The organism is Cellulosimicrobium cellulans (assembly GCF_006539945.1).
Classification (GTDB): Bacteria; Actinomycetota; Actinomycetes; order Actinomycetales; family Cellulomonadaceae; genus Cellulosimicrobium; species Cellulosimicrobium cellulans.
This window is the reverse complement of record NZ_BJNZ01000026.1, coordinates 1-57,301: the sequence shown is the minus strand read 5'-3', so window position 1 is coordinate 57,301 and position 57,301 is coordinate 1. Positions and strand designations below refer to the sequence as shown.

The 57,301-nt window shown below is 75.6% G+C and carries 47 protein-coding genes and 1 tRNA gene; 30 read left to right on the top strand and 18 right to left on the bottom strand.

All coding sequences use genetic code 11. The annotated features are described in order from the left end of the window. Positions 1–11 precede the first annotated feature (11 nt). The 4 genes from CCE02nite_RS16415 to CCE02nite_RS16400 form a co-directional block, all read right to left on the bottom strand. A complete protein-coding gene (locus tag CCE02nite_RS16415; protein ID WP_141390695.1) occupies positions 12–1,223 on the bottom strand; it encodes an ABC transporter permease in 1,212 nt (403 codons plus the stop codon). After that, positions 1,220–2,116: an ABC transporter ATP-binding protein gene (locus CCE02nite_RS16410; protein ID WP_141390694.1), complete on the bottom strand. Its 897-nt coding sequence runs from the start codon at positions 2,114–2,116 to the stop codon at positions 1,220–1,222. Before CCE02nite_RS16410 ends, CCE02nite_RS16415 begins: the two co-directional genes overlap by 4 nt. After that, on the bottom strand, positions 2,116–3,147 hold the full coding sequence (locus tag CCE02nite_RS16405) for an efflux RND transporter periplasmic adaptor subunit (protein ID WP_141390693.1): 1,032 nt from the start codon (positions 3,145–3,147) through the stop codon (positions 2,116–2,118). The genes CCE02nite_RS16410 and CCE02nite_RS16405 overlap by 1 nt, the downstream gene beginning before the upstream one ends. Positions 3,148–3,408: 261 nt before the next feature. Further along, positions 3,409–4,557 (bottom strand): Mrp/NBP35 family ATP-binding protein, encoded by a 1,149-nt coding sequence (locus CCE02nite_RS16400; protein ID WP_141390692.1) that lies wholly within the window; start codon positions 4,555–4,557, stop codon positions 3,409–3,411. 109 nt (positions 4,558–4,666) lie between these two features. Between CCE02nite_RS16400 and CCE02nite_RS16395 the strand changes: the two genes are divergently transcribed. Then, entirely contained in the window at positions 4,667–5,464 is a 798-nt protein-coding gene (locus CCE02nite_RS16395) for a maleylpyruvate isomerase N-terminal domain-containing protein (protein ID WP_141390691.1), read from the top strand. Between the two features lie 19 nt (positions 5,465–5,483). Here CCE02nite_RS16395 and CCE02nite_RS16390 read toward each other — a convergent pair whose 3' ends face one another. Further along, complete coding sequence (locus CCE02nite_RS16390; protein WP_141390690.1) at positions 5,484–5,993, bottom strand: DUF1003 domain-containing protein; 510 nt, start codon at positions 5,991–5,993, stop codon at positions 5,484–5,486. After that, complete coding sequence (locus tag CCE02nite_RS16385) at positions 5,986–7,326, bottom strand: magnesium transporter MgtE N-terminal domain-containing protein (RefSeq protein WP_047234082.1); 1,341 nt, start codon at positions 7,324–7,326, stop codon at positions 5,986–5,988. The genes CCE02nite_RS16390 and CCE02nite_RS16385 overlap by 8 nt, the downstream gene beginning before the upstream one ends. 132 nt (positions 7,327–7,458) lie before the next feature. Here CCE02nite_RS16385 and CCE02nite_RS16380 point away from each other — a divergent pair, with 132 nt between their 5' ends. Further along, positions 7,459–8,247 (top strand): YflT domain-containing protein, encoded by a 789-nt coding sequence (locus CCE02nite_RS16380; RefSeq protein ID WP_141390689.1) that lies wholly within the window; start codon positions 7,459–7,461, stop codon positions 8,245–8,247. A 10-nt stretch (positions 8,248–8,257) separates the two neighbouring features. Here CCE02nite_RS16380 and CCE02nite_RS16375 read toward each other — a convergent pair whose 3' ends face one another. Both CCE02nite_RS16375 and CCE02nite_RS16370 read right to left on the bottom strand, forming a co-directional pair. Continuing rightward, positions 8,258–9,895: an aminopeptidase P family protein gene (locus CCE02nite_RS16375; protein WP_141390688.1), complete on the bottom strand. Its 1,638-nt coding sequence runs from the start codon at positions 9,893–9,895 to the stop codon at positions 8,258–8,260. Continuing rightward, the gene (locus tag CCE02nite_RS16370) at positions 9,892–10,794 is read right to left on the bottom strand and encodes an alpha/beta fold hydrolase (protein WP_141390687.1); all 903 of its coding nucleotides are present in this window, start codon (positions 10,792–10,794) and stop codon (positions 9,892–9,894) included. The genes CCE02nite_RS16375 and CCE02nite_RS16370 overlap by 4 nt, the downstream gene beginning before the upstream one ends. A gap of 118 nt (positions 10,795–10,912) precedes the next feature. Between CCE02nite_RS16370 and CCE02nite_RS16365 the strand changes: the two genes are divergently transcribed. The 5 genes from CCE02nite_RS16365 to CCE02nite_RS16345 all read left to right on the top strand — a co-directional run bounded on the left by CCE02nite_RS16365 (position 10,913) and on the right by CCE02nite_RS16345 (position 16,437). Next, positions 10,913–11,752, top strand: a complete 840-nt coding sequence (locus CCE02nite_RS16365; RefSeq protein ID WP_170227344.1) for a PHP domain-containing protein — start codon at positions 10,913–10,915, stop codon at positions 11,750–11,752. Positions 11,753–11,759: 7 nt separating this feature from the next. Next, positions 11,760–12,392, top strand: a complete 633-nt coding sequence (locus CCE02nite_RS16360) for a MarC family protein (RefSeq protein WP_141390685.1) — start codon at positions 11,760–11,762, stop codon at positions 12,390–12,392. A 162-nt stretch (positions 12,393–12,554) separates the two neighbouring features. Further along, on the top strand, positions 12,555–14,396 hold the full coding sequence (locus CCE02nite_RS16355) for a beta-N-acetylhexosaminidase (RefSeq protein ID WP_141390684.1): 1,842 nt from the start codon (positions 12,555–12,557) through the stop codon (positions 14,394–14,396). A 134-nt stretch (positions 14,397–14,530) separates the two neighbouring features. Then, positions 14,531–15,250, top strand: a complete 720-nt coding sequence (locus CCE02nite_RS16350) for a FadR/GntR family transcriptional regulator (RefSeq protein WP_141390683.1) — start codon at positions 14,531–14,533, stop codon at positions 15,248–15,250. After that, positions 15,247–16,437 carry a CynX/NimT family MFS transporter gene (locus CCE02nite_RS16345; RefSeq protein WP_141390682.1) on the top strand — a complete coding sequence of 397 codons (1,191 nt, stop codon included), beginning with the start codon at positions 15,247–15,249 and terminating at the stop codon, positions 16,435–16,437. The genes CCE02nite_RS16350 and CCE02nite_RS16345 overlap by 4 nt, the downstream gene beginning before the upstream one ends. Before the next feature lie 110 nt (positions 16,438–16,547). On the opposite strand, the gene CCE02nite_RS16340 is transcribed toward CCE02nite_RS16345, so the two are convergent. Beyond that, positions 16,548–18,227 (bottom strand): DEAD/DEAH box helicase, encoded by a 1,680-nt coding sequence (locus CCE02nite_RS16340; RefSeq protein ID WP_141390681.1) that lies wholly within the window; start codon positions 18,225–18,227, stop codon positions 16,548–16,550. Positions 18,228–18,469: 242 nt separating this feature from the next. Between CCE02nite_RS16340 and CCE02nite_RS16335 the strand changes: the two genes are divergently transcribed. Further along, the gene (locus CCE02nite_RS16335) at positions 18,470–19,183 is read left to right on the top strand and encodes a ferritin-like fold-containing protein (protein WP_141390680.1); all 714 of its coding nucleotides are present in this window, start codon (positions 18,470–18,472) and stop codon (positions 19,181–19,183) included. Positions 19,184–19,244: 61 nt separating this feature from the next. Here CCE02nite_RS16335 and CCE02nite_RS16330 read toward each other — a convergent pair whose 3' ends face one another. Both CCE02nite_RS16330 and CCE02nite_RS16325 read right to left on the bottom strand, forming a co-directional pair. Then, positions 19,245–19,469: a DUF3107 domain-containing protein gene (locus tag CCE02nite_RS16330; RefSeq protein WP_047234756.1), complete on the bottom strand. Its 225-nt coding sequence runs from the start codon at positions 19,467–19,469 to the stop codon at positions 19,245–19,247. Between the two features lie 94 nt (positions 19,470–19,563). After that, positions 19,564–20,349, bottom strand: coding sequence for a TetR/AcrR family transcriptional regulator (locus CCE02nite_RS16325; RefSeq protein WP_141390679.1), 786 nt, complete (start codon positions 20,347–20,349; stop codon positions 19,564–19,566). A 111-nt stretch (positions 20,350–20,460) separates the two neighbouring features. Between CCE02nite_RS16325 and CCE02nite_RS16320 the strand changes: the two genes are divergently transcribed. From CCE02nite_RS16320 to CCE02nite_RS16310, 3 genes are all read left to right on the top strand, one after another. Beyond that, positions 20,461–21,378 (top strand): DUF3152 domain-containing protein, encoded by a 918-nt coding sequence (locus tag CCE02nite_RS16320; protein WP_255318919.1) that lies wholly within the window; start codon positions 20,461–20,463, stop codon positions 21,376–21,378. Between the two features lie 25 nt (positions 21,379–21,403). Further along, positions 21,404–24,874, top strand: a complete 3,471-nt coding sequence (locus CCE02nite_RS16315) for an ATP-dependent helicase (RefSeq protein ID WP_141390678.1) — start codon at positions 21,404–21,406, stop codon at positions 24,872–24,874. A 65-nt stretch (positions 24,875–24,939) separates the two neighbouring features. Then, on the top strand, positions 24,940–28,434 hold the full coding sequence (locus CCE02nite_RS16310; RefSeq protein ID WP_170227349.1) for an ATP-dependent helicase: 3,495 nt from the start codon (positions 24,940–24,942) through the stop codon (positions 28,432–28,434). A 57-nt stretch (positions 28,435–28,491) separates the two neighbouring features. On the opposite strand, the gene CCE02nite_RS16305 is transcribed toward CCE02nite_RS16310, so the two are convergent. Further along, complete coding sequence (locus tag CCE02nite_RS16305) at positions 28,492–29,412, bottom strand: phosphotransferase (protein WP_141390676.1); 921 nt, start codon at positions 29,410–29,412, stop codon at positions 28,492–28,494. Positions 29,413–29,483: 71 nt separating this feature from the next. On the opposite strand from CCE02nite_RS16305, the gene nudC reads away from it, so the two are divergent. Next, the gene (gene nudC / locus CCE02nite_RS16300; protein ID WP_255318917.1) at positions 29,484–30,518 is read left to right on the top strand and encodes an NAD(+) diphosphatase; all 1,035 of its coding nucleotides are present in this window, start codon (positions 29,484–29,486) and stop codon (positions 30,516–30,518) included. Positions 30,519–30,601: 83 nt separating this feature from the next. Here nudC and CCE02nite_RS16295 read toward each other — a convergent pair whose 3' ends face one another. Then, positions 30,602–30,868 carry a mycoredoxin gene (locus CCE02nite_RS16295; RefSeq protein ID WP_141390675.1) on the bottom strand — a complete coding sequence of 89 codons (267 nt, stop codon included), beginning with the start codon at positions 30,866–30,868 and terminating at the stop codon, positions 30,602–30,604. Positions 30,869–31,048: 180 nt separating this feature from the next. On the opposite strand from CCE02nite_RS16295, the gene CCE02nite_RS16290 reads away from it, so the two are divergent. Together CCE02nite_RS16290 and CCE02nite_RS16285 are read left to right on the top strand one after the other, a co-directional pair. Further along, positions 31,049–33,103, top strand: coding sequence for an ATP-dependent helicase (locus tag CCE02nite_RS16290; protein ID WP_141390674.1), 2,055 nt, complete (start codon positions 31,049–31,051; stop codon positions 33,101–33,103). Between the two features lie 502 nt (positions 33,104–33,605). Further along, complete coding sequence (locus CCE02nite_RS16285; protein WP_082918948.1) at positions 33,606–34,043, top strand: WhiB family transcriptional regulator; 438 nt, start codon at positions 33,606–33,608, stop codon at positions 34,041–34,043. Here the strand turns inward: CCE02nite_RS16285 and CCE02nite_RS16280 are convergent. Continuing rightward, complete coding sequence (locus tag CCE02nite_RS16280; RefSeq protein ID WP_255318916.1) at positions 34,017–35,123, bottom strand: ThiF family adenylyltransferase; 1,107 nt, start codon at positions 35,121–35,123, stop codon at positions 34,017–34,019. The genes CCE02nite_RS16285 and CCE02nite_RS16280 overlap by 27 nt on opposite strands. A gap of 250 nt (positions 35,124–35,373) precedes the next feature. Here CCE02nite_RS16280 and CCE02nite_RS16275 point away from each other — a divergent pair, with 250 nt between their 5' ends. Further along, positions 35,374–35,958: a YgjP-like metallopeptidase domain-containing protein gene (locus CCE02nite_RS16275; protein ID WP_255318915.1), complete on the top strand. Its 585-nt coding sequence runs from the start codon at positions 35,374–35,376 to the stop codon at positions 35,956–35,958. Between the two features lie 19 nt (positions 35,959–35,977). Here CCE02nite_RS16275 and CCE02nite_RS16270 read toward each other — a convergent pair whose 3' ends face one another. Beyond that, complete coding sequence (locus CCE02nite_RS16270) at positions 35,978–37,510, bottom strand: zinc-dependent metalloprotease (protein ID WP_141390672.1); 1,533 nt, start codon at positions 37,508–37,510, stop codon at positions 35,978–35,980. A 153-nt stretch (positions 37,511–37,663) separates the two neighbouring features. Here CCE02nite_RS16270 and CCE02nite_RS16265 point away from each other — a divergent pair, with 153 nt between their 5' ends. Continuing rightward, positions 37,664–38,674 (top strand): Rossmann-fold NAD(P)-binding domain-containing protein, encoded by a 1,011-nt coding sequence (locus tag CCE02nite_RS16265; protein WP_141390671.1) that lies wholly within the window; start codon positions 37,664–37,666, stop codon positions 38,672–38,674. A gap of 80 nt (positions 38,675–38,754) precedes the next feature. Next, complete coding sequence (locus tag CCE02nite_RS16260; RefSeq protein ID WP_141390670.1) at positions 38,755–39,861, top strand: YlbL family protein; 1,107 nt, start codon at positions 38,755–38,757, stop codon at positions 39,859–39,861. Between the two features lie 15 nt (positions 39,862–39,876). On the opposite strand, the gene CCE02nite_RS16255 is transcribed toward CCE02nite_RS16260, so the two are convergent. Then, complete coding sequence (locus CCE02nite_RS16255; protein ID WP_255318914.1) at positions 39,877–40,473, bottom strand: PPA1309 family protein; 597 nt, start codon at positions 40,471–40,473, stop codon at positions 39,877–39,879. Between the two features lie 157 nt (positions 40,474–40,630). Here CCE02nite_RS16255 and CCE02nite_RS16250 point away from each other — a divergent pair, with 157 nt between their 5' ends. The 8 genes from CCE02nite_RS16250 to CCE02nite_RS16215 all read left to right on the top strand — a co-directional run bounded on the left by CCE02nite_RS16250 (position 40,631) and on the right by CCE02nite_RS16215 (position 48,722). After that, positions 40,631–43,690 (top strand): UPF0182 family membrane protein, encoded by a 3,060-nt coding sequence (locus CCE02nite_RS16250; protein WP_141390669.1) that lies wholly within the window; start codon positions 40,631–40,633, stop codon positions 43,688–43,690. Between the two features lie 163 nt (positions 43,691–43,853). Then, positions 43,854–44,858: an aldose 1-epimerase gene (locus tag CCE02nite_RS16245; protein WP_170227346.1), complete on the top strand. Its 1,005-nt coding sequence runs from the start codon at positions 43,854–43,856 to the stop codon at positions 44,856–44,858. Positions 44,859–44,920: 62 nt separating this feature from the next. After that, a tRNA-Met gene (locus CCE02nite_RS16240) sits at positions 44,921–44,994 on the top strand. A gap of 296 nt (positions 44,995–45,290) precedes the next feature. Further along, positions 45,291–45,497 carry a type II toxin-antitoxin system VapB family antitoxin gene (locus CCE02nite_RS16235; protein ID WP_255318913.1) on the top strand — a complete coding sequence of 69 codons (207 nt, stop codon included), beginning with the start codon at positions 45,291–45,293 and terminating at the stop codon, positions 45,495–45,497. 233 nt (positions 45,498–45,730) lie between these two features. Further along, a complete protein-coding gene (locus tag CCE02nite_RS16230) occupies positions 45,731–46,609 on the top strand; it encodes an ABC transporter substrate-binding protein (RefSeq protein WP_141390666.1) in 879 nt (292 codons plus the stop codon). 7 nt (positions 46,610–46,616) lie between these two features. Next, positions 46,617–47,570: an amino acid ABC transporter permease gene (locus tag CCE02nite_RS16225; protein ID WP_141390665.1), complete on the top strand. Its 954-nt coding sequence runs from the start codon at positions 46,617–46,619 to the stop codon at positions 47,568–47,570. Further along, positions 47,567–48,370, top strand: a complete 804-nt coding sequence (locus CCE02nite_RS16220) for an amino acid ABC transporter ATP-binding protein (RefSeq protein WP_141390664.1) — start codon at positions 47,567–47,569, stop codon at positions 48,368–48,370. Before CCE02nite_RS16225 ends, CCE02nite_RS16220 begins: the two co-directional genes overlap by 4 nt. Before the next feature lie 145 nt (positions 48,371–48,515). Further along, positions 48,516–48,722 carry a hypothetical protein gene (locus tag CCE02nite_RS16215; RefSeq protein WP_141390663.1) on the top strand — a complete coding sequence of 69 codons (207 nt, stop codon included), beginning with the start codon at positions 48,516–48,518 and terminating at the stop codon, positions 48,720–48,722. A 71-nt stretch (positions 48,723–48,793) separates the two neighbouring features. On the opposite strand, the gene CCE02nite_RS16210 is transcribed toward CCE02nite_RS16215, so the two are convergent. Continuing rightward, positions 48,794–51,079, bottom strand: coding sequence for a serine/threonine-protein kinase (locus CCE02nite_RS16210; protein WP_141390662.1), 2,286 nt, complete (start codon positions 51,077–51,079; stop codon positions 48,794–48,796). A gap of 95 nt (positions 51,080–51,174) precedes the next feature. Between CCE02nite_RS16210 and CCE02nite_RS16205 the strand changes: the two genes are divergently transcribed. From CCE02nite_RS16205 to CCE02nite_RS20705, 3 genes are all read left to right on the top strand, one after another. Continuing rightward, a complete protein-coding gene (locus CCE02nite_RS16205; RefSeq protein ID WP_141390661.1) occupies positions 51,175–53,178 on the top strand; it encodes a thioredoxin domain-containing protein in 2,004 nt (667 codons plus the stop codon). A 73-nt stretch (positions 53,179–53,251) separates the two neighbouring features. Further along, complete coding sequence (locus CCE02nite_RS20710) at positions 53,252–53,728, top strand: dsRBD fold-containing protein (protein ID WP_176599510.1); 477 nt, start codon at positions 53,252–53,254, stop codon at positions 53,726–53,728. Further along, positions 53,725–54,006, top strand: coding sequence for an acylphosphatase (locus tag CCE02nite_RS20705; RefSeq protein ID WP_176599509.1), 282 nt, complete (start codon positions 53,725–53,727; stop codon positions 54,004–54,006). The genes CCE02nite_RS20710 and CCE02nite_RS20705 overlap by 4 nt, the downstream gene beginning before the upstream one ends. A gap of 15 nt (positions 54,007–54,021) precedes the next feature. Here CCE02nite_RS20705 and CCE02nite_RS16195 read toward each other — a convergent pair whose 3' ends face one another. Then, positions 54,022–55,140, bottom strand: a complete 1,119-nt coding sequence (locus CCE02nite_RS16195) for a D-alanyl-D-alanine carboxypeptidase family protein (RefSeq protein ID WP_141390660.1) — start codon at positions 55,138–55,140, stop codon at positions 54,022–54,024. 148 nt (positions 55,141–55,288) lie between these two features. Here CCE02nite_RS16195 and CCE02nite_RS16190 point away from each other — a divergent pair, with 148 nt between their 5' ends. Together CCE02nite_RS16190 and CCE02nite_RS16185 are read left to right on the top strand one after the other, a co-directional pair. Next, entirely contained in the window at positions 55,289–56,419 is a 1,131-nt protein-coding gene (locus CCE02nite_RS16190; protein WP_170227345.1) for a T6SS phospholipase effector Tle1-like catalytic domain-containing protein, read from the top strand. A gap of 34 nt (positions 56,420–56,453) precedes the next feature. Beyond that, complete coding sequence (locus CCE02nite_RS16185) at positions 56,454–57,002, top strand: DsbA family protein (protein WP_255318912.1); 549 nt, start codon at positions 56,454–56,456, stop codon at positions 57,000–57,002. Positions 57,003–57,301 lie beyond the last annotated feature (299 nt).

The following is a 57,301-nucleotide window of genomic DNA, read 5'->3' as shown; positions in this document are numbered from 1 at the left end:
GGCCGCCCGGGTCAGTAGCGGATCGCGTCGATCACCTTGACCCGGACGGCGACGAGCGCCGGGAGGAGACCCGCGAGCGCTCCGATCCCGACGGCGGCGAGCATGCCCGTCACCGCGGCGGAGAACGGGAAGCCGGGGGCGTCCTGGACGGCCGAGCCCATGAGTGCGTCGAGCGGGACGTTGTGGAGAGCGACGACCGCGACGGTCACGCCCAGCACGCCTGCGACGGTCGTCGCGACGACGCTCTCCATCATCACGGAGAAGAAGACGCGTCCTGAGCTCGCGCCGAAGCTCCGGCGGATCCCGATCTCGCGGATGCGGTACCGCACGGTGACGAGCGCGATGTTGACGAGCCCGAGCCCGCCGAGCAGGAGCGCGATCACGCTGACGCCGAGCACGACCCAGCGGATGGCGCCGTCGACGACGGCGTAGCCCGCCGAGTCCGACCGGAAGACGTCGGCCTGCGTGCCGCCGAGCGCCCCGGCGACGTCGCGCTGGATCGCCTCGACGAGCCCGTCGGCGAGGTCGTCGGGGACCCACAGCTCGAGTCGCGGAGGGCCGGTCATCTCGAGCGACTCGGGCGTGACCCAGGCCGACTGGGCGTCCACGAGGACGTAGGCCTGCGGCTCGGCCTGCGGCCAGTCGTCGGGGAACGCCCCGACGACGGTCGCGACCACCGGGTTGTCGCCCCCGATCGTCACGGTCGGGTGCTCCGCGACGGTCACGCCGCCGAGCGCGTCGAGGAACGCCTGGTTGACGACGAGAGCGGGGGCGAGGCGGTCGGCGTCGGCATCCGTGAACCACCGGCCCGACGTCACCTCGAAGCGGTGCATCGTGGCCCAGTCGGCCTCGACGCCGGTCGTGTAGACCTCGCGCGTGCCGTCGGGGAAGCGGACGGGTGCGGGCGCGTCGCGCAGCATCGACGAGTAGCCGATCGCGTAGCGCTCGACGACCTCGTCGAACACGCGCTCGTACTCCTCGGGAGCGGGCATGACGCTCCCGCCCTCGCCCGTCGGCCACGCCGACACCTGGAGCGTCGCGGCGCGCCCGTTCCACCGGTCGTTCTGCTCGGCGGAGACCTGGCGCAGCATCTCGCCGGCCGCGGAGATCGCGGTGATCGCGCAGACCGCGACGGCGACGCCGACGAGTGCGAGCAGGACGCGCACCTTGTGGACGCGGAGCTCGTCCCACGCCTCGAGGACCGCGCCGACGACCCCGGTCACGCGGCGTCCCCCGTCCGCGGGGGCGCGCCGTGCGAGGCGACCAGCGGGCGGGCGACGTGCTCCGCCTGGTCGTCGCCGGCCTCGAGCGCGTGCGGCGCGGTGTCGTCGTGCGCGCCCGGACCGGAGGGCCCGACGCCGCCGGTGCCCGGGCGCGCGCCGTCCCCGCTCGTCGCCTCGAGCGCGGCGAGCGACCCCGCGCTGCGCGCACTGATGGCGATCGGTGCGAGCACGCCGTCGGCGAGACGGAACTGCCGGGCCGCGCGCGACGCGACGGCGAGGTCGTGCGTGATGGCGATGAGCGCCGACCCGTTCTCGCGCGCGATGGTGTCCAGCAGGTCCATGACCTCGCTGCCGGTGTCGACGTCGAGCGCGCCGGTCGGCTCGTCCGCGAGGATCACGCGCGGCACGCGCACGAGCGCGCGGGCGATGGCGACGCGCTGCTGCTCCCCGCCCGAGAGCTTCTCCGGGCGCGTGTCGAGGCGGTCGCCGAGGCCGACCCGTTCGAGCATCTCCGCGGCGAGCGTCCGGCGCTGCCAGAACTGCCGTCCGCGCGCGTACAGCAGCGGTGCGACGACGTTCTCGAGCGCCGTGCGGCCCTGGAGCAGGTTGAACTGCTGGAACACGAACCCGAAGTCCGTGCCGCGGCGCCGCGCCCGGGCGCGGCCGGAGAGCCGGCCGATGGGGACGCCGTCGAGCAGGTACTCCCCGCCCGTCGGGGTGTCGAGGAGCCCGAGGATGTTGAGGAGGGTGGACTTGCCGGTGCCCGAGCGGCCGACGATCGAGACGTGCTCGCCCGCGGCGACCGTGAGGTCGATGCCGCGCAGGATCTCGAGCTCCCGGTCGTCGGGCAGCAGCACCGAGCGGGCGACCCCGCCGAGCTCCAGCAGGCTCATCAGTAGCCGGCCTCTCCGCTGTCGTCGACGCCCGTCATGCCGTCCATGACAGGTACGACGTCCTGGCCGGGCACGAACTCGAGGACCTCGTCGCCCTCGGCGAGCCCCTCGGTGACCTGCACGACGCTGCCGTCCGTGAGGCCGAGCGTGACGGCGCGCTCCTCGGGCTCGCCGTCCGCGCCGACGACCCACACCTTGCCCTGCTCGACCCGGCCCAGGACCGCGGTCACGGGGACGACGAGGGCGCCCTCGACCGAGCCCGCGGTGATCTCGAGCTCGGCCGCGAGCCCGGCGAAGACGGTGACGTCGCCCGGGACGGCGCACGTGACGCTCGCCGAGGTCGCGCCCGCGGCGGGGTCGGTCGCGCCCTCCTCGGGCGCCCCGGCGGGAGCGGCGGCCGTGCCCAGGCGGAGGTTGGTGCAGGTGAACGGGGCGGGCCCACCGGTGACGGTGACGGTCGCCTCGGTCGGGATCTGGAGCAGGCGGAACTGCTGCTCGGCGACCATGCTGCCCGTGACGGAGAGCGTGCCGGGGGAGACCGACGCGAAGTCCTCCCCGACCGCGACCTCCTGGTCCTTCAGGGCCGTGAACGTGGCGATCGTGCCGGCGGTGGTGGACTTGACGGTCTCCCTCGTCACCTTCGGCCGGCGCTCGGTGACCGTGACCTCGCCGGTCTCCGGGTCGGTCTCGGTCAGGGGCTCGCGGGGCTCCTCGAGGGTCACCTCGAGGAGCGGCGCCCCGGCCTCGACGACGTCGCCGGGCGTGGCGTGCACGGCCGTCACGACGCCCCGCTGGGTGACCTTCTGCGGGGCCGCCGGGTCGGCGACGATCTGCCCGGTCAGGGTCACGGTGTTCGTGACGTCGCCGGTGGTCACGGCCACGCGGGGCTCGACGAGCTCGGCGGAGGGGGCGGCCGGGTCGGCGGGCGGTTCGGGAGCGGAACGGAAGGCGATCACGGCGAGCGCGGTGGCGATGACCCCCCAGATGACGATGCGGAGGGCGGGGAAGACGAACCGGCGGGTGATACCCACGTGCGGGCTCCTGGGGCGACGGTGGCGGACGGCGAGCGGGCGCTGCGCGGCGGGCGGGTGGACGCCCAGCCCGAGGCTAGGGGGCGGGGTGTGCGGGCGTCGTCATCCCTGGGGCGGAGTTCTGTCGTGATCTCTCCACCGTGGGGTCACTGTCCGGTAACGGGCGGAGGCGCACTGGGAGAAGGCAGGGCACCCCATGGGGCGGTGGAGGCCCGGTGGCCCTACGTCGACGACCCGCGGGCCCGGTCCGACCGGCCTCGGTCAGACCACCGTGACGCCGAGCGAGCGGCCCGCGAGACCGCGCGGCCGGCGCGCGAGGCCGAGGGCGACGTCGTGCAGCGCGACGGCCGCGGGCGAACCGGGGTCGGCGAGGACCACCGGGGTACCGCCGTCGCCGGCCTCGCGCAGCGACACGTCGAGGGGGACCTGGCCGAGGAGCGGGACGGTGGTGCCCGTGGCGCGCGACAGGTTCGCGGCGACGCGCTCGCCGCCGCCGGACCCGAAGACCTCCAGCCGCGACCCGTCCGGCTGCTCGAGCCACGACATGTTCTCGACGACGCCCACGACGCCCTGCTGCGTCTGCGTGGCGACCGAGCCCGCGCGCTCCGCGACCTCGGCGGCCGCGACCTGCGGTGTCGTGACCACGACGATCTCGCTGCCCGGCAGGAGCTGCGCCACGGAGATCGCGATGTCGCCCGTCCCGGGCGGCAGGTCGAGGAGCAGCACGTCGAGATCGCCCCAGAAGACGTCCGCGAGGAACTGCTGGAGGGCGCGGTGCAGCATCGGTCCGCGCCACACGACCGGCTGGCCGGGCGGGACGAACATGCCGATCGAGACGACCTTCACGCCGTGCGCGATCGGCGGCAGCAGCATGTTGTCGACGCGCGTGGGCTGCCGGTCGACGCCCAGCATGCGCGGGATGGAGAACCCGTAGATGTCCGCGTCGACGACGCCGACCTCGAGACCCTGGGCCGCGAGCGCGACCGCGAGGTTCGCCGTGACGGACGACTTGCCCACCCCGCCCTTGCCCGACGCGATCGCGTAGACCCGCGTCAGCGACTCCGGCTTCGCGAACGGGATCTCGGGCTCGCCCACGCCGCCGCGCAGCATCGTGCGCAGCTCCGCGCGCTGCTCCGCGCTCATGACGCCCAGCTCGACGCGCACGTCCGCCACGCCGTCGACCGCGCGGACGGCCGCGTCGACGTCGCGCGACAGGGTGTCGCGCATGGGGCACGTCGCGACCGTGAGGTCCACGCCCACCGTCACGACCGCGCCCGGCGCACCGGGCGCGACCGCGACCGAGCGGATCATGCCGAGGTCCGTGACGGGGCGGCGGATCTCCGGGTCGAGGACCGCGGAGAGGGCCTGCCGGACGGCGTGCTCGAGCTGGTCTGCGGCGGGGTCGGGCATGGACCCATCGTAGGCGTGCACGCGGCACCGTCCGCCGGGCCCTAGGTCCCGGGACGGACGTGAGCGGCATCGCAGGCCGTGGTGCGCCGAACGGGTCTACCGTGCTCGGATGGACGCCCTGGCCTCCCTCGCACGGGACAGCGAGCTGTTCGGCGACGCCGTGCGGAGCGCGCTCCCGGACGCGCGCGTGCCGTCGTGCCCCGAGTGGACGGGAGCGGACCTGCTCTACCACCTCGCGGAGGTGCAGGACTTCTGGGCGCGCGTCGTCGGGCCTGCGCCCGGGCGGGGGCTCGACGGCGACGACGTCGACCCGCTCGCCCGCCCGTCGTCGGACGCCGAGCTGCCCGCGCTGCTCCAGCGCTCGACGAGCCGGCTCGTCGCCGCGCTCACCGGCCGGGACCCCGAGGAGCCCTGCTGGTCGTGGCACGAGGAGGGCCGCCACGTCGGCTGGGTCCTGCGCCGACAGGCGCACGAGGCGCTGATCCACCGCGCGGACGCGGAGCTCACGGCCGGTCGGGACGTGACGCCCGCCGACCCGGTCGTCGCGGCGGACGGCGTCGACGAGGTGCTGTCGGTCATGGTCGACGGCGTGCCCGGCTGGGGCGTGTTCACGCCCGACGGCGCGACGGTGTCGGTGGTCGTGGACGGGTTCGGGGAGAGGCCCCGGAGCTGGGAGCTCGCGTTCGGGCGCTTCACGGGGACGGGCCCGGAGTCGGGCACCGCGTACGACCTCGACGTCGCGCAGCTCGTCGACCTGCCCGGCTCGACCACGACGCAGGTGGCCGGTCCCGCGTGGGCCCTGGACCTGTGGCTGTGGGGCCGTGGGACGGCTGCCGGCCTGACCGTCGAGGGCGACCCGGCGCTCGTCGAGCGCCTGCGCCGCGTGGCGGCCGAGGGGACGCAGTAGGGGCCCGGCGACCTCGACGTCAGCGGTCGGCAGGCTCGTCGTCGGCCGGACGGGTCGACTTCTCCTCGAGCTCTTCGAGCAGGTTGCGGATCTCCGAGCGGACGAAGTCGCGGGTGGCGACCTCGCTCAGCGCGATGCGCAGGGCGGCCATCTCGCGCGCGAGGTACTCGGTGTCGGCGAGGTTGCGCTCGGCGCGCTGGCGGTCCTGCTCGGCGGTCACGCGGTCGCGGTCGTCCTGGCGGTTCTGCGCGAGCAGGATGAGGGGCGCCGCATACGACGCCTGGAGCGAGAGCATGAGCGTGAGCGCCGTGAACCCGAACTCCGCGGAGTCGAACCGCAGGCCCTCCGGCCCCCACGAGTTCCAGATGATCCACACCGCGCAGAACACGGTGAGGTAGACGAGGAACCGGGGCGTGCCGAGGAACCGGGCGATGCCCTCGGTCGCCCGGCCCACCGCGTCCTGATCGACCTTGACCCGCGGGATGAGGGAGCGCCGCGCGCTCTTCGGCGTGTCGAGGCGGTCAGCCACGGGTCACCCCCGTCGCGCCGCCGCGGGCCGCGGGACGCGGCAGCGAGCCGGGGGCGAGCGCGGCGCGCGCCTGCTCGGTGTCCACGTCGTCGTCCGTCTCGCGCCAGTCGTCGGGCAGCATGTGGTCGAGCACGTCGTCGACGCTGATCGCGCCGAGCAGGCGCTTCTCCGCGTCGAGCACGGGCACGCACAGGAGGTCGTAGGTCGCGAGGATGCGCGTGACGCGCCCCAGCGGGGCGTCGGGCGCGACGCCCTCGACGTCGGAGTCGAGCACCGACCCGACGGCGGCGTGCGGGGGCTCGCGCAGCAGCCGCTGGAAGTGCGCGACGCCGAGGAACCGGCCGGTCGGCGTCTCGAGCGGGGGGCGCGCGACGAACACCATGGACGCGAGCGCGGGGGCGAGGTCCTTGCGCCGGATCTGCGCGAGCGCCGTGGCGATCGTCGTCTCGGGGCCGAGCACGACCGGCTCGGAGGTCATGAGGCCGCCCGCGGTGTCCTCCGCGTAGGCGAGCAGGCGGCGCACGTCGCGTGCCTCCTCCGGCTCCATGAGCTCGAGGAGCTGGGCCGCCTGCGCCTCCGGGAGCTCGTGCAGCAGGTCCGCCGCGTCGTCGGGCTGCATCGCCTCGAGGACGTCCGCGGCGCGGTCGGTGTCGAGGCCGGAGAGGATCGCGACCTGGTCGTCCTCCGGAAGCTCCTCGAGGACGTCGGCGAGCCGCTCGTTGTCGAGCGCGCCCGCGACCTCGAGCCGGCGCGTGTCGCCCAGGTCGTGGATGACGTCGGCGAGGTCGGCGGGCTTGAGGTCGTCGTAGGCGGCGAGGAGCATGGCGGCGCCCTGCGCCTCGGTGCCGCCCGCGAGGCCGGTGACCGCCCCGACGTCGACGACGATGGCGTCGCCCCGCCGGCGCAGGCCGAGCGTGCCCTTGTGCTGGGCCCTGCGCCGCACGTACAGCTTGGTGACGAGCCAGTCCCCGGTGCGCTGCCGCTCGATCGCGAGGTCCTCGATCGTCGCCGAGCCCGACCCGTCGACGAGCTCGACCGTGCGCTCCAGCAGCTCGCTCACCGCGAGCGTCTCCATCGCGCGCTGCTCGAACCGCCGCATGTTCACCAGGCCCGTGGAGATGACCTGGCCGGCGTCGATGCTCGTGACGCGCGTGAGAGGGAGGAAGACGCGGCGTCGTCCCGGCACCTCCACGACGAGGCCCACGGCGCGGGGCGCGCCCTTGGGCCGGATGAGCACGACGACGTCCCGCACCCGTCCGACCTGGTCGCCGATGGGGTCGAACACGCTGGTCCCGGCCAGACGCGCGACGAAGACGGTGGTGGCTGCGCTCACGCGGCCAGCCTACGCACGCGCCCCGGTCGCCGCGCGTTCCTCCGGTGGGTGGCGCCCCCGGGCGGTCCGGAGCCGCGGACGCGCGGGAGCGCGGGCCTCGCGCCGGCAGCACGAGTAGGACAGACTGGGCGAATGAGCATGTCACGCCCGGGTGCCGTCCCCCGTGTCCCCACCCCGCCCCGCGGTGAGGAGATCGCGTCGTACGCGACCTACCTCGAGGCGCAGAAGGCGGTCGACTTCCTCTCCGACAACAAGTTCGCGGTCGAGCTCGTGACGATCGTCGGCACCGACCTCAAGATGGTCGAGCGCGTGACGGGCCGGCTCACGTACGGGCGCGTCGCGATCGCGGGCGCGGCGTCCGGCGCGTGGTTCGGCCTCTTCGTCGGTCTGCTGCTGTTCCTCTTCTCCGGTGACGGCGCGTTCGTGCTCACCGCCATCGGGATCGGCGCCGGGTTCGGGCTGCTCTTCTCGGTGCTGTCGTACGCGCTCACGCAGGGCAAGCGCGACTTCACGTCGCAGAGCCAGATCGTCGCGTCGTCGTACGGGATCCTCTGCGCTCCCGAGCGCGCGGGCGACGCGCGCCAGCTCCTGTCGCGGATGCCGGAGGGCGCGGGCGGGGTCCGCGCGCCGGCCGCCCCCGCGAACCCGACGTGGGGCACGCCCGGGGCGACCCCGCCTCCCGCACCGACCGCGCCGGCGCCCGAGCCGCCGGCGGCCGCAGCTCCCGCTTCCGCGCCCACGCCCCCGGTCGCGCCGCCGGCCCGGACCCCCGACCCCCGCTGGACCACGCCGACCGGAGAGCCGCGCTACGGCGCCATGCGCCCGACGTCGGACCAGCCCGCCGACGCCCAGCCCGACGCCCAGCCTGCGCCCGGGGCGCAGCAGCCCGACCAGCCCGACCAGCCCGAGCGCCCCGCCTGACGGACGCGGATCAGCCGCGCAGGCGCGCCATCCAGGCCTCGACGTCCTCGGGGCGGCGGGGGAGCGCGGCCGAGAGGTTCTCGTTGCCGTCGGCCGTCACGAGCACGTCGTCCTCGATGCGGACGCCGATGCCCCGGTACTCCTCCGGGACGGCGAGGTCGTCCGCCTTGAAGTACAGGCCCGGCTCGATCGTGAAGACCATGCCGGGCTCCAGGACCCCGTCGAGGTAGAGCTCGCGGCGCGCCTGGGCGCAGTCGTGCACGTCGAGGCCGAGGTGGTGGCTCGTGCCGTGCACCATCCAGCGGCGGTGCTGCTGCCCGTCGGGTGACAGCGACTCGGCGGCGCTCACCGGGAGCAGGCCCCACTCCTCGAGGCGCGCGGCGACGACCTCCATCGCGGCGGCGTGCACGTCGCGGAAGCGCGCGCCCGGCACGGCGACGGCGAACGCGGCGTCCGCGGCGTCGAGCACCGCCTGGTACACGCGCCGCTGGACCTCGGTGTACTCGCCGTCCACGGGCAGCGTGCGCGTGACGTCCGCGGTGTAGAGCGAGTCGACCTCGACGCCCGCGTCGAGCAGCACGAGCTCGCCCGTGCGCACGACACCGTCGTTGCGGATCCAGTGCAGCGTCGTCGCGTGCTCGCCGGCCGCGGCGATCGTCTCGTAGCCGACCGTGTTGCCCTCGAGGCGCGCGTGCGCGTCGAACGTCGTCTCGATGACGCGCTCGCCGCGCCGGTGCTCGACGGCGCGCGCCAGGTTCCGCACGACCTCCTCGAAGCCCGCGATCGTCGCGGCGACGGCCTCGCGCATCTGCTCGACCTCGTGCGCGTCCTTGACGAGCCGCAGCTCGGAGACTGCCTCGACGAGCGCGGCGTCCGTGCGCCTGTAGGCGGCCTCCGCGCGCGCGAGCCACTCGGCCTCGGTGAGCTGCTCGTCCTGGGCGGCCTCGACGTCGTCCAGCCCGGCCTCGGCGCGGATCGCCTCGACGAGCGCCTCGACGGCCTCGTCGGCGCCCGCGACGACGAGCAGCGTCACCCCGCCCGGGCCGACGTCCTTCGCGAGCGCGTCGCGCAGCTCGTCCACGTGGCGGGCCTCGACGCCGGTGGCGGTCGTGACGTCGTCGAGCGACGGTCGCGCGCCCACCCAGAACTCGCCGTAGCGCGAGTCGGCGTAGAACTCCTCGGTGTCGCGCGCGGCGAGCGGGCGCACGTAGAGCACGGCGTGGTGGTCGGAGCCGCCGTCGCCGGTCCCGGGCTCCACGGGGTGCAGCACGAGCACCGCGTCGGGCTCCTGGTCCGTCCCGTAGCCGGTGAGGTGCGCGAACGCCGAGTGCGGGCGGAACCGGTAGTCGGTGTCGTTCGAGCGCGTCTTCAGCGGGCCGGCGGGCACCACGAGGCGCGCGCCCGGGAACCGGGCGGACAGCGCGGCGCGGCGGGCGACGGTGAACGCGGCGGCCGGGAGGGGCTCGACGTGGAGCTCCGCGCGCGGAGCCCAGCCGCTCGTGATGAAGGCCTTGAACGCGTCGGAGTCGGGGCGCTGCGAGCGGTTGCTGCCGCGCGCGGCCAGGTCCTGGCCCTCGCCGGCGTGCTCGGGGGCCCGGTCGGGCGTCTCGGACGTGGGCTCGGGCGTGACGGGGGTGGCGTCGGTCATGCCCCCAGTCTCGCACCGCGCACGCGGCCGAAGTCCGCGAGCGCGCGCCCGAGCACGCGGTTGAACGCCTCGGGGGCCTCGCTGTTGACGTCGTGACCGGCGCGCGGCACGACGACGAGCGCGGCGTCCGCGGCCGCGGCGAGATAGCGCTGCTCGTCGAGCCGCATGTGGTCGCGGGCGCCGTTGACGAGCCACACCGGCACGTCGACGTCGCGCACGTGGGCCAGCCACGAGCGGCCCGCGAGCTGGGAGAGGGCATCCGTGACGACGTGCCAGCCGGGCGCGGCCGGGGTCGGCGTGCCCGTGTCGGCCGGGCCGGCGAGCGCGTAGGACGACGCCGCACCGCCCGGGAGCGAGCGCCCGCCCCGGGCGATCGTGCCCCACGCGGCCGCGCTCGTGCGCGCGGCCCAGCGAGCACCGCGCCCGACGGCGCCCCCGCCCGCGACGACGAGGCGCGCGACGTCGCGGTAGAGCGCGACGGGCTTGCCCTTGGGGTCGGACGTGCAGGCCGCGGCGACGACGCCCGCGAGGCGGGCCGGGCGGCGGGCCGCCCAGGCGAGCGAGGTGTATCCGCCGAGCGAGAGCCCGACCAGGACGACCCGGCGGCCCGGGCCGAACGAGGCGGCGGCCTCGTCGATCACCTCGAAGGACCGGTCGAGCGTGAATCGCTCGTGCGCGCGGGCGCCGTGCGCGGGCAGGTCCACGGCGACGGCGTCGTGCCCCAGCGCGCGCACGTGCTCCACCTGGCGGTCCCAGATCGCGCCGGACGTGCGCATGCCGTGCACGAAGACGACGGCGGGCGGGCGCTCGGAACCGTCGGCGGACGCGTCGGTGCGGTGGCCGGGCGGGGTGAGGAGGGCGACGGGGGAGGGGGCGGGGGCGTGCGTCGTGGGGGTCATCGCTCCCGACTGTGGCACCCCAGCCTGGGACGGCCGTGGGGAGGGGCCGCGCCCTGTGTGCACATCGTGTGCGGGTCCCGTGCCGCCGACCCCGTGTGCCGTCACTATCCTGGGTCCCGTGCGCATCGACCTCCACACCCACTCGACCGCGTCGGACGGCACGGACGCGCCGGGGGAGGTCGTCGAAGCCGCGGCCGCGGCCGGGCTGGACGTCGTCGCGCTCACGGACCACGACACGACCGCCGGCTGGGCGCAGGCGACGGACGCCGCGCTGCGCCACGGCGTCGCCCTCGTGCGCGGCGCGGAGATCTCGGCGCGCTCGGGTCGCATCAGCGTGCACCTGCTCTCCTACCTGCACGACCCCGCGCACGCGGCGCTCCTCGCGGAGCTCGACCGCACGCGCGACGCGCGCACGAGCCGGGCCCGGCGGATGGTCGACCTCATCGCCGAGGACTACCCGATCACGTGGGATGATGTGCTCGCGCAGACCGTCGAGGGCACGACGATCGGGCGACCGCACATCGCGGACGCGCTCGTCGCGGCAGGGCTCTCGCCCGACCGCTCGGCGGCGTTCGCGACGATCCTCGCCACCGACACCCCGTACTACGTGCCCCACTACGCGCCCGACGCCGTCGCGGCGGTGCGGGGGATCCGTGCCGCGGGGGGCGTCCCCGTCTTCGCCCACCCGGGCGCGGACGGGCGAGGGCGCGTCGTGTCCGACGCGGTGATCGAGGAGATGACCGCGGCGGGCCTCGTCGGGCTCGAGGTGTTCCACCGCGACCACGACGAGCGTCAGCGCGCACGGCTCGAGGACCTGGCCCGCACCCTGGGCCTGTTCGTCACCGGGTCGAGCGACTACCACGGAGCCGGCAAACCGAACCGGCTCGGGGAGAACACGACAGCACCGACCGTGCTGGAGCAGATCGAGGAGCTGGGACAGTTGGACGTGATCCGATGATCGGACGATGAACGAGGTCTTCGACGTCCGGCTCTTCACGGAGGTCTTCGTCACCCTGTTCGTCATCATGGACCCGCCCGGCACCGTGCCGGTGTTCCTGGGCCTGACGAGCGCGATGGGTGCCAAGCAGCGCAACCAGGCGGCGCGCACCGCGATCCTCGTCGCGTTCGGCGTGATCGTCGCGTTCGCGGCGTTCGGCCAGCAGATCCTCAGCTACATGCACATCTCGCTGCCCGCGCTCCAGACCGCGGGCGGCCTGCTGCTGCTCCTCGTCGCGATGGAGCTGCTCACGGGCAAGATGGAGGAGCCGCAGCCGTCGGGCAACAAGGGCGTCAACGTCGCGCTCGTACCGCTCGGGACGCCGCTGCTCGCGGGCCCGGGCGCGATCGTCGCGACCATGGTGTTCGTGCAGCGCGCGGGGGAGCGCGGGGGCGGCGTCGCGGAGTGGGTCGCGATCGTCGCGGGCGTCGTCGCGGTGCACGTGTGCCTCTGGCTCTCCATGCGCTTCGCGAACGTGATCAACCGCGTGCTCGGCGACTCCGGGACCATCCTCGTCACGCGCATCGCCGGCCTCCTGCTCGCGGCCATCGCGGTCCAGCTCGTCGCCGACGCCGTCACGCAGTTCGTCCAGACAGCCTGACGCCCGCTGCGCGGCGGGTCGTGCCGCGGCGCACGAGGTGCGGCTCCTGGCGCGGTACCTGGGGGCGTCGCGAAAGACCTCGCGGCGGCCGGCGGGGGAGCGCTAGGGTCGGCAGCGGTGCGGACGACGGCCGTCCGCGCGGCGAGTTCGGCAGGGGTCCTCATGAATGCTGGCAGGCGCTCGGCGCGACCGACGTTCGCCGTGCTCACCGCGATCGGGGTGGGCGGGGTCGTGGCCCTCGCCGGCTGCACGTCCGCCCCCGGCGGGGCGCCGAACGCGCAGGAGCTCGGGCTCGTCCCGCTCCCGGCGTCGGTCGAGGTCTCGGACGCCGCGCCCTTCGTGCTCGACGACGCGACCCGGGTCGTCGTCGACGCGGCGGCGGGCAGCGCCGTCGGGCAGGAGGGCGCGGTCCGCGTGGGCGAGCTGCTCGCCGCGGAGCTACGGACGCCCACGGCGCTCGACCTTCCGGTCGAGCCGGTCCTCGGGGACGCCAGGGACGCCGGGGACGCCGGGGACGAGCCTGCCGGGGTCGAGCCTGCCGGGGAGGCGGGGTCCGTGGTGCTCCGGCTCGAGCCGGGCGGCGAGTCCTGGGACCCTCACGGCCTGCTCGACGACCCCGCGGCCGAGGCCTACACCCTCGAAGCCGGGGAGGACGGCGTCGTGCTCGCCAGCACGACGCCCGCAGGCCTGTACCGCGGCACGCGCACGCTGCTCCAGCTCCTGCCCCCCGAGGTCGAGGCGTCCGCCCCGGCCGACGGCGTCGCGTGGGAGGTGCCGGCGGTCGAGATCGCGGACGCGCCGCGCTACGCGTACCGCGGCGCGATGCTCGACGTCGCGCGGCGCTTCGCCCCGGTCGAGGACGTCCAGCGGTTCGTCGACCACCTCGCGGACTACCGCCTCAACGTGCTGCACCTGCACCTGTCCGACGACCAGGGCTGGCGGCTCACGGTCGACGGCCTGCCAGGGCTGACCGAGGTGGGCGGTCGGACGCAGGAGGGGTGGCCGCCGGGGACGGGCGGGCCCTGGTTCTACACGCCCGAGGAGTACGCGCAGATCGTCGACTACGCGGCCGAGCGCTTCGTCACCGTCGTCCCCGAGATCGACGGGCCCGGGCACACGCTCGCCGCGCAGTCCGTCCTGGGGTCGTTGCGCTGCGACGGGACGCCCGGCGAGCCGTACTGGGGACCGGAGGTGAACAACCCCATGATCTGCTCGAGCGACGAGAACATGCCGGCGGTCCGGGAGTACCTCGACACCGTGCTCGCGGCCGTGGTCGCGCAGAACCCGGGCCCGTACGTCCACCTGGGCGGGGACGAGGCCCCCAGCCCTGCCGAGGGGTGGTACGAGAACTACACCGCGGCGGCGAACGAGATCGTCGCGGAGGAGCACGGGCGCACGGTCATGGGCTGGCACCAGTGGGCTCAGGGCGCGACCCTGCCGGAGGGCAGCCTGATCCAGTACTGGGGCGTGGGCGAGCGCAACCAGGGGCTCATCGGGACCGCGCGCGAGACCGCGGACGTCCAGGAGGTCCGCGCGGCGCTCGCCGCGGGCGCCGACCTCGTCATGTCGCCCGCGGACCGGACGTACCTCGACATGAGGTACGACGACCTCACCCCGTACGGGCTCGAGTGGGCCGCGCGGATCGACCTCGAGCGCGCGTACTCGTGGGACCCGGAGACGGAGCTGACGTCGACCCTCGACCCGGAGCGGAAGGTCGACGTCGCCGGACGTGTCGCCGGGGTCGAGGCGCCCCTGTGGTCGGACCGCTCCTACCCGGACAGCCTCACGCACCTGCCGACGAGCACCGACGAGTTCGTCGACGTCGACGTCTACGTGGACCTCATGACCTTCCCCCGCCTGCCCGCGCTCGCCGAGGTGGCGTGGACCGCCCAGGCCGACCGCGACTTCGAGGACTTCGAGGCGCGGATCGTGCGGCAGGCTCCCCGGTGGGACGCCGCGGGCATCGGGTGGAACCGGGTGCACGACGTGCGCTGGGACGACTGAGGCGGACGTCCGGCGTCCGGGATCGCGGTCCCATCTCCGTCCTGGCGTGTGGAGGTCCGCGCCGCCCCTGACCAGAGACCCCGTACGACCCGCCGTCGGCGCCGAGAGCAAACAGGGGATGTTAGGTTCTTTCGGTGAACCAGCCGATCGTCCCGCCCCGCAAGGTGTCCGAGCTCGTCGTCGAACGGCTCAGCGAGCGCATCGCTCGGGGAGAGTGGCCGGTGGGCACACGGATCCCGCCGGAGCCCGAGCTCGTGGCCGAGCTCGGCGTGGGTCGCAACACCGTGCGCGAGGCCGTGCGCGCGCTCGAGCACGCGGGCGTGCTCGAGCCCCGGCGCGGCGACGGCACCTACGTCCGCGCGGCCGACGGCCTCGACGCCGCTCTCGCCCGCCGCGCGCGCACCACCGACGCCTTCCACGTGCTCGACGTGCGCGGCATCCTCGAGCGGGGGGCGGCGCGGGCGGCGGCGGGACGGCACGACACGAGCGCGCTCGCCCGGCTCGACGCCGCGCTCGCGGCCCAGGCCGCGGCCCGCGACGGCGACGAGGACACCTTCCAGGCCGCCGACGTCGCGTTCCACGCCGAGGTCGTGCGCGCGGCCGGCAACCCGCTGCTCGCCGACCTCTACGACGGCCTCGACCACGCGCTCGTCCGGACCTTCCCGACGGGGGAGCAGCGCCGCCACCACCGCGACGTCCCCGGGCACGAGGAGGTCGTGGCCGCGATCCGGGCCGGTGACGCCGACGCGGCCGAGGGCGCGGTGGCTGCGACGATCGACGCCGTGCGCGCGCAGCTCGTGGAGGCTGCTGCGGAACGCCCCGGTCGCGCGGGAGCCGGGGAGGTCGACGCGTGAGCGGGCTGCGCCGTCCGCTGGGGGTGGGGGCGGTCGTCGCGATCGTCCTCGCCTCGCTCAACCTGCGCCCCGCCGTCGTGTCGATCTCGCCCGTGCTGGGCGAGATCCGCGCCGACCTGGGGCTCAGTGCGGCGGCGGCGGGCGTGCTCACGACGCTGCCCGTCCTCTGCTTCGGGCTCCTCGCGCCGCTCGCGCCCGTGCTCGCGCGGCGCTGGGGGCTCGAGCGTGCGCTCTTCGTGAGCCTCGTCGTGCTGTGCGTCGGCTTCGCGCTCCGGCTCGTCCCCGAGACGTGGGGCCTGTTCGCCGGGACCGTGGTCGCCGGGTGCGCGATCGGCCTCGGGAACGTCCTGCTGCCCGCGCTCATCAAGCGCGACTTCGCCGACCGCATCGGCCTCATGACGGGCCTGTACTCGATGGCGCTGTCGGGTGGCGCCGCGCTCGCCGCGGGGCTCACCCTCCCGGTCGCGACCGCGGCCGGTCTCGACTGGCGCGGCGCGCTCGCTACGTGGGGCGTGCTCGCCGTCCTCGGGGTGCTCGTGTGGGTGCCGCGCGCGCTGCGGCCCGACCCGGCCGGCGCGACGGCGTTCGGCGCGGGTGCCGGGGCCGGGGTCGCCCGTTCCGCGGTGTGGCGGAGCCCGCTCGCCTGGGCCGTCACGGTCGTCATGGGCATGCAGTCGCTGTCGTTCTACGCCGTGAACGCGTGGCTCCCGGAGATCATGGTCGCGCTCGGCAGGACCCCGGAGGCGGGCGGCTGGCTCCTCGCGCTGTGCAACCTCGCGGGCATCCTCGGGTCGTTCGTGACCCCGGTGCTCGCCGGGCGCATGCGCCGCCAGCGGGGCATCGGGATCGTGCTCGTCGTGCTCGTCGGTTCCGGTCTGCTCGGGCTGGCCCTCGCACCCGGCGCCGCGGCGCTCTGGGTCGTGCTCGTGGGCCTCGGCCAGGGCGGCGGCATCAGCCTCGCGCTCACCCTCATGGCCCTGCGCGCCCGCGACGCCGCCCACACGTCCGAGCTCTCCGGCATGGCGCAGAGCGCCGGCTACCTGCTCGCCGCGACCGGGCCGCTCGGCCTCGGGCTCGCGCACGACGCCACCGGCGCATGGACGCTGCCGCTCCTCCTGCTCGTCGCCGCGGCGGCGGTCCAGGGCGTCGCCGTGTGGTTCGCGGGTCGGGACGCGCACGTGCACTGACCGGGACGCTCCCGGACGCGACGAACCCCGGGTCCCTCCCCACGGCGCGGTGGCCGTGGGGAGGGACCCGGGGTTCGTCGTCGGACTACGGGACGGGGCCCGGCGGCGGACTACTCCGCGGGCTGGGCGGCCGCCTCGGCGCCGCCCTGCTGCTCGACGGGGCGGCCGCCGCGCGTGCGGCGACGGTTCCGGGACCGACGACGGCGCTCGCCGCCCTCGGACGGCGCGTTCTCGGACGGCGCGCCCGCGGTGGCGTCGGTCTGCTCGCCCTCGCGACGGCTGCTCGAGCGCTCGCCCTCCGCGCGACGCCCGCCCGAGCGGCCCTGGCCGCCCGAGCGACCGCCGTCGCCCTGGTCGCCCCGGCGGTGCCCACCGTCGGACCGGCCGCCCTGGCGACCGCGCGAACCGCCGGCCGGCGTGTGCCGCTTGCCGGTCTCGCCGAGGTCCTCGATCTCCTCCGCGTCGAGCCCGGCGAGGGTGCGTCGGTCCTTGGGGAGGCGGCCCTTGGTGCCCTCGGGGATGTGCAGGTCCGTGTACAGGTGCAGCGAGCTCGAGTACGTCTCGACCGGCTCGGGGATGCCGAGGTCGAGGGCCTTGTCGATGAGCGACCAGCGGGGGATGTCGTCCCAGTCGACGAACGTGACCGCGGTGCCCTTGTTGCCCGCGCGGCCGGTGCGGCCGGTGCGGTGCAGGTAGGTCTTCTCGTCCTCGGGGCACTGGTAGTTCACGACGTGGGTGACGTCCTCGACGTCGATGCCGCGCGCCGCGACGTCCGTCGCGACGAGCACGTCGATCTTGCCGTTGCGGAACGCGCGCAGCGCCTGCTCGCGCGCACCCTGGCCCAGGTCGCCGTGGATCGAGCCGGCCGCGAAGCCGCGGTCGACGAGCTCGTCGGCGACCTTCGCCGCGGTGCGCTTGGTCCGGGCGAACACGATCGTGCGGCCGCGGCCGTCTGCCTGGAGGATGCGCGCGAGCATCTCGACCTTGTCCAGCGCGTGCGCGCGGTAGACGACCTGCTCGATGTTCTTGACCGTCTGGCCGCCGTCGTCGGGGTCGTTCGCACGGATGTGCGTCGGCTGCTTCATGTAGCGGCGCGCCATCGAGACGACGGCGCCCGGCATGGTCGCCGAGAAGAGCATCGTGTGCCGCTGCGCGGGCGTGCGTGCCAGGATCTTCTCGACGTCCGGGAGGAACCCGAGGTCGAGCATCTCGTCCGCCTCGTCGAGGACCACGGTCGCGGCGCGCGCGAGGTTGAGATGGCCCTGGTTCATGAGGTCGATCATGCGGCCGGGGGTGCCCACGACGACCTCGACACCGCGCGTCAGCGCCTCGACCTGCGGCTCGTACGCACGGCCGCCGTAGAGCTGGACGATGCGCACCGAGCGGCGCTTGGAGGCCGTGGTGAGGTCGTTCGCGACCTGGACGGCGAGCTCGCGCGTCGGGACGACGACGAGCGCCTGCGGCTTGCCGGGGGAGGGGAGCTCGTCGAACCCGGGCTCGCCCGGGGCGACGACGCGGTGCAGCAGCGGCACGCCGAAGCCGAGGGTCTTGCCCGTACCGGTCTTGGCCTGGCCGATGATGTCGTGGCCGGACATGGCGACGGGCAGCGTCATCGCCTGGATGGGGAAGGGCTGGACGATCCCCGCGTCGGAGAGCGCGTCGACGATCTCCTGGCGCACGCCGAAGTCGGCGAAGGTGGTGTTGTCCGCGTGGACGCTCGCGGCGACGGTCGTCGCGTCCGCGCTCACGTCAGGGGTCGCGTCGGTGCTGGTCGCGTCTGTGGTGGTCACTGGTGCCTCTGTCTCGTTCGGGCACGCACGACCGTCCGCGGGCCCGTCGTGGGCCCGGTACCGGAGAGCCTCCCGGTCGCGGTCGTACGCGCCTCGTGGCCGGCAGCCGATCGTGAATGTCGTGGCCCGGCCCGCGCTGCGGACCGTGCCGTGCCGTCGTCGTTCGCGTGACGAGCGTGAGGTCTGGACGACCGGGCAACCGATGTACGTCGGCCATGATATCGGAGAACTATCCTGGCCCGATGAGCGACGCCGAGCACGCGAGCCCCCTGACCCTGCACACGGCGGACCACGCGGACGCCGTCGAGCTGCTCGGCCTCGTCGCCTACACCGAGCTCGCGAGCTTCGGCCGCCTCGCGGGCGACGCCGCCCACGCCCCGACGCTGCGGCAGCGGCAGGCGCTCTCGCGGCTCGCGGCGGCGATGCTCGACCGGCAGGAGCGCGTCCTCGTCCGCGTCGACGAGCTGGGCGGGGACCCCGCCGACTGCATGACCGCGTTCGACGGCCTGTTCGACGACTTCGACGCGCGCACCCGCCCCAGCACGTGGTGGGAGGGGATCCTCAAGGGGTACGTGGGCCAGGGCGTCGCCGACGACTTCTGCCTGCTCGCCGCGCAGGGCCTCGACGAGCGGTCGCGCGACGTCGTCGTGGAGGCGCTCACGCAGGACACGCCGTCGCAGCGCTACGCCCCGGTCATCGCGGACGCCGCCGCCGCGGACCCGGTGCTCGCGTCCCGGCTCGCGCTGTGGGGCCGGCGCCTCGTCGGCGAGGCGCTGGGCGTCGTCGGCGTCGTCCTCGCCCAGCGGCCCGCGCTCGCGCGTCTCGTCGCCGCGGGGACCGACGCGACGGCCGGGGCCGCGTCGACCGGACCGGCGCCCGCGACGCAGTCGTGGGTCTTCTCGCGCCTCACGGCGGAGCACTCCCGGCGCATGGACCGCCTGGGTCTGGCAGCATGACGAAGCCGCCGCCGCGCCCGGGGGCGCGACGGCGGCTGTCGTGACGGTCAGGTCGAGGCGGTCAGAGAGAGCCGAAACCGACCTTGCGCTGCTCCTCCGTGCCGATCTCGACGTAGCCGAGCGACGCCGTCGGGATGATCACGCGGCGACCGCGCGAGTCGGTGAGCTCGAGGGCGGGGGCGCCGCCGAGCGCGTCGGCGACGGCCGTCGCCACGGCCTCGGCGGACAGGTCCGTGTCGACGACGAGCTCGCGGGCCAGGTTCTGCACACCGATCGTGACTTCCACTCAGATCTCCTCACAGCGGCTGCGCCAGGCGCAGCGACGACGGGCCTCGGTCCGCCCGTGGGCGTCCCACCGGCGACAACGCGTTCGATAGTAGTCAGATTCCCGCGGCCGAGCCGTCGAGCGCGGCGCCCGGTCCGGTGGCGACGCCGGCGGGCGGCGCCCCCGCGGCGTCCGGCGCTCCGGTCCGCGGACGGCGCAGCATCCCGTGCACGCCGCGCCAGACGAGGCGCGGGACGAGACGCGTGACGTCGTCGGCCGACGCGGTCCCGTCCGGACGGACGGCCTCGGTCGCCGCCGCCCGGCCCACGGCCGTGCACGTCCGCGAGACGACGAGCGCCTCGTCGGCGTCGAGGTCGGTGATCCGGACGAGCACGTCGGCGAACGCCCCCGCGATGCGGGCGTCGGGAGCGAGCACCCGCGCCCGCACCACCGGGTCGCGCATGACGTCGGACTCGAAGAGCAGCGCCGCGGACCTGCCGGCCGTGCGCGCGTAGGCGACGTACGCCCGGACGATGCCCTCGATCACGGCGAGACCGTCGACCGCGAGAGCGTCGAGGTCGCTCGCGGAGATGCCGGGGGCCGGCTCGCGGAACGGGTCGAGCGTGACGTGGACGGCGCGGACGAGGCGGTCGCCCTGGTCGTCGATGAGCGCGAGGTAGAGGTCGAGCTTCGACGGGAAGTGCCGGTAGAGCACGGGCTTGCCGACCCCGGCGCGGTCCGCGATGTCGTCCATCGAGATGTGGTGGTAGCCGTGGGAGGCGAAGAGCTCCTCGGCGATCGTCAGGAGCTGCGTCCGCCGCTCGTCCCGGGGCATCCGGGTGCGCGCGGCGGCGGGCGGCCCGGCCGTGCCGCGCCCGCGTCCCCCGGTGGCTCCCGTCATGGGGGGAGGATACGGAAACCGTGCCTCGTGTCGACCGGGCGTCGCGAGGAGTGGGACGATGGGCGGGTGCCCGACAGACATACCCCCCCGAACCGGCCGTCGACAGCTCGCGTGAAGCGCTCCTCGCGGGGCGTGCGGCACGGTGCGGCGGTCGCCGCCTGCCTCGTGGTCGGGTTCGGCGGCGGCGCGGCGACGGCGGAGGTGTGGGACGTCGCGAGCGTGACCGCGCCCGTCTCGGCGGACCGCGAGGACCCGCCCGCTCCGGTGCGCGCCGAGGCCGACGCGGCGAGCCGGTCCGGCGTGGAGCGCGCCGGCGACGTCGCGCAGGGGCCGGAGCTCCACGAGCGCGTCGCACCGCGCCCGGACGTGGTCGTGCCGCTCGCTCCTGCGGACCCGCCGCCGCCGGCGGCCGAGGCGGAGCCGGAGCCGGAGCCCACGCCGACGACGCCCGCGGAGCCGGTCGCGGAGCCGGGCTCCGGGCTCGTGGGCGAGGTCGTCGTCGCGCCCGACCTCGGGGGCGCGCTCGACGTCGTCCCGGGCGAGGCCCCGGCTCCCGGGACGGGCACCGTGCGGTCCGTGCGGGTCGAGGTCGAGCAGGGCCTGCCCGTGGACGGCGAGGTCCTCGCGACGGCGGTGCTCGCCACGCTCAACGACCCGCGCGGGTGGTCCGGCCCCGACGGCGTGACGTTCTCCCGGACGGCTGCCGACGACGCCTCGATCCGCGTCGTGCTCGCGAGCCCCGCGACGACCGACCGGATGTGCGCCCCGCTCGCGACCGAGGGGAAGTACTCGTGCGGCAACTCCGTGTCCGGCGTCGCGGTGCTCAACTTCGAGCGCTGGGTGCTCGGCGCCCCCGACTTCGGTGACGACGTCGCGACGTACCGCCAGTACCTGGTGAACCACGAGGTGGGTCACGTGCTCGGGCACGGCCACGAGGACTGCCCGGCCCCGGGGGCCGTCGCGCCGGTGATGGTGCAGCAGTCGATCTCGGCCCAGGGGTGCCTGACCAACGGGTGGCCCGTGCCGTAACGGCGCTCTCGCCGCGCCGTCGGCGATGCCCACGGTGTGGGTGGCCCGTGATGGGATCGGGTCCGTGCCCCGGACGACCGCCCCTCGCCTCGTCGCGCGGCCGCGCGACCACGAGGCCGACGTCACGCTCGACGACTCCCAGCGCGCGGCGCTCGCCGCGGCGGCCGGGCCGGGCGCGACGCTCGTCGTCGGGGCGCCCGGCACCGGGAAGACGCTCGTGGCGCAGGAGGTCGTGCTCGCGGCGCTCGCCGACGGCCTCGCCCCGGAGCGCGTCCTGCTCCTCGCCTCGTCCCGGCGTGCTGCCGCGTCGCTCCGCGACCGCCTGTCGGCCCGCGCCCGGCGCACCGTCGGTGCGCCGATGGTGCGCACCGCGGCCTCGGCGGCCTTCGCCGTGCTGCGCGAGCGCGCGGCCGCGCTCGGGGAGCCCGTCCCGACGCTCATCTCCGGACCTGAGCAGGACCTCGTGCTCTCCGAGCTGCTGGAGGGCCACCTGGAGGGCGACCTCGCGCACCTGGGCTCGCCCCTGGTCCTGCCGCCCGGCCTGCCCGAGGAGGCGCTCGGGCTCCGGGGCCTGCGCCAGGAGCTCCGCGACCTCCTCATGCGCGCGGCGGAGCGCGGCCTGACGCCCGCCGACCTCGCCGCGCTCGGAGACCGCTACGAGCGGCCCGAGTGGTCGCTGGGCGCCCAGCTCTTCGCGGAGTACCTCGACGTGACCGCGCTGCGCTCGGGGACCCCGGACGCGGGCGCCCGGTTCGACCCGGCGATCGTGGTCGACGAGGCGGCCGAGGCCCTCCTCGCGTGGGACGACGAGGTGCCCGACGCCGCGCGGCCACGCTGGGACCTCGTCGTCGTCGACGACTACCAGGAGGCCACGGTCGCGACCGCGCGGCTCCTGCACGTGCTGCACGACGACGGCGCACGGCTCGTGCTGCTCGGCGACCCCGACTCCGCGGTGCAGACGTTCCGCGGCGCGAGCCCGGGACTCGTCGGTCGCGCCTCGGCACCCGCCCGGCGGGACGGGGCGCGGCGGGGCGAGCTCGGCGCGCGGGTGGCCGTGCTCGGCACGGCGTGGCGGCAGGATGCCGCGCTGCGGGACGTGACGCGCCGGGTCGCCGCGCAGGTCGGGACCGTCGCCGGCGCGGTGCACCGCGGTGCTGCGCCCCGGGGCGTGCCGGTCGACGCGGGCTCGGACGACGTGGTCGGTCCGCCGGTCGTGCCGTCGGGGGCCGGCGCGGCCGGCGAGCCCAGGGCCGCCGCGCCCGTCCAGGTCGTCGTGCTCTCCGCCGTCGCGCAGGAGGCCGCGTTCGTGGCGCGCGAGCTGCGGTCCGAGCACCTGCTGCACGGCATCCCGTGGCACCGGATGGCGGTCGTCGCCCGCACCGGGACCCGCCTCGCGGCGCTGCGTCGCGAGCTCGTCGCCGCCTCGGTGCCGGTCACGCTGCTCGGCTCCGACGTCCCGCTGCGCGACGAGCCGGCCGTCGCGCCGCTGCTCGCCGCGGTCCGCGTCTGCGTCGCGGACGCGGACGACGTCGGGGCCCTGGACCCGTTCACCGCCGCGGCCCTGCTCACGTCGCCGGTCGGCGCCCTGGACGTCGTCGCGCTCCGTCGGCTGCGGCGCGCGCTGCGCGCGGAGGAGCTCGAGGGCGGGGGCGGGCGGTCGTCGGACGCGCTGCTCGTCGAGCTGCTGCTGGACCCGGCACGCGCCGCGACGCTGCCGCCGACCGTGCGGCGCGGGCCGGCCGCCGTCGCGCGGGCGCTCGCGGCGGGCCGGGCGGCGGCGGCCGAGCCCGGCGCGACGGCCCAGACCGTGCTGTGGGCGGTGTGGGCGGCGACCGGTCTCGCGGAGCGGTGGCGGACGGCGGCGCTCGACGGCGGCCCGGCCGGGGCGCGCGCGGACCGCGACCTCGACGCGGTGCTCGCGCTCTTCCGCGCGGCGGAGACGTTCGTGGACCGCATGCCCGGTGCGCCGGCCGAGGCGTTCGTCGAGTACCTCGCGTCGCAGGACCTGCCGGCCGACTCGCTCGCGGCGAGCGCGAGCGGCGCCGACGCCGTGGCGGCGCTGACGCCCGCGGGTGCCGCGGGGCGCGAGTGGGACGTCGTCGTGGTGGCGGGCGTGCAGGACGGCGTCTGGCCGGACCTGCGCCTGCGCGACTCGCTGCTCGGGTCGCAGGCGCTCGTCGAGCTGCTCGCGGGCCGCGCGCACGACGCGCACGGCGTCGGGTCCCAGGCGCGCGCCCAGGTGCTGGCCGACGAGCTGCGGGCGTTCGTCGTCGCGACGTCGCGCGCGACCCGGCGGCTCGTGGTGACGGCGGTCCAGGACGCGGAGGAGGCGCCGTCGGTGTTCTGCGACCTCGTCGTCCCGCCCGCCGCTCCCGAGGGGCCGGACGAGGGCCCGGACGGCACCGACGGACCCGACGACGGGTCCCCGCGGCCGGTGGCGACGGGTGGGCCGGGCGCCGCCCCGGCACCCGGCGCGGACCCGGACGCGCGCCGTCACGCGCGCGTCGGTGCCCCGCTCGACCTGCGGGGGCTCGTCGCCGCCGCGCGCGGCGTGCTCGTCGAGGCGGCGGCGCGCGAGGCCCGCGCGGGCGGGTCCGCCGAGGACGGCGCGCCGGACGCGCGCGCGGTCGCCGCGGCCACGCTCCTGGCCGACCTGGGCGAGCTCGGCGTCGCGGAGGCGCGGCCCGAGACCTGGTACGGCGTCGCGGGCGTGTCGAGCGCCGCGCCCCTGCGCGGCGCGGAGGAGATCGTCACGGTGTCGCCGTCGAAGGTCGAGACCGTCTCGACCTGTCCGTTGCGGTGGTCGCTCGAGGCCGCGGGCGGCACGGCGCCGGACGCCACGCACCAGAGCCTCGGCACGCTCGTGCACTCGATCGCGGAGACGCATCCGTCGGGTTCGCTCGCCGAGCTGCGCGCGGAGCTCGACCGCCGCTGGGCCGAGCTCGCGCTCCCCGAGGGCTGGCCGACGCGCCAGCTCCGCCGTCGTGCGGAACGCATGATCGAGAAGCTCGCGGCCTACGTGGCGCAGGCGGGCGAGCCGCTCCTCGTCGAGCCGACGTTCGACGTGACCGTGGGGCGGGCGCGCCTCCGGGGGACGATCGACCGGGTCGAGGCCGCGGGCGAGGGGAAGGTCCGCGTCGTCGACCTCAAGACCGGACGGCGCACCGCGACCAAGGCCGAGGGCGCCGAGCACCCGCAGCTCGGCGCGTACCAGCTCGCGGTCGAGGCGGGCGCGCTCGACGTGCCCGAGGGGACGCGGAGCGCGGGGGCGCAGCTCGTCTACGTGGGCAGCACGCACGTCGGCCCCGCCGTCGTCCCGCAGCCCGCGCTCGACCCGGCGCCGGACGGCTCGAGCTGGGCGCGCGACCTCGTCGAGGAGGCGGCCGGCACGATGTCGGCGGCGACGTTCACGGCCCGCCAGAACGGGCTGTGCGAGATGTGCCCGGTGCGGCGCGCGTGCCCGGTGCAGCCCGAGGGCAGGAGGGTGGTCGCGTGAGCAGCGAGCTGTTCGAGCTCCCGGAGCCGACGCCGTCGGTCCGGCTGGTCGCCGCCGACGGCGTCGTGGTCGCGCCCGAGACCACGACGCCCGGCACGGTCGAGCCGCCGCGCCCGACCCTGTCCGCTACCCGGATCGCGGACCTGCTCGGCCGGCCCCGCCCGACCCCGGAGCAGGTCGAGGTGATCGAGGCACCGCTCGAGCCGACGCTCGTCGTCGCGGGGGCGGGCTCGGGCAAGACGGAGACCATGGCGGCGCGCGTCGTCTGGCTCATCGCGAACGACCTCGTGCCTCCGGACGCGGTGCTCGGTCTCACGTTCACCCGCAAGGCGGCGGGCGAGCTGTCCGAGCGCGTCCAGGTTCGGCTCGCGCAGCTCGCGCGAGCCCGGGGCGGTGCGTCGTCCGCCCTCTCGCTGCTCGACCGGCCGACGGTCGCGACGTACAACGCGTACGCCGCCTCGCTCGTGGGCGACCACGGCCTGCGCGTCGGCGTCGAGCCCGGCGCGCGGCTCCTCGGCGAGGCGCAGCAGTGGCAGCTCGCTTCGGAGGTCGTGGAGGGGTGGGACGACGACCTCGGAACCGACCGTGCGCTGAGCACCGTCGTCGCCGCGGTGCTCGGCCTGTCCGGCGCGCTCGGCGAGCACCTCCTCGAGCCGGGCGAGGCCCGGGACCGTCTCGCCGGCATCGTCGAGCAGCTCGACGCGCTCCCGCTCGGTCCGCGGCAGAAGGCCCGGACCAAGGAGGTCGAGAAGCTGGTCGGCGACGTCGCCGAGCGCGTCCGGCTGCTCGACGTCGTCGCGGAGTACCGGCGGCGCAAGCGCGTCACGGACTCCCTCGACTTCGGCGACCAGGTGGCGCTCGCGGCCCGCCTCGCGCGCGAGGTCCCGGTCGTGGGGGAGACGGAGCGGGCGCGGTTCCGCGTCGTCCTGCTCGACGAGTACCAGGACACGTCGCACGCGCAGGTCGAGCTCCTCGCGGGTCTGTTCGGCGGCGGGCACCCGGTGACGGCCGTCGGCGACCCGCACCAGTCGATCTACGGCTGGCGCGGTGCGAGCGCGGGCGGCCTCGCGCGGTTCCCCGAGCGGTTCCCCCGGGCGACGGGCGACCGGTCGGCGGTGCGCTTCCTGTCGACGTCGTGGCGCAACGACGCCGCGGTGCTCGCGGCGGCGAACGTCACCGCGGGCCCGCTGCGGGGGGCCGCGGGGACGGGCGGCGACCGGGTCGAGGTCCCGGCGCTCGCGCTGCGCCCGGGGGCCGGGCCCGGAACCGTGTCCGCGCACGTGGCGGCGACCGCGGAGGAGGAGGCCGCAGCCGTCGCGGAGCTCGTCGCAGCGCGCTGGCGGCCCGCGGGCGCCCCGGGCGGGCGCGTCACCGCGGCGGTCCTGTGCCGCAAGCGCAGCCAGTTCGCGGCGGTCGAGGTCGCGCTGCGACGCAAGGGTCTGCCCGTGGAGGTCGTCGGCCTCGGGGGTCTGCTCACGACGCCGGAGGTCGTCGACGTCGTCGCGCTCCTCGAGGCGGTGCACGACCCGTCGCGCGGCGACGCGCTCGTGCGGCTCCTCACGGGGCCCCGGCTCAACCTCGGGTCGGCGGACCTCCACGCCCTGGGCAGCCGCGCCGCGGACCTGGCGCGGCACGAGGGCGCGCTCGGGTCGCGCCGGCGCGCGGCCGCGGCGGACGGCGGGGGCGCGGACCTCGTGGTCGTCGAGGGCGACGTGGCCGACCACCGCTCGATCGTCGACGCCCTCGACGACCTGCCGGACCCGGGCGAGCCCGCGGCCGACGGGCGCACGCTCACGGCTCAGGGCCACGCGCGCCTCGCGGCGCTGTCGCGCACCCTGCGCGCGCTGCGCGGGCTCACCTACCTGTCGCTGCCGGAGCTCGTCGTCGAGGCAGAGCGCGCGCTCGGTCTCGACGTCGAGGCCGTGACGAACGACGCGCTGCTCGCGTCGCGCCGGCTCGTCGACCCGGAGGCCGTGAGCGACCGGGCGCGCGAGCACCTCGACGCCTTCCGCGACGTCGCCGCGACGTTCACCCAGACGGCGGACGTCGTGACGCTCGGTGCGTTCCTCGCGTGGCTCGGGGTCGCCTCGACGCGCGAGAACGGGCTGGACCTGCCGGTGCGCGAACCCGACCCGGACGCCGTGCAGGTCATCACCGCGCACGCCGCGAAGGGGCTCGAGTGGGACGTCGTCGTCGTCCCCGGGCTCGTCGACGGCGTGTTCCCGACGACGGCGCAGTCGTCCTCGGGCGTGCGCGCGGACAGCGGGTGGCTCACCGACGTGAGCCAGCTCCCGTACCCGCTGCGCGGCGACGCCGCCGACCTGCCGGAGTTCCGCTTCGACCTCGCGTCGGACACCAAGGAGCTCGTGGCGCGGCGCGACGAGTTCCGGGCGGCGAGCGGCGAGCACCAGCTCGCGGAGGAGCGTCGGCTCGCGTACGTCGCGTTCACCCGGGCGCGCCGCGAGCTGTACCTCACGGCGTCGTGGTGGCAGACGGGCTCCCGCCCGCGCGTGCTCTCGCCGTTCCTCCTCGAGCTCGTGGAGTCCGGGGTGGTGGCGGCGGACGGTTGGTCGGCCCCGCCCGGACCCGACGACACCAACCCGCTCGAGGACGTCGAGGTCACCGGCGAGTGGCCGGTGCCCGACGACGCCCCCGAGGGGTCGGCGCGCGCCGTCCTGCGCGCGACCGCCGCGGCGGTCGAGCGGGCGGCCCTCGCCCGCGCGGCCCGCACCCGAGGGGCCACGACGTCCGGCGCCGGCGCGCGCGACGTCGAGTCCACCGGGGTCGCCGTGGACGACGTCGGGGCGCATCCCGCGGAGACCGGCGGGGGCGGGCCCGCGGGTCTCACCGCCCCCGTGGGCGTGCTCGTCGACGCCGAGGGGCGCGACCTCGTCGCGCTCGCCCGGGTCCTGCTCGCGGAGCGGGCCGAGCGTTCGGGCCGGGAGGTCGAGCTGCCCGCGCACGTCTCGGCGTCGAGCCTCGTGCGGCTCGCGGCCGACCGCGACGAGTACGCGCTGCACCTGCGGCGCCCCGTCCCGGTCGAGCCCACCGTGCACGCGCGCCGGGGCACGCGGTTCCACCTGTGGGCCGAGCGCTACTTCACGACGTCGTCGCTCCTGGACGTCGAGGACCTCCCCGGCGCGGACGACGACGACCTCGACCCGGACGCGGACCTCGAGACCTTGCAGCGGACGTTCCTCGCGTCCGAGTGGGCGAGCCGGACCCCGGTCGCGGTCGAGGTCGACGTCGAGACCCCGGTCGGCGACACGGTGCTGCGCTCGCGCATCGACGCGGTGTTCCCCGAGCGGCCGGAGCACGCCGGAGGGGCGCACGACGCCGTCGTGGTCGTCGACTGGAAGACGGGACGGGCGCCCACGGACGCCGCCGCGCGCAGCGTGCGCGAGGTGCAGCTCGCGGTCTACCGGCTCGCGTGGTCGCGGTGGACGGGGCTGCCGCTCGAGAAGGTGAACGCCGCGTTCTACTACGTCGCGTCCGACGAGACCGTGCGCCCGCGCCGGCTCCTCGGTGAGGCGGAGATCGAGTCGTTGCTCGCGGGCTGACCCGCGGACCCCGGCCCGCGGGCGTGGCGGCCCCGCACCGGGCAGCGCCGAGCCGGGTCAGTCGTCGGCCTCCTGCGTGGCGTCGTCCAGGTCGGCCAGCATGTCGAGCGCGTCGGCGACGACGTCGTCGAGCCCGTGCCGCACGCCGTGCAGGAGCCAGCGCGCGAGCGCGAGCTCGCCGACGAGGAGCGCGCGGTCCACGAGGTGCTTGTCGGTGAGCTCGGTGCGGCGCAGCTGGTACGCCTCCATGATCGAGTCGATCGCCTCCGGGGGTGCGGAGACGAGCAGCCACGCGAGGTCGTCCGCGGGGTCCGCGACGCGCGCGCTCGCCCAGTCCGTCACCGCGACGACGCGCCCGCGCGCGACGAGGACCTGCTCCGGGCCGAGGTCCCCGTGCACGACGACCGGCTGGAACCGCCACAGCGACACGTCCTCGAGCGCCGCCTCCCAGCGGCGCAGGAGGGCCGTCGGGACCTTCCCGGTCGCCGCGGCCTCGTCGAGCTCCGCCATCCGCCGGGCGCGGTACTCCTCGACGTCGTACCCGGGCAGCCCGGCGTCGTCGACGATCGTGCGGGGCAGCTCGTGGATCGACGCGAGCACGCGGCCGAGGTCGGCGGCGAGCCCGGGCCCGGGGCGCAGCACGTCGACGTCGAGCGTCGTGCCGTCGAGCGCCGGGTGCACGACGGCACGCCCACCCTCGGGCAGGAGCGCGGTCCCGCTGATGCGGGGCACCGCGAAGGACAGCACGCCGGTGTCGGCGTAGAGCTGGAGCGAGGTGAGGAGCTCTGCCTCGGCCTCGAGCGCCGCCCCCGCCTGGAGGCTGCGCGGGGCGCGCACGGTCCACCGGGCGCCGTCGGCGTCGGTCACGACGGCGGTGTCGTAGTCACCCGGGTCCTCGACGGCCAGCGCGCTGCGGGCGTCGAGACCCGGCACGGCGGCGGTCGCGAGCGCGGCGAGGGTCAGCGGTGAGCGGGGCACCCGACCACGGTAGTCGCTCCCCGACCGCCGCCCGAGGCACCCACGCCGGTCGCGTGGCCTACGGTCGGAGGGTGACCACCCCCGCCCCCCGACCGTCGTCGGGCACGCTCCCCAGGACCACCCTCCGCGATCTTCCGCTGCCGCTCGACGCGGCGGTCCTGGACCGCGCGGCCCATCGCCGCGGCGAGCCTGACCTCGTGCGGACGCTGCGCGGCGAGGCCACGACCCGCGTCGTCCTCGTCCACCGCGGCCGCCTCGCGCTCGCCGGGCCGGGTCCGACGGACGGCGTCGCGCTGCTCGACCCGGCAGCCCTGGCCGACGTCGGTGCTGCCGCCGACGAGGACCAGGCGCGCTGGCTCTTCCTCGGCGAGGGAGACGGCGTCGCGTACGTGGCGCTCGTCCTGCCCGACGACGCCGACGCGGACGAGGTCGACATCGAGGGCGTCGACGCCTCCGACCCCTTCGCCGTGCTCGCGCGCGAGCGGTCGTGGTCGGGGCTGCGCGAGCTCGTCGGCGGGCTCGGCGCACCGCTCGCGGGTCTCGCGACCGAGGCGGTCGCGCTCGCGGCCTGGCACGCGAACCACACCCGCTGCCCGCGCTGCGGCGGTCGGACCACGGTCGAGAACGGTGGGTGGACGCGGCGCTGCGTCGCGCAGGGCGTGGAGCTGTACCCGCGGACGGACCCGGCGGTCATCATGACGGTCGTGCACGGCGAGGGTGACGACGAGCGGCTGCTGCTCGGCCACGCCGCGCACTGGCCCGAGCGGCGCTTCTCGACGCTCGCCGGGTACGTCGAGCCGGGCGAGTCCCTGGAGAGCGCGGTCCGGCGCGAGGTGGCGGAGGAGGCGGGCGTCGTCGTCGGCGAGGTCGCCTATCGCGGGAGCCAGCCGTGGCCGTTCCCGGCGTCGCTCATGCTCGGGTTCGCCGCGCGGGCGCAGACGACCGAGCTGCACGTCGACGGGGTCGAGCTCACCGACGCGCGGTGGTTCACCCGACCCGAGCTCGCCGCCGCGGTCCGCACGGGAGACGTGCTGCTCCCGGGCCGCGCGTCCATCGCGCGCTCGCTCGTCGAGGACTGGTTCGGCGACCGCCTCCCCGACGCCTGAGCCCCCCGAGACGTCGTGGGCAAGAAAGGGACCCGGTTCGGGAGCTCGAACCGGGCCCGTCTCCTGCCCACAGCCGGGTGGGGTCAGGCGACGAGGCGCTGCTTGACCTCGGCGAGCGACGGGTTGGTCGCGGCGGAGCCGTCGGGGAAGACGACGGTCGGCACGGTCCGGTTGCCGTCGTTGACCGACTCCACGAACTCCGCGGTCCCCGGGGTCTCCTCGATGTTCACCTCGGTGTAGCCGATGCCCTCGGAGTCCAGCTGCGTCTTGAGGCGGCGGCAGTACCCGCACCAGGTCGTCGAGTACATGACGATCGAGCCGGCGTCGGGAAGTGTCGGGGCGGTGCTCATCGAGGGCTCTCCAGGTGCTGGTCCGGGCGGCGCGTGCCGCGGGCAATCGGTCGTGACGGTAACACCGGCGGCCCGCACACTGTTCCCGCCGTCGGCCTGCCCCCGGCACGACAGGCGTCCGGCCGACGTCCCCACGGGCTGGCTCCCGCGTGTCACCGGTGCCTGCGAGAATCGCGGGTGATGTCCACGCCACCGGTCTCACGTCCGCCGTCCTTGCGCACCGCCGACGAGATCCTCGACGCGCTCGACCCCGACCAGCGCGACGTCGCCGTCGCGCTGCGCGGCCCGGTGTGCGTGCTCGCCGGCGCCGGGACGGGCAAGACGCGCGCCATCACGCACCGCATCGCCTACGGCGTCCGCACGGGCGTGTACGCCCCCACGAGCGTGCTGGCCGTGACGTTCACCGCGCGGGCCGCGGGCGAGATGCGCACCCGCCTGCGCGAGCTCGGCGCGACGGGCGTCCAGGCGCGCACGTTCCACGCCGCGGCGCTGCGACAGCTCGGCTACTTCTGGCCCAAGGTCGTCGGCGGGGCGCCGCCGCGCATCCTCGAGCACAAGGCCCCGGTGATCGCCGAGTCCGCGCGCCGCCTCGGGGTCGGCGTCGACCGCGTCGCGGTGCGCGACCTGTCGTCCGAGGTCGAGTGGGCCAAGGTCTCGCTCGTCACCGCCGACGACTACGTCCGGGCGTGCGAGGCGATCGACCGCGAGCCCCCCGCGGGCTACGACCACCAGACGGTCGCGCGCCTCATCACGGCGTACGAGGACGTGAAGACCGAGCGGTCGGTCATCGACTTCGAGGACGTGCTCCTCATGCTGGGCGACATGCTCTCGACGCAGGGCGGGGTCGCGGACCAGGTGCGGCGCCAGTACCGCCACTTCGTCGTCGACGAGTACCAGGACGTCTCCCCGCTCCAGCAGTTCGTCCTCGACCAGTGGCTCGGGGGACGCGACGAGCTGTGCGTCGTCGGGGACCCGTCGCAGACGATCTACTCGTTCACGGGCGCCACGCCGCACCACCTCCTCACGTTCTCGCGCACGCACCCGGGCGCCCAGGTCATCCGGCTCGTGCGCGACTACCGCTCGACGCCGCAGGTCGTGAACCTCGCGAACCAGCTCCTCGCGCGCGCCGGGCGCGCGGGCGGTGCGCACCAGGCGCTCGAGCTCGTCGCCCAGCGGCCCGCCGGCCCACCGGTCGCGTTCACCGCGTACGACGACGACGAGGCGGAGGCCACCGGCATCGCCCAGCGGATCGCGCGGCTCCTCGCCGCGGGGACGCGCGCGAGCGAGATCGCGGTCCTGTACCGGACCAACGCGCAGTCGGAGGCGTTCGAGTCGGCGCTCGCGGACGCGGGCATCGGCTACCTCGTCCGGGGCGGCGAGCGCTTCTTCCAGCGCAAGGAGGTCCGCGACGCGATCGTGCTCCTGCGCGGCGCGGCCCGGTCCGCCGACCCGGAGGTCGCGATGCCGGAGACGGTGCGCGACGTCCTCGCCGCCGCCGGGTGGGCCCCCGAGCCGCCCGCCGCGCGCGGTGCGGCACGTGAGCGGTGGGAGTCCACGCAGGCGCTCGTCGCGCTCGCCGACGACGTCGCGGCGCTCGCGCAGGCGGCCGAGGGGCCGGCCCCGACGGTCGCGACGTTCGTGGCCGAGCTCGACGAGCGTGCCGCCGCGCAGCACGCACCGACCGTGGAGGGCGTGACGCTCGCCTCGCTCCACGCGGCCAAGGGCCTCGAGTGGGACGCCGTGTTCCTCGCCGGCGTGAGCGAGGGCCTCATGCCGATCTCGCTCGCGGAGACGGACGAGGCGATCGCGGAGGAGCGGCGGCTGCTCTACGTGGGCATCACGCGCGCTCGCGAGCACCTCGAGCTGTCGTTCGCGCGGTCGCGCAACCCGGGTGGTCGCGCGACACGGCGCCGGACCCGCTTCCTCGACGGGCTGTGGCCCGACGAGCCGGGCGCGCACGGCACGCGCCGGCCACGCTCCGGGCAGGCGAAGCCGCGGCTGACGGGGGAGTACGACCGCGAGCTGTTCGAGAGCCTGCGCGAGTGGCGGCGCCAGGTCGCGCAGGAGACCGACAAGCCCGCGTTCACGGTGGTCGTCGACACGACGCTCGCGGCGATCGCGGAGACGCGGCCCACCAGCACGGCCGCGCTGGCCCGCATCAACGGGCTCGGGCCCGCGAAGATCGAGCGGTACGGCGCGACGATCCTGGACATCGTGGGCCGCGCGGAGCGGTGACGAGGAGCCGTTCTCGGCTCCGAGGAGGGTTCGAGAAACTCGTCGAAGAAATTCCCGTAAATAAGTTGTGCGTCTCGCGACGCGCGTCATATGGTCGACGAGTCCTGATGGAGAGGGGCGCGCCGGGAGGCGGGCCTCGAACGGAGAGAGGGGGTGGGAAAGCTGATGAAGAACCAGATCGCCATGGCGAACCTGCTGGATAACGCGTCCGTCTGCACGGGCACGCCAGGAGGACTCCGTCCGCGTGCAACCGCGCACCGCGGCGGCACCTTCGTCACCCGCCCCGCTCCCGACTCCGCCTCCAGGACACGTCTGGTCTGACCGACCAGAACCTTCCAGGCCGCGGAGTCCGTCTCGGACCCGTGGCCTTCGTGTTCTCCAGAGCACGTCCGCCGATGAGGATCACCGGTCTCTCCCGTCTCTCCCATGACGGGGACCGCTGTCCTCGGGGCCCTGTGACGACGACGTTCACACCCACGACAGGACATCACTGGAGGACATCGTGCGGCTCACCGCGCTGCTCGACAACATCACTGCCCAGGGCGGATCCGGCCCCTGGGTCCCCCACCAACCGCTGGCCACGCCCCTCGGCGAGAAGGACTCCGCGGAGTTCGACCGTCTCCTCGCGGGTCTGCTGCCCTGCCGCACCAACGACCCGGAGCTCTGGTTCGCCGAGCGGTCCGCCGAGGTCGAGGAGGCCAAGGCCCTGTGCCGCACGTGCCCCCTCGTCGAGGGCTGTCTCGCCGGCGCGATCGAGCGTCGCGAGCCCTGGGGTGTCTGGGGCGGCGAGGTCTTCGTGGACGGCGTCGTCGTCGCGCGCAAGCGCGGCCGCGGCCGTCCGAGCAAGGCCGAGGTGCTCGCCCGCGAGGCCGAGCGCCAGGCGCAGGAGGCCGGGCGCGTCGAGGCCGGGGCGTCAGTCGGCGCCTCGACGGCGGCCTGACATGGTGAGCGGCGCCCCGTCCGGGGGCGTGCGCGCCAGCTCGTCGCACCCGCACCGCGGGTGGCGACCCGTCGCGCGCAGCCGCGGCACCGCATCGGGAGCAGGAATCTCGATGCGGGCCGTGGCTGCGCGGGGCACCAGCCCGTCCAGGGCTGCCAGGACCTGACCGAGCGCGACTGCGGCCGCCGACGCCGCGAGCGACGACTCCTCGACCGCGCGCACGCTCCGATCGCGCAGCTGCCGCGCGAGCTGCGGCCAGCACGGGTCCGCGTCCGCGTGGTGCAGGTCCACGCACGTCAGGCACGGGTCGAGGCCCGGCCGGACGAACGGTCCGACGACGACGTCGGCCTCGCGCACCACGACCGACAGGTGCGCCACTCCCTCTCCCACGATCCTCCCGACCCGTCCCGGGTCCGCCGCGCCGTGCTCGACCACGACCACGACGTCCGGCAGCAGGCCGGGTGACCCCGCCGCCGCGGCGACGTCGGCCGAGGGGCGCGCGTCCACGCCCGAGGTGACGACGACGCCGGGGGCTACCTCCTCGACGAGCCGGCGGACCGCGGCGTCGCGGGGCGCTCCGACGTCGCGCAACCGGTACGCGCCCACCCCGACGTCCGTGGCGAGGACCGTGCCGCGGTCCTCCAGGACGAGCGTGCCCACGCCGGCCGTCGCGAGGTGCACGGCGAGCGCGGCCCCGACCCGCCCCAGCCCGACGACGGCGACGGTCGCCCGGGCGCGGGCTGCGAGCACGCGGTGCCCGGCGCCGTCGGGCCGCAGCGCCGAGAGCACGCCCGCGTCCGCCTCGCCGTGGCCCGGCGCGGGCGAGACCGGGCGTCGTCGGCGGGCGGGGACGAGCAGGTGCGCCTCCTCGAGGAGCCGGACGAGCGCGGCCCGGCGACCGGGCGACGGCGTCCCGGCCTCGACGCCCTCGCCGCGCCGGGCCGACGGCGCGGCGAGCGCGCGCAGCCACTCCTCCTCAGCGGGCTCGAGCCCGGTGAGCCGGACCGACCAGCGGGGGTCGGTGCCGACCTGCACCTCGCCCGGGGCGCGCCGGAGCAGCGGGGCCTCGGGTCGCAGCACGCGTCGTCGCTGCACGTGTCCTCCGCGGGTCGTGGGGCGGGTGGCACGGTCGGCCGCCCGTGACGAGCGTGGCACGGCGGCGCCCTCCGACCCGCGTTGTCCACAGGCAGACCTCGACGACGCTCCACGGGCGGTTCCTTGACCGGGAGCACAGCTCCTCGCGACGTCCGCTCGACCGCGTGGCGCGGGAATCCCCACCACGCGGCGTGGGGCCCTGCCTTTTCGTGGCCAGAACCACTACGGTCTGAGCGTGGTCCGGGAGACGATCGTGGAGGTTCGGCGCAGCCGCCGACGCAAGAGCACGGTGAGCGCCTACCGCGACGGCGAGCGCACCATCGTCGCGATCCCGGCGCGCTTCACCCGCGCCCAGGAGCGCGAGTGGGTCCAGCGCATGCTCGACCGCCTGGCCGACTCCGAGCGGCGGAGACGCCCCTCCGACGACGAGCTCGAGCGTCGCGCCGTCGAGCTGTCCGAGAAGTACCTCGGCGGCCGCGCGCACCCCACGAGCGTGCGCTGGTCCGGGAACCAGGACCGGCGGTGGGGGTCGTGCACCCTCATCGACGGGACGATCCGCATCTCGACCCGGGTGCGGGGGATGCCTCCCTGGGTGCTCGACTACGTGCTGCTCCACGAGCTCGCCCACCTGCTCCACGCCGGCCACGGCCCGGGGTTCTGGAAGCTGCTCGAGCCGTACCCGCGGACGGACCGGGCGCGCGGCTTCCTGGAGGGCGTCTCGTTCGCGCGCGACGCGGACCTCGAACCCGACGGCGACGAGCCCGGAGCCTCCGGGGAGGACGCCGGGCTCGCGGCCGACGCGACGTCGGAAGGTCCCTGAGCGGCAGGACGCCCCGGGCTCAGCGCGCGCTGCCGCCCGCGTCCGTCGGCCCGTCGTCGGTCGCGTCGTCCGTCGTCCCGGTCGGGGGCTCCGCGCCGCCCGCACCCTCGGCGGCACGGAAGATCTCCTCGAGCGCGCGGTCGACGTCGGCCTCCTCGATGCGGGTCACGGCCCGTCGGCTCTCGTAGCCGGCGGGGTCGTCGAGGTCCGTCGCGTCCGGCAGGAGGTCGGGGTGGTCCCAGACGCCGTCGCGCGCGCTCGACCCGGACTGCGCGGCGATGAGCGCCCACAGCGCCGCCGCGTCGCGCGAGCGTCGGGGACGCAGCTCCAGGCCGACCAGGGTGGCGAACGTGTGCTCGGCGGGGCCTCCTGCGGCGCGCCGGCGGCGCAGCATCTCGCGCAGCGGGACCGCGTGGGGCAGGTGGGGGAGGGCGGCGGTGGCCGTCACCTCGTCCACCCACCCCTCGACGAGCGCGAGCGTCGTCTCGAGCCGCAGGAGCGTGGCCTGCTGCTCGGGAGTGTTCTGGAGCCCGAAGACGCCGCCGGACAGGGCGCGCTGGAGGGCGTCCGTGTCGGTGAGGTCGACGTCGGAGAGCTGCGACTCGAGCGCCGACAGGTCGATGGTGATGCCGCGCGCGTACGCGTCGACGAGGCCGCGCAGGTGGCCGCGCAGCCACGCCACGTGCGTGAAGAGTCGCGCGTGGGCCGCCTCGCGGAGCGCGAGGAACAGGCGTACCTCGTCGTCGGGGGCGTCCAGACCCTCGGCGAACGCCTCGACGTTCGTGGGCAGGAGGACGGTCCCGGGCTGGTCGAGCAGGGGGAGCCCCACGTCGGTGGCACCGAAGACCTCGCGCGACAGCGTGCCCGCCGCCTGGCCCACCTGCATGCCGAAGACGGCCGAGCCGAGGCGCTGCATGAGCGCCGCGGGGTCGCCCGGCAGCCCGAGCGCACCCGCGGGGAGACCGGGCACCTGGCCCGGGAGCGTGAACCCGACCCCGGGCAGCGCCGACGGGTCGTCGCCGAGGCCCTCCGGGAGCTGGTCGCGCAGGACCGTCGCGAGCGCCTCGGCGACGGACGCCGCGACGGGCGCGACGAGCTCGTTCCACGCCGGGAGCGTGTGCTCGACCCACTCGGACCGGCTCCAGGCCTGGGCCCGCCCGCCCGACGGCGGGAGGTCGGTGACGGCGTCGAGCCACAGCTCGGCGACGGAGAGCGCCTCGGTCACGGCCCGCTGCTGCGCCGCCGTGACGGACGGGTCGCCCTCGGCGACGGCGACCTGGCGCGCGACGTCGTGCGAGACGTCCGTGTTCACCGGGCCGTCGCTCGGCGTCGACAGCAGCCGCTGGACCTGCGCGAGGACGTGCTGGAAGAGCTGGGGGTCCGCGGCGCCCCCGGCCGCGAGCGCCTGGGGGTCGAGGCCGCGGGCACGGAGCTCGCGCAGCGCCTCGTCCGCGTCGGGTCCGAGCATCGAGCGGAGCAGCTCCTCGAACCGCGGGTCGAAGGGCGTGTCGTCGTCCGGTCCGGGCGTGCGGTCGGGGGGAAGGCTGCTCATGGCGACTCCTCACGGTAGCGTCGGTGATCACCGTAACCACGATCGACCGCCGAGAACGGGGGCTGGGCCATGTCCGAGGGCCGGGTTCGCTCACGGCGCAGCGACGTGGTCCCCCCCGGGGGACTGCCCCCGGGCGAACAGGGGGAGGACCCTGTGGTCCGGCCCGTCACGCCTCCGCGCGACCCCGTCGTGGTCGTCGGGGTCGGTCAGGTCGCGGACGCGGTCCGCCGGGGACTGGGCGCGGCCGAGGCGTCGCCCGTGGACGCCGAGGGGTGGCCCGACGGCGCGCGCCGGCTCGTCGTGGTCGCCCCGGCGGGGGAGTTCGGGGCGCCGCGTGCGAAGACCGACGCCGAGCAGCGCGCCCGGCTCGCGCTCCTCGGGCGGCGCGCGGGCGAGGCCGCGGTCGCCGCGGGGATCGAGCACGTCGTCGCGGTGACCTCGGCCGCCGTGCACGGGGCGGCGCCGGGCCGCGCGGTGATCGAGGACGACGACCCGGTCGCCGTCGACGACGGACCAGGCTTCGCGGGGGACGTGGCCGCGTTCGAGGACGCGCTGCGCGAGGCGCTCAGCGGGGTGCCGCTCGGGCTCGTGCGGCCGGTGGTGGTCGTCGGGCCCGGGATCGACACGCTCCTCACGCGGCACTTCGAGGCCCCGCGCCTGCTCACGGTCCGCGGCGGGGAGCGGACATGGCACCTCGTGCACGTCGAGGACGTCGTCGCGGCGGTCCGTGTCGCGCTCGACGGCGGCCTCGTCGGCGGGCTGACGGCCGGTCCGCTGCGCGACGGGCTCCCCGACGCGCTCGACTCCGAGACGGTGGCCGCGGCGGCCGGCCTGCGTACGGTCCAGCTCCCGTCGGCGACCGCGTTCGGCGCGGCCGAACGGCTGCACCGGGTCGGGGTGCTGCCGTCTCCGGCGAGCGACCTGGCCTTCGTGGTGCACCCGTGGTCGGTCGCGGCCGGGCGCCTGCACGACGCCGGGTGGTCGCCGACATGGTCGGGCGCCGCGGCGCTGGAGGTGCTGCTCGCGGAGGTACGCGGTCGGGTGGGCGTCGCGGGGCTGCGGTTCGGGGGTCGTGACGCCGCAGCCCTCGGTGCCGCGGGAGCGGCCGTGGCGGTGCTCGGGACCGCGGCCGTGTGGCGGCAGGCCCGGTCGCGACGCCCCTGACCGCCGGCCGACGCCGGCAGGTCGGGGAGCGCGGGCGCGGTCGGCAGGGAGATCCCAGCATCCTCGGGGATGATGTCCCGGTGAGCGACGCCCCCTCCTTCGACGCCCTCCTCGCCGAGGACGAGCAGCACCCGCCGCCCGTGACCCGCCGGTCCCTGACGTTCGGCATCTCCCTGCTCGCGACGACGCTGCTCGTCGCAGGCCTCGCGATCCTGCCCGCGCCGTACGCGGTGCGGTCGCCGGGGCCGACGGAGGACACGCTCGGCGAGCAGGACGGCACGCCGCTGATCTCCATCACGGGCGCCGAGACCTTCGACTCGACGGGCGAGCTGCGCCTGACCACCGTCTCCGTCGCGGGCGGCCCGGGCTATCCCGTGAACCTCGCCCAGGTCGTCCAGGGCTGGTTCGACCGCTCGCGCAGCGTGCGCCCCGTCGAGGAGGTGTTCCCGACCGGCCGCACCAAGGAGGAGACGGAGCAGCAGGGCCAGGCCGAGATGATCTCCTCGCAGGAGAACGCCACGGTCGCGGCGCTCACCGAGCTCGGGTACGAGGTGCCGGCCACGCTCACGGTCGAGGCCGCGGTCCCGGACAGCGGCTCGGACGGTGTCGTCGAGCCGGGGGACGTCATCGTCGCGCTCGACGGCGCACCGGTCCCGACGTACCAGGACCTCATCGACGGCCTCGAGGCGGTCGACCCGGGCGCCGACGTGACGCTCGGCGTCCTGCGCGACGGCAAGGAGACCGACCTCACGGTGACGACGACCGACGGCGGCGACACCGCGCTGCTCGGCGTGTTCATCGACCCGACCTTCGACTTCCCGGTCGACGTGTCGATCCAGATCGAGGACATCGGCGGCCCGAGCGCGGGCACGATGTTCGCGCTCGGCATCGTCGACCGGCTCACGCCCGAGGACGAGGCGAACGGCGTCGTCATCGCGGGGACGGGCACCATGAGCGTCGAGGGCGACGTGGGCCCGATCGGCGGCATCCAGCAGAAGCTGTACGGCGCCCTGCGCGACGGCGCGACGTGGTTCCTCGCGCCGCAGGCCAACTGTCCGGAGGTCGTGGGCAACGTGCCCGACGGCCTGCACGTCGCCGCGGTCTCGACGCTGGCCGACGCCCGCGCGGCCATGGAGGCGATCGGCGCGGGCGAGGGCGACTCGCTCGCGACGTGCGAGGCGCGCTGACGACGGCCGGTCGCGTCAGTCCTCGAGCGTCGCGCGCAGCGCGGTGACGAGGCCGGGGACGAGGTCGGGGCCGCCGGCGACGTCGGTGGCCGCGTCGTGCGCGCGCGACCGGACGGCGCACCAGGTGGGCCCGTCGCGCAGCACCCCGACGGCGAGGCGCACGTCCTGCCGGTCGGGGTGCGACGTGAGGTAGTCGAGCGCCGCGTCGGGGTCGTCGGGCACGCCCTCCTCGGCGGCCGGGGGCAGGACGATCCGCTCGACGACGAGCGCGGTGCCGTCGACCGTCGCGGGCCAGGCGACGTGCGCGAGCCCGTCCTCGAGGTCGCCCTCCACGGCGAAGCCCTCCTGCTCGATCGAGAGGAGGTGGTGCGGGTCCGCCGTGGCCGCCGCGACGACGTCGGGCGGCAGCCGGTCCGCGAGCGTCGGGTCGGCGGCGAGCGCCCCGGCCGTCGCGACGAGCGCGAAGAGCCGCGGCGGGGCGTCCCAGCCGGCGTCCGCGGCGTGCGCCTCGATCTCGTGGACGGCGAGCGCGAGCGCGTGCTGCGGCGTCGGGCCGCCGGGCGCGACCGGGTCGGGGGCGGGGGAGGGGGCGGCGTCGTCAGGCTGGGGCATGCCCCCATGGTCCCCCATCGCGCGCCGACCGGCGGTGGGCGGGCGGTGACCCGGTCGTGACGTCCCCCACGAGGCCGCGGGCCGTGGGAACCTTGAGGGAGGACCGGGCGTTGACCCCGGTGCACGCCCGAGCCACGACCGAAGAGGTATACCCACCGTGTCATTCGCCGCAGCGCCCCGCCGGCCGTCCTCCGGGGGGCGGCCCGCCCGGCGCCGGAGCCCGATCGGGATCGCGATCGCCGTCGTCGGCGCCCTCGTGGTCCTCCTGCTCCTGCTCGCCCAGTTCTGGACCGAGGTGCTGTGGTTCCGGCAGCTCGACTTCGCGAACGTCCTGTGGACGCAGTGGGGCGCGCGCATCGCCCTGTTCGTCGCCGGGTTCCTCGTCATGGGCGGGCTCGTCTTCCTGTCGTTCTCGCTCGCGTACCGGTCTCGGCCGATCTACGCGCCGTCGACGCCCGAGCAGGCGACGCTCGACCAGTACCGCGAGGCGATCGAGCCGCTGCGCAAGGTCGTCATGATCGTCGCGCCCGCCCTCGTCGGCTTCTTCGCCGGAGCGGCCGCGGCGTCGCAGTGGCAGACCGTCCTGCTGGCGATGAACTCGGTGCCGTTCGGGACGACGGACCCGCAGTGGGGCATCGACCTCTCGTTCTACGTCTTCACGCTGCCCGCGCTGCGGTTCGTCGTGAGCTTCCTCATGGCGGTCGTCATCATCGCGGGCATCGCCGCGGTCGCGACGCACTACCTGTACGGCGGGCTGCGCGTCGGCGGCGGCTCCGACGCGGGCCCGCGCACGACGACGGCCGCGCGCGTCCAGCTCTCGGTGACCGCCGCGCTGCTCCTGGTCCTCATCGGGGCCAACTACTGGCTCGACCGGTACTCGATCCTCACCTCGGGCGGCGCCAAGTTCGACGGCGCGTCCTACGCGGACGTGCACGCGGTCATCCCCTCCAAGGCGATCCTCACGGTCGTCGCCCTCTTCGTCGCGGCGCTGTTCGTCGTGACGGCGGTGCGCGGCAACTGGCGCCTGCCCGCGATCGGCGTCGGCCTGATGGTCGTCTCGGCCATCGCCATCGGCGGCATCTACCCGAGCGTCGTCCAGCGCTTCCAGGTCACGCCGAACGCGCAGGACTTCGAGGAGGAGTACATCCAGCGCAACATCGACGCGACGAAGGCCGCGTACGGGATCGACGACGTGCAGACGGAGCAGTACAACGCGAAGACCGAGGCGGAGGCCGGCGCGCTGCGCGAGGACGCCGACACCACGGCGTCGATCCGCCTGCTCGACCCGGAGATCGTCAGCCCCTCGTTCAGCCAGCTCCAGCAGAACAAGCAGTACTACCAGTTCTCGCCGTCGCTGTCGGTCGACCGGTACACGATCGACGAGGAGAGCCGCGACACCGTCATCGCCGTCCGCGAGCTCAACCAGGACGGCCTGGGCGCCGACCAGCGCAACTGGGTCAACGACCACACCGTCTACACGCACGGCTTCGGCGTCGTGGCGGCGTACGGCAACCAGATCGGGCCCGACGGGCGCCCCGCCTTCTACGAGGGATCGATCCCGTCGACGGGCGCCTTCACGGACGCGGGCGGCTACGAGCCGCGCATCTACTTCTCGCCCGAGGCGCCGCAGTACTCGATCGTCGGCGCGCCCGAGGGGCGCGACCCGTGGGAGCTCGACTACCCCGTCGACGACGAGGGCGGTCAGGTGAACAACACGTTCCCGACGCAGGAGATCGAGGGTGGCCCGAGCGTCGGGTCATTCATGAACAAGGTGCTGTACGCGCTGAAGTTCGGTTCCGAGCAGATCCTCTTCTCCGACCGCGTCACGGAGGAGTCGCAGATCCTCTACGACCGCAGCCCGCGCGACCGCGTGGCGAAGGTCGCCCCGTACCTCACGCTCGACGGGCGCGTGTACCCGGCGGTCGTCGACGGCCGCGTGAAGTGGATCGTGGACGGCTACACCACGTCGAACGCGTACCCGTACTCGACGTCGGAGTCGCTCGAGGACTCGACGCGCGACTCGCTCGTCGCGGCGAACTCCGTCGAGGCGCTCGCGCCGCAGCAGGTGAACTACATCCGCAACTCGGTCAAGGCGACCGTGGACGCGTACGACGGCTCCGTGGACCTGTACGCGTGGGACGCCGAGGACCCGGTGCTCCAGGCGTGGTCCCAGGTGTTCCCGACGTCGCTCCAGCCGATCTCCGAGATCTCGGGCGACCTCATGAGCCACCTGCGCTACCCCGAGGACCTGTTCAAGGTGCAGCGCACGCTGCTCGCGAGCTACCACGTGGACGACGCGAACGAGTTCTTCTCGGGTCAGGACTTCTGGCGCAGCCCGGAGGACCCGACGGCGAGCGGGCAGGTCAAGCCGCTGCAGCCGCCGTACTACCTCACGCTGCAGATGCCGAGCCAGCAGGCGCCGACGTTCTCGCTCATGTCGACGTACATCCCGGGCGGTGGCTCGGACCGCAACATCCTCACCGGGTTCCTCGCGGTGGACGCGGAGCCGGGCAACGAGGCGGGCGTGCGGTCGGAGGACTACGGCACGCTGCGGCTGCTCGAGCTGCCACGCAACGCGACGGTCCCCGGACCGGGTCAGGTGCAGAACAACTTCAACACCGACCCGACCGCCGCGGACGGCCTCCTCGCGCTGCGACGCGGTGACTCGACGGTCATCAACGGCAACCTGCTCACGCTCCCGGTGGGCGGCGGCCTGCTGTACGTCCAGCCGGTCTACGTGCAGTCGACGGAGGGCACGCGGTTCCCGCTGCTGCGCAAGGTGCTCGTGTCCTTCGGCGACGAGATCGGCTTCGCCGACACGCTCGACGAGGCGCTGGACCAGGTGTTCGGCGGCGACTCGGGCGCGAACGCGGGCGACGCGGACGGCGGGGTCGAGACCGAGGTCCCGGACCAGCCGGCCGACGGCGAGACGACCGACCCGGGCACGACCGACCCCGGGACGACGGACCCCGGCACGGAGCCGCCGGCCACCGAGGAGCCGGCGCCGCCGGCCGACGGCGGCACGGTGGACGGTGGCGCCCGCGCCGAGCTCGACCAGGCGCTGCGCCAGGCGCAGCAGGCGATCGAGGACGGTCAGGCGGCTCTCGCCGAGGGCGACTTCGCGGCGTACGGCGAGGCGCAGGACCGGCTCCAGCAGGCGCTCGAGGCGGCGCTGGCGGCGGAGCAGTCGCTCGACACGGAGTCGTCGGCAGGCTGACGGCCGCTGCCGGCCTCTGCCGGACGACGCTCACCACGGACGGGCGGGGACACCACCAGGTGTCCCCGCCCGTCCGGCGTCGTGCCGGAGTTGTCTTTTCGTCCGCCGGGCGGGAGGATCGCTCCTCGTGACCACTGCAACGGTTTGCAGCAACGCTTTCAGCGTGGCGAGCGACACGACCTCGGCCGTCCCTGCGGTGCGCCTGCACCACCCGTCGGGGTCCGAGCTCGTCGTGGCGCTGCGCGGTGCGGCCGTGCTCGCCTGGCGCGCCCCGTGGCGCGGGCGGGACGGGACCGTGCGGATCGAGGACCTCGTCGACGGGTACGCCGACGAGGCGGAGGTCGCCGCGCACGACGCCGCGCGGTCCGCGCTCATGGCGCCGTTCGTCAACCGTCTCGCGGACGGGCAGTACGTGTTCGACGGCGTCCGGCACCAGGTGCCGCCCGTCCTGCCGTGGGAGCCCCTCACCATGCACGGGTTCGCCCGTACGCTCGACTGGACGGTCGTCGACCGGGACGAGGACCCGGCGCACCTTGCGGACGGGGACCCGGCGCGACCGGTGGCGGTCACGCTCCGGGCGTCCGTCGCCCCCGACGCGCACGCGGGCTACCCGTTCGCGCTCACCCTCGAGGTCGAGTACGTGCTCGACGCGGGCTCGCTGGGCGTCACGCTGCGGGCCCGCAACGTCGGCGCGACCGCCGCGCCCGTCGCCCTGGGGTGGCACCCGTACCTGCGCGTCCCGGGGCACGGCACGATCGACCGGCTCGAGCTGGCCGTCCCCGCGCGGCGCGCCGTCGTGACGGACGCCGGGCTGCTGCCGCTCACGGGAGCGGAGGCGTTCGGCGCGATCGACGGCGTCGGGCCGCTGCCGCTCGCCGGCGTGCGGCTCGACCACGCGTTCGGCGACCTGCGCACCGACGCCGACGGCCGCTCCCGGACGCTCGTGCGCGACCCCGCGACGGGGCAGGGGCTCGCCGTGTGGCAGGACCGCGGGCTCGTCCACGTGTACACGGGCGACGGCCTGGCGCGGCGCGAGCGGGCCGCCGTCGCGATCGAGCCCGTCGAGACGCTGACCGACGCGTTCAACCGCGCTGACTGCGCCGCGGACGTGCGGCTGGAGCCCGGGGCCGTGCGCGAGTTCGCGTTCGGGGTGGAGGTCCTGGCGTGACCCACGTCTCGTCCACCCGATTTGGCCTGGTCCGGAACCTCACGTAGAGTAGTGATCACCGACGCGGGGTGGAGCAGCTCGGTAGCTCGCTGGGCTCATAACCCAGAGGTCGCAGGTTCAAATCCTGCCCCCGCTACAAAATGAAGGGCCCCTGGTCAGCAGAAATGCCGACCAGGGGCCCTTCGCCTTTCCGCGAAGCGAGGTGGCTGCGGTCTGTCGCTCGCGCTTCCGGCCGTGGGCACCACCACACCTCGCCCGTGGGCCTACGGTCTCGGGAGAGCCGAGGGGCGGCGGGGCCGAGGCGGGCCTCCCGGGACTGGTCGGGGGCGATGGCCTCGTGCCAGCGGCCGCGCCGTGCTCTGCGCGATCGCGGCCGGCTCGACCGGACATATGGTGATCCATATAACCCTCGGTGGAGGTGTTCACATGGCCATGACCAGCGTCGATCTCGACCCTCGCCTGATCGAGCGCGCCCGCGAGCTCACGGGAGAGCGGTCGAACCGCGCCGTCCTCGACCTCGCGCTGCGTCGACTCATCGCCTCGAAGCAGAAGGGTGCGATGATCGACGCCATCGCCGGGCTCTCCGACCTTCCCGGAGGGCTCGACGCTCCCGTCGTCCGCACCGATGGGGCCCCGTGACCGACTACCTCGTCGACAACTCCACATCGCCCGGGTGAGCGACCTGCAACACGAGTACGTCGCGCCCGCGGAGTAGCGCCACGGGCGCCGTCGCAAAGAGCGGTCGTGCCATCCTGTGACGCGCCCCACCCGGCCGAGGCGCGGGCGGGGGAAGCCACGGCCCACGGCCCGGCGTTATCGTCAGTGGCCGGTGCCCACCACTCCCGCGGGCGCCCGACACCCGGAAGGTCACCATGCGCCGTCTGCGTCCCCGTCCCGTCGTCCTCACCGCCGTCACGGCGGTCGCCGCGCTCACGCTGACGGCCTGCTCGTCGGGAGGCGACGGCGACGACGCCGCGAGCCCGAGCGGCAGCGCCTCGGGCGACGCCGCGCAGTGCGAGCCCGGCGCGCTCCCGACGCTCACCGACGGCGTGCTGACCGTCGGCGCGGGCGAGGCGTACGCGCCGTGGTACATCGGCGAGCACGACTCGGGCGAGGGCTTCGAGTCGGCGCTCATCTACGCGGTCGCGGACCGTCTCGGCTACGCGGCCGACGACGTCGTCTGGGAGACCGTGACCTTCGAGCAGATCATCAGCCCGGCCGTGAAGCCGTTCGACGTCGCCGCGTACCAGACGTCGATCACCGACGAGCGCAAGCAGGCCGTCGACTTCTCCAGCCCGTACCTCACGACGCGCCAGGGCGTCATCGTCATGGAGGACGGCCCGTACGCGGGCGCGACGACGCTCGCCGAGCTCGACGGCGCGCGCATCGGCGTCACGGCCGCGCAGACGAGCCTGACGCTCGCCGAGGGCGCGTGGGGCGAGGACGCGGACATCTCGCCGTACAACGCGGCGGGCGACGGCATGCAGGCGCTGCAGTCCGGGACGATCGACGCGATGGTCATGGACGTCGACCAGGGCGTCGCCGCGTCGACCGAGTACTTCCCGGACTCCGTCGTCATCGGGACGCTGCCCGACCAGGGCGTCGTCGAGCAGTACGGGCTCGTGCTCGACCTGGGCTCCGCGCTGACCGGCTGCGTGACCCAGGCCGTGGACGAGCTCGAGGCCGACGGCACGCTCGCCGAGCTGCGCACGACGTGGCTCAAGTCGGACGACATCCCCGTCCTCGAGTGACCCGGCCGTGACCGCGCCCGACGACGTGCCCCGCAGGGCGTCGGACGACGCGCGCCCGCCCGGGCGCGGCGAGGTGCCCGACGGCGTCCCGGCGGCCGGGTGGTCGCCGTCACCCCTCGCGCTCGACCGCGCCGCGTTCCGGCGCGCGCAGCGTCGCCGCTCGCTCCTCGTCGCGCTCGTGAGCACGGTCCTCGTCGTCGCGGCGGTCGTGCTCGTCGTCGTCAACGCGCCTGGCTGGGAGCGCGCGCGGACCGCGTTCTTCGACCCCGCGATGGCGTGGGAGTCGCTGCCCGCGATCCTCGAGGGGCTGTGGCTCAACCTGCGCGTGTGGGTCGTCGCGGGCGTCGTCGGCACGCTGCTCGGCCTCGGGCTGGCTATCGCGCGCACGAGCCGCATCCCGGCGCTCTTCCCGCTGCGTGCGTTCGCGACCGCGTACGTCGACCTGTTCCGCGGGGTGCCGCTCCTGCTCGTGCTGCTGCTCGTGGGCTTCGGCCTGCCGGCGCTGCGCCTGGAGTGGCTGCCGACGTCGGGCGCGTTCCTCGGGGCCCTCGCGATCGTGCTCACGTACACCGCGTACCTGGCCGAGGTGTTCCGCGCGGGCATCGAGTCGGTGCACCCGTCGCAGGTCGCGGCGGCCCGTTCGCTCGGGCTCACGCGCGCGCAGACGACCCGTCGCGTCGTGCTGCCCCAGGCCGTGCGCAACGTCACCGCACCGCTCGCGAACAACCTCGTCTCGCTCCAGAAGGACTCGGGCCTCATCTCCGTGCTCGGCGCGGTGGACGCGATCCGTGCTGCGCAGATCGCGACGACGGGCAGCTACAACTTCACGCCCTACGTCGTCGCGGGGATCCTGTTCTTCCTCGTGTCGTTCCCGCTGACGCGCGCCGTCGACGCGTACCAGGCGCGCCGCGGCTGGGGCCGGTCGCTCGCGACCGTGAGCGGGGCGGGGGACATCCGATGAGCGCGATCGTCCTGCCTCCCGGCGCGACCCCCCAGGACGCGGGCGCCGACCACCTGCTCTCGCTGCGCGGCGTCCGCAAGACCTTCCCGGCACCCGGCGTCCCGGGCGGGCGGCGGGTCGTGCTCGACGGCATCGACCTCGACGTCGACGCGCACCGGTGCGTCGTCCTCGTCGGGTCGTCCGGGTCGGGCAAGTCCACGCTCCTGCGCGTCGTCAACCTCCTCGACGAGGTCGACGACGGGCAGATCCTGCTCGACGGCGAGGACGTCGCGGACCCGCGGCTCGACGCCAACCGGGTCCGCGCCCGCATGGGCATGGTCTTCCAGGCGTACAACCTCTTCCCGCACCTCACCGTGCTCGACAACGTGACGCTCGCTCCGCGCCTCGTGCACCGGCGGTCCCGCGCGGAGGCGGAGGCGGCGGCCGTCGAGATGCTCGGCCGGGTCGGCCTGGGGCACAAGGTGACCGCGTACCCCGACCAGCTCTCGGGCGGCGAGCAGCAGCGCGCCGCGATCGCGCGCGCCCTCGTCAACGGGCCGGAGCTGCTCCTGCTCGACGAGGTGACGTCCGCGCTCGACCCGGAGCTCGTCGGCGAGGTGCTCGACCTGCTCGCCGAGCTGCGCGCCGAGGGCCGCACCATGCTCGTCGCGACCCACGAGATGGGCTTCGCCCGCCGCGTCGCCGACGAGGTCTGCTTCCTCCACGAGGGCCGCGTCCACGAGCGCGGCACCCCCGAACAGGTTCTCGGCGACCCGCAGCAAGAGCGCACCCGTGCGTTCCTCCGCCGCCTCCACGCCTGACCGTCGGCTCCGGGGCCGAACACGACATGAGGGTCTTTCTGAGCGTCTTCGCGACCCTCAGGTCGTGCTCGACGGCGCGTGGTGTCGTTCTCGTCGGCGGCGCGCGACGCCGGGGACCGGGCGACGTCTGCGCCAGGACCACGGGATGATCGCGTACCTCGTCGCCGACCTCGAGCACGCGCTCGACCGGGCGACGGACCCCGTCGCGTCGCGGGACGCCGTCGTGCGTCACCTCGACGGGGTGGGCGCGATCATGGAGTCGCACTTCCGGTACGAGGAGCGCGCGCTCGGAGGCGTCCTCGCGGCGCTCGACCTCAGAGCGCCGCGCAGGGACGTGCTCGGGCCGCTCTGAGCCCTATGTCGGGCGGCACCGCGCGGCACCGCGGTGCCGCCACGACCGCCATCGACCCACCCGACAGCCGGTCAGCCGCGCAGGACGAGCGCCACCGTGGTCGCGATCGACGCGGAGGCGAGGAGCGCGTACAGCCACGTCCACGTGCGCTGCCCGGCGACGCGCAGCACCACGGCCACCGCGAGCGCGGCCAGGGCGAGCACCGGTCCGTCGACGAGCGGGGCCATGTCGACCGAGACGCGCAGGGTCTCCAGGAGCTGCGACGGCAGGGGGACGAACGGCTCGCTCTGCCGGGCCGCGCCGTCGGGCACGAGCCACAGCGTGCGCAGCACCGCGAGGACCGCGAGCAGGCGCGGCAGCGCACGCAGGAGCGTGCCCCCGACCCGGGACCGGCTCCCGGACGACGGCGCGGCGGAGCGGGACGGCGCGGTGACCGCGGGGGCTGCCCGTCCCGGTGCCGAGGGCGACGCGGGGGTGCTCTGCGCGGTGTCCGCAGGCCGGGGGGCGGGGGTGCTCGTGACGGCCGCTCCGGTGACGCGTTGCCGGGCCGAGCGCGGCGTGGGCCCGAGGTGCTGGACGGAGCTCCGGCGCGGTGGGACCGACGGCGGCACCGGTCGGCCGACCTGCGTGGCGACGAGGTCGGGGGAGTCCACGACCCGGGTCCGCGCGACCGCAGGGGTGACCGGCTCGGCCGAGGGTCGCCCCGACGGGGGGCGGCCCAGCGTGGAGACGCGTTGCACGGGTAGCGGCCAGGCACGCTCGTCCCGGGCACCAGCAGCGGGGACGGGGACATGTCCGTCCCGGCGCAGCCGGTCGGCGCGGGCCACACGCTCGGGGCCGCTCCGCGGCGGCGCGAGCACGGAGTGGGCCGGGCGTCGATACGCCCGCCACCCGCGCAGGGTGTCGGGGTGGCCCGCGGGAGGTGTCGCGGCCCGCCACTGCATCGCCTGCCAGAGCCAGTCCTTGAGCTCCGCCGGGGTCCGGCCCCCGGCGACGTGGGCGCCGATGCTCGCGACGTGGTCGGCGATGACCTCGGCGGCCGCGCCGTCGAACCCGTCGCCGTGCACCTCGGCGAGCACGCTCATCAGCGTGGCGTCGTAGACCAGGGCGTGCCACGGCTCCCGGGGACGCGCCGCGTCGCTCCCGGCGTCCGCGCCGACGGCCATGCCGACCGGGCTAGCGACCGTCGAGCCGACCGGCACGACCTTCGCCGGTCGCTCGGCCCGCACAGGGGCGCCGGTCGCGGCACCCAGCCCGGCGACGGGGCCGAGCGCGCGCTCGGCCGCGGTGGCGCCGTCGGCCAGGATCCGCTGCGTGAGGAGCAGGGTGTCGTCGGCGACCTCCCCGGCGAGCCGCGCGCGCAGCACCGCGACGACGCTCTCGAGCGCGGGGCGATGGTTCGGCTGGTAGCGGGTCATCGACAGGATCAGGTCCTGCAGGTGGGGGTCGATCTCGGGCAGCTCGGCCGGGGACGGGCCCAGCTCCATCCCGTCCGGCACCCCGACCAGGTCGTCCGGCACCTCGCGCACGAGGTCCTCGGCCTCGAGGTCGCGACCGAGGAAGTTGAGGTCCGCCGGCACGACTCCCGTGGTGGCAAAGATCAGGAGCAGGCCGAGCGCGTACACGTCCGAGCGGGGGTGCACGCGGCGGGCGAACAGCTCCGGCGCCATGTACGCGAGCGTCCCGACCGGCTGCGTGGACGTCGCGGTGTCGAACAGCTTGGCGATGCCGAGATCGATGAGGACCGCGCGGTCGCCGTCGACCATGATGTTGGCGGGCTTCAGGTCGCGGTGCACGCAGTGCTGCTCCTGGAGCACGAGGAGCGCCTGGGCGACCTGCGCGGCGAGCCGCAGCGCCTGCCGCCCGGTCAGCGGTCCCGACGCGCGGACCTGGTCGCGCAGCGTCGTGCCCGGCACGAGCCCCATCGCGAACCACGGCTGGTCGTCGTCGAGGCCCGAGCGCACGAACGCGGGGAAGCCGCGCCCGCCCACGGCCTCCAGGAGCCTCGCCTCCTGCGTGAAGCGCTCGCGGGAGCCCTCCTGGAGGCCGGTCAGCACCTTCACCGCGACCTCCCCGCCGTCCGCGTCCGTCGCGCGGTAGACGTGCGCGAACCCGCCGTGCCCGAGCACCTCGCCGAGGGTGAACGGGCCCCGGCGGTCGCCGCTCGCCGGCACCTGGCGGACGGGTCGCCGGGGGAGCGCCGCGGGGCCGGGCTCGGCGTCGGGGGCGGCGGCCGGTCGGACGGAGACGTCGGGCGCGGCGGGCACGGGCCCGGCGTGGTCGGCGGGGGCCTGGGTGGTCAGGCGGGTGTCGTCGTCGGTCGCCACCGCGAGGGCGGACTGCTCGGGGCCGGGCATGGGCGCAACGTTACAAGCGCGCCGGTCCTGGACGTAGCAGACAACTCCGACGTCCCGCCCCGCGCGCGCCGCCCCGACCTGGCAGGCTGGACGGCATGGTCAACCGCCTCGCCGACGCCGTGAGCCCGTACCTGCGTCAGCACGCCGACAACCCCGTGGACTGGTACCCGTGGGGCGCCGAGGCGTTCGCCGAGGCACGGCGCCGCGACGTGCCGGTCCTGGTGTCGGTCGGGTACGCGACGTGCCACTGGTGCCACGTCATGGCGCGCGAGAGCTTCTCCGACCCGGAGATCGGCGCGCAGCTCGCGCGCGGGTTCGTCGCGGTGAAGGTCGACCGCGAGGAGCACCCCGACGTCGACGCGAGCCTGCTCGCCGCCGCGAGCGCGTTCACGCCCGACCTCGGCTGGCCGCTCACGGTGTTCACGACGCCGGACGGCGCCCCGTTCTACGCGGGCACCTACTGGCCGCCGGTCCCCGTGGCGGGCCGGCCCGCGTTCCGGGACGTGCTCGACGCCGTCGCGCAGGCCTGGGAGCTGCGGCGCGACCAGGTGGTCGACACCGGGGAGACGATCCGCGCGGCGCTGCGGGACGCCGCGGCGGGACGGCGGACGGGGGTGCCCCGCGCCGCGGCGACGACGGTCGTCACCCCCGGGGAGCCGGGCGCTCCCGGCGCGACCGACGACGGGCCGGTCGGCCGGCTCGCCGACCATGCGCGGACCGTCGTCGACCGGCTGGAGGCGGCGGAGGACCGCGTGCACGGCGGGTTCGGTGGCGCGCCGAAGTTCCCCGTCGCGCCGACCCTCGAGCTCCTGCTCGACCTGGCCGCGTCGTCGGTCGTGGACCCGGAGGTCGCGCGGCGTGCGCTCGTCCTGGCCGGGCGCACGGTCGACGCGATGGCCGTGAGCCCGCTGCGCGACGTCGACGGCGGGTTCTTCCGGTACGCGAGCCGGCCCGACTGGTCGGAGCCGCACTACGAGCGGATGCTCTACGACAACGCCCAGCTCCTCTCGGCCGCGACGACCCTCGCCGTGCTGCGGCGCACCGGGCCGGTGGACGGCCCGCTCCGCACCCCGGCACCCGCCCCCGGCACCCCGGACCCGGGCGAGGGCGCCGCGCGGGTCGCCGCCGACGTCGGGCGCTTCCTCCTGCGCGTCCTGCGCCTCGCCGACGGCGCGTTCGCGAGCGCGCAGGACTCGGAGTCCGTCGTCGGTGGCGAGCGCGTCGAGGGCGGGTACTACCTGCTCCCGCCCGCCGAGCGCGCGCACCACGAGCCGCCCCGGCTCGACACCAAGGTGCTCACCGGCTGGAACGGCCTCGCGATCGAGGCGCTCGCACGAGCCGGGCACCACCTCGGCCTGCCCGACCTCACGGACGCCGCGCGCGCCGCCGCCGACCGGCTGCTGACCACGCACGTGCGGGCCGACGGGACGCTCGTGCGGGCCTCGGAGGGCGGCGTCGCCTCGGACGCCGTCGCGACGCTCGAGGACCACGGCGCCTTCGCGACCGCGCTCCTCGTGCTCGGCGGCCTGACGGGAGAGGCCCGGTACGTGCGCGAGGGCCTTCGCCTCGTCGACGCGACCGTCGGTGCGGACGGCGAGCTGCGGCCCCCGCAGGGCACGGACCCCGTGCTCACCGACCTCGGGCTCGCGGCCGGTGCCGCGGCGGACGCGTCGGAGGGCGCCGTCCCGTCCGGCACGACGGCGGCCGCGCGGGCGGCGCTGCTGGCCCACCTCGCGACGGGCGAGCCGCGCTACCGGGACGCCGCCCGCGCGCACGTCGCCGCGTCCCCGACGGCGAGCGAGCACCCGCTCGGCGCGGCGGGGGTGCTCCGGGTCGCCGTCGGGCTCGCCGAGCCGCCCCACCAGCTCGTGCTCGTGGCAGACCCGGACCTGCTCGAGGCGTTCCGGGAGGCCGCGCGCGACTGGTACCACCCGGACGGCCTGCTGCTCGCCGCGACGCCCGGCGACGCCGCGGCGCTCGCGGTCGACGGCGTCGGCCTGCTCGCCGGTCGCGGCCCGGGCGCCTACCTGTGCGCCGACTTCGTGTGCCGGCTCCCGGCGCACGACCCCGAGGCGCTGCGGGCCCAGCTCGACGGCTGACCCGGGGGCCCGGGGGTGCAGCGGGCCCCACCCGGTCGCATGATGGAAGAGCGCTGCGGCACGAGGAGGAGCCATGAGGGCATCGGTCGGGGACAGGATCGTGACGGCCTCGGGGGTGGTCGGCGGGGCGGTGCGCGACGGGGTGGTGGTCGAGCTGCGGCACGAGGACGGGACGCCCCCGTACCTCGTGGAGTGGGCCGACACGGGCGAGCGCACGCTCGTCTACCCGGGGTCGGACAGCTACGTCGAGCACGTGCCCGGGGCGGAGAACGGCGGCGGGACCGACACGACGAAGGTGTGGCGCGTGCAGGTCAGCGTCGTCGAGTCGGAGGGCCGCACGACGGCGGAGGCGGTGCTCGTCGCGGAGACGCCGGATCACCTGCGGACGGTCGGGCGCGCGCGGCGCGACCCGCACGACCTGGACGTCCCGCTCATCGGCGACGAGATCGCCGTCGGGCGCGCGCTGCGGCGGCTCGCGGACCGGCTGCTCGACGACGCCGAGTCGGACATCGAGTCGTCGACGGGCGTCCCGGCGCACGTGCACCAGTGACGGGGGCTCCGCACGCACCCGTCGCCCTGCGGGCCGTCGTGCACGGTCGCGTGCAGGGTGTCGGCTTCCGGTGGGCGACGCGCGAGCGGCTCGTCGCGCTGGGGCTCGACGGGGTCGCGACGAACCGCCGCGACGGCACCGTCGAGGTGGTCGTCACCGGGCCCCGGAGCGCGGTCGACCGGCTCGTGGCGTGGCTGCGCGACGGCCCGACGCCGGGGCACGTCACCCGGGTGGACGTCGACCAGGACGCGGGCCCGGGGGCGTCGTCGGCGCCCTGAGTCCCGGCGGGCGGCTCAGTCGTCCGCGCGGGCCAGCACCGACTCCCAGTGCCACGGCTCCGGCACGCGCCCGTCGGGCTCGGCGAAGTCGGGGTGGGTCCAGCCGTGGGTCTCGGCGTTCTGCTTGAGCCACTCGTACTGCGGGGTGCCGAACGCCTGCACGCCCCCGCCCAGGTCGACGGCGAAGCCCAGGCCGTGGTTCGAGCAGCCGGGCGGTGCGGCGATCGGCGACGACGGGTCGTAGAGGCCCGCCTGCTCCTCGTACGTGCGGTACGAGGAGTTGATCGTCAGGTGCACGCCGAACCGCTCGAGGTAGGCCGCGTCGAGGGCGACGAGCCCGTCGAGCACGTCGGCGCGCACCCGGTCCGACGGCGACCACGGGATCGCGGCCAGGGCGGAGTCGGGCACGCGTCCGCCGTCGGGGTCCCACACCTGGTCCGGCGCGGGGCAGGAGACGGCGTCCTGCGCGGTCGACATCTCCTCCGTCGACGTGGCGACGGTCGCCAGGCTCGTCTCGAGGTCGAGCACGGCCCGCTCCAGCGCGGCGAGGTCGTCGGCGGACGCACCGCTCCCGGCCGTCTCCGCCGTCGTCGCGGCCGCGTCGAGCGCCTCCCGGAGCCGCGTGCGCACCGCCTCGTCGGCGCCCAGGCCCTCCGTCGCGGCGTAGATCTTCTCGCCCTGCTCCTGGACGGGCGCCAGGCTCGTGCGGGCCGCCTCGACCTCGGCGCGCGCGTGGTCCAGCATCGAGGCGTGCACGGCCTGCGACGCCTGCTCCAGCGACTCGGTCGCGCCCGTCGTGCCGGTCGTCATGCGATCGAGGAACGACGCACCCAGCAGGGCGCGCGCGTCGTCGACCTCGACCGTCAGGTCGTCCCGGACGGCGGGGTCGGCGACCTTCCCGTCGGACGTCGTGAGCAGGGCCTGCGCCGTGGTGGCCTGCGCGGCCAGGTCGTCGTACGTCGACCCCCGGTACCAGACCAGCCCGCCGCCGGCGGCCCCGAGGAGGAGCGCCAGCGTCACGACGACCGCGACCCACACGCCGCGGTGCCGGCGCGTCCCCCGGGCGTGCCGCCGCTCCCGCCCGGTCGGGTAGCCCGAGGGTTCGGTGGAGGAGGGGGCGTTCGTGACGGTCACACCGCCAGAACCTACGCCACCGGCAGCCGCCCTTCGGACCGTTCGGCGGGTGAGCGGGGAGACGCTCACCGAAGTATCACGAACCCCGCCGGGCCCTCCCCAGATGGTGTCCCCGGCGACGGTGCCGGGGCGAGGTGGGGAGAGGACCATGAAGCGGCTGGTGCTGTGCTGCGACGGCACGTGGAACTCGCCGGTGAACGCGAGCGTGTCGAACATCGAGAAGATCGCACGCTCGGTCCGCACCGGCATCGGACCGGACGGCGTGCAGCAGATGGTGTTCTCCGTCGAGGGCGTCGGGGCGCAGGGCTACCTCGTCGACCGCCTGCTCGGCGGGGCGTTCGGGTACGGGCTGACGCGCAACGTCGTCGCCGGGTACCGCCACCTCGCGCTCAACTACGAGCCCGGCGACGAGATCTACGTGTTCGGGTTCAGCCGCGGCGCGTACACGGCCCGGAGCGTCGTCGGCATGGTCGCGACCGTCGGGCTGCTCACCCAGGACTCCCTCGCGCGCGACCACCTGTGCGACGCCGAGCGGATCTACCGCGTGCGCGACGCCGCCCAGCGGGCCGAGCAGGCGGCCGCCTTCCGCGCCGAGCACTGTCACGACCACGTCCCCGTCGCGTTCCTCGGCGTGTTCGACACCGTCGGCGCCCTCGGCGTCCCCGGGCTGTCCCGCCGCCGCAGCCGCTTCCACGACCTGCGCCTGTCGACCGACGTCGAGTGCGCCCGCCAGGCCCTCGCGATCGACGACCGCCGCATCACGTTCGAGCCGTGCCTCTGGGACGTGCCCGTCGCCATGGCAGCGCGGGTCAAGCAGGTCTGGTTCCCCGGCGGGCACAGCGACGTCGGCGGCGGGGCGCGCGCCCGGGCGCTCTCCGACACCGCGCTCCTGTGGATGGTCGGCGAGGCCATCGCCCGCGGGCTGTCGTTCGACGAGGAGCGGCTGTTCGCGCAGCTCCACCACGAGGACGCGTTCGTGTGCCGGTTCCGGCCCGGACTGCTCTTCGGCGCGCTCAACCTCCTCAAGCGCATGCACCCGCGCCCGCGCTTCCGCGGCGACCGGCGCGTCCTCGCCGGGGTGCCCACCCCGCCCGACACCGTCGACGCCGTGTACCTCGCCCAGACCGCGGCCTACCTCACCGCTGACCCGGACTCCGAGTACGCGCGCCACGCCCGGAACGTCACGTGGTGGCGCGAGAGCGCCGGGCCCGGCCTGGAGCACCTCGTCGAGCCGATCCCCGGCGGCATCCGGGAGGACCGGCCGCTGGTCCTCGCGTGAGGGAACGCGCCGACCCCGTGCCATGCTGGGCGACGTGAGCGAGCAGACCGCAGCCCCGATCCCGGCCGACCAGCTCGTCCCCGCCGACGCGCACGTGCTCGGCAACCCGGACGCGCCCGTGACGATCGTCGAGTTCGGCGACCTCGAGTGCCCGTACTGCGCCGCCGCCGCGCCCGTGCTGCGGCAGGTCGTCGAGGCGTCGGCGGGGCAGGTGCGCCTCGTGTTCCGGCACTTCCCGCTCTTCGAGATCCACCCCCACGCGCTCTCCGCGGCGCTCGCGGTCGAGGCCGCCGCGGCGCAGGGGAGGTTCTGGGAGATGCAGGCCGCGCTGTTCGAGCACCAGGACCAGCTCGGCGAGGCCGGGCTGGCCGACCGCGCCGAGGAGCTCGGCCTCGACGGTGCGTCCGTCGTGGGGGACGCCGCGCAGCAGCACGCCGCGCCCGTGCAGCGCGACTACGCCGACGCCCTCGCCGCGGGCGTCCAGGGCACCCCGACCCTGTTCGTCGACGGCGTCCGCTACCGCGGCCGCGTCACCGCCGACGGCCTCCGCGCCGCGATCGAGTCCGCCACCGCGCCGAGGTAGTACGCCGGCTGCGCGAGGTAGAACCGCGGTCACGCGGGGTAGAGCCGTGGTCGCGCGGGGTAGAGCCGTGGTCGCGCGAGGTAGAGCCGTGGTCGCGCGAAGTAGAGCCGTGGTCACGCGAGGTAGAGGCGTGGTTCTTGTGCTCGACGGCTTGTGGTTGGCCTGGGTGGTCGGGGTGGGTGGTGGTGCCGCGTCTACCATCCGCCGCTCGTTCCTCGCGGCTCCCGCCAGGCCCGCCACGACGCGGCACCACCACCCACCCCGCCCGACGTCGTCTCACCCTGGTCTGCCCTCACGTC

Excerpts from the sequence above, each read along its gene's own strand:
- CCE02nite_RS16410 (WP_141390694.1), bottom strand. The coding sequence starts at position 2,116 with ATGAGCCTGCTGGAGCTCGGCGGGGTCGCCCGCTCGGTGCTGCTGCCC.
- CCE02nite_RS16400 (WP_141390692.1), bottom strand. The coding sequence starts at position 4,557 with ATGCCCGACCCCGCCGCAGACCAGCTCGAGCACGCCGTCCGGCAGGCC.
- CCE02nite_RS16395 (WP_141390691.1), top strand. The coding sequence starts at position 4,667 with ATGGACGCCCTGGCCTCCCTCGCACGGGACAGCGAGCTGTTCGGCGAC.
- CCE02nite_RS16380 (WP_141390689.1), top strand. The coding sequence starts at position 7,459 with ATGAGCATGTCACGCCCGGGTGCCGTCCCCCGTGTCCCCACCCCGCCC.
- CCE02nite_RS16375 (WP_141390688.1), bottom strand. The coding sequence starts at position 9,895 with ATGACCGACGCCACCCCCGTCACGCCCGAGCCCACGTCCGAGACGCCC.
- CCE02nite_RS16370 (WP_141390687.1), bottom strand. The coding sequence starts at position 10,794 with ATGACCCCCACGACGCACGCCCCCGCCCCCTCCCCCGTCGCCCTCCTC.
- CCE02nite_RS16360 (WP_141390685.1), top strand. The coding sequence starts at position 11,760 with ATGAACGAGGTCTTCGACGTCCGGCTCTTCACGGAGGTCTTCGTCACC.
- CCE02nite_RS16355 (WP_141390684.1), top strand. The coding sequence starts at position 12,555 with ATGAATGCTGGCAGGCGCTCGGCGCGACCGACGTTCGCCGTGCTCACC.
- CCE02nite_RS16335 (WP_141390680.1), top strand. The coding sequence starts at position 18,470 with ATGAGCGACGCCGAGCACGCGAGCCCCCTGACCCTGCACACGGCGGAC.
- CCE02nite_RS16325 (WP_141390679.1), bottom strand. The coding sequence starts at position 20,349 with ATGACGGGAGCCACCGGGGGACGCGGGCGCGGCACGGCCGGGCCGCCC.
- CCE02nite_RS16315 (WP_141390678.1), top strand. The coding sequence starts at position 21,404 with ATGCCCACGGTGTGGGTGGCCCGTGATGGGATCGGGTCCGTGCCCCGG.
- CCE02nite_RS16295 (WP_141390675.1), bottom strand. The coding sequence starts at position 30,868 with ATGAGCACCGCCCCGACACTTCCCGACGCCGGCTCGATCGTCATGTAC.
- CCE02nite_RS16290 (WP_141390674.1), top strand. The coding sequence starts at position 31,049 with ATGTCCACGCCACCGGTCTCACGTCCGCCGTCCTTGCGCACCGCCGAC.
- CCE02nite_RS16270 (WP_141390672.1), bottom strand. The coding sequence starts at position 37,510 with ATGAGCAGCCTTCCCCCCGACCGCACGCCCGGACCGGACGACGACACG.
- CCE02nite_RS16255 (WP_255318914.1), bottom strand. The coding sequence starts at position 40,473 with ATGCCCCAGCCTGACGACGCCGCCCCCTCCCCCGCCCCCGACCCGGTC.
- CCE02nite_RS16235 (WP_255318913.1), top strand. The coding sequence starts at position 45,291 with ATGACCAGCGTCGATCTCGACCCTCGCCTGATCGAGCGCGCCCGCGAG.
- CCE02nite_RS16230 (WP_141390666.1), top strand. The coding sequence starts at position 45,731 with ATGCGCCGTCTGCGTCCCCGTCCCGTCGTCCTCACCGCCGTCACGGCG.
- CCE02nite_RS16220 (WP_141390664.1), top strand. The coding sequence starts at position 47,567 with ATGAGCGCGATCGTCCTGCCTCCCGGCGCGACCCCCCAGGACGCGGGC.
- CCE02nite_RS16215 (WP_141390663.1), top strand. The coding sequence starts at position 48,516 with ATGATCGCGTACCTCGTCGCCGACCTCGAGCACGCGCTCGACCGGGCG.
- CCE02nite_RS16210 (WP_141390662.1), bottom strand. The coding sequence starts at position 51,079 with ATGCCCGGCCCCGAGCAGTCCGCCCTCGCGGTGGCGACCGACGACGAC.
- CCE02nite_RS16205 (WP_141390661.1), top strand. The coding sequence starts at position 51,175 with ATGGTCAACCGCCTCGCCGACGCCGTGAGCCCGTACCTGCGTCAGCAC.
- CCE02nite_RS20710 (WP_176599510.1), top strand. The coding sequence starts at position 53,252 with ATGAGGGCATCGGTCGGGGACAGGATCGTGACGGCCTCGGGGGTGGTC.
- CCE02nite_RS16190 (WP_170227345.1), top strand. The coding sequence starts at position 55,289 with ATGAAGCGGCTGGTGCTGTGCTGCGACGGCACGTGGAACTCGCCGGTG.